This window comes from Burkholderia cepacia, assembly GCF_001039005.1.
Classification (GTDB): Bacteria; Pseudomonadota; Gammaproteobacteria; order Burkholderiales; family Burkholderiaceae; genus Burkholderia; species Burkholderia theae.
Window position 1 is genome coordinate 341,768 of record NZ_LDWR01000041.1, and the last position, 57,152, is coordinate 398,919.

51 protein-coding genes and 2 tRNA genes (2 of these 53 running past the window's edge) are annotated in these 57,152 nt (G+C 67.3%); 21 read left to right on the forward strand and 32 right to left on the reverse strand.

What is annotated here, in order from left to right:
* From VL15_RS23310 to VL15_RS23320, 3 genes are all read right to left on the reverse strand, one after another.
* Window positions 1-372 carry the beginning of a porin gene (locus tag VL15_RS23310; RefSeq protein ID WP_048248821.1) on the reverse strand. The gene continues 699 nt to the left of window position 1, outside the view, so only the first 372 of its 1,071 coding nucleotides appear in the window; the start codon lies at window positions 370-372; its stop codon lies beyond the left edge, outside the window.
* Between the two features lie 71 nt (window positions 373-443).
* Window positions 444-830: a RidA family protein gene (locus VL15_RS23315; protein ID WP_048248919.1), complete on the reverse strand. Its 387-nt coding sequence runs from the start codon at window positions 828-830 to the stop codon at window positions 444-446.
* A gap of 31 nt (window positions 831-861) precedes the next feature.
* On the reverse strand, window positions 862-2,076 hold the full coding sequence (locus VL15_RS23320; RefSeq protein ID WP_048248920.1) for an amino acid aminotransferase: 1,215 nt from the start codon (window positions 2,074-2,076) through the stop codon (window positions 862-864).
* A gap of 191 nt (window positions 2,077-2,267) precedes the next feature.
* On the opposite strand from VL15_RS23320, the gene VL15_RS23325 reads away from it, so the two are divergent.
* From VL15_RS23325 to cysC, 3 genes are all read left to right on the forward strand, one after another.
* Window positions 2,268-2,750, forward strand: a complete 483-nt coding sequence (locus tag VL15_RS23325) for an Lrp/AsnC family transcriptional regulator (protein ID WP_048248823.1) — start codon at window positions 2,268-2,270, stop codon at window positions 2,748-2,750.
* An 82-nt stretch (window positions 2,751-2,832) separates the two neighbouring features.
* Window positions 2,833-2,907: transfer RNA gene (locus VL15_RS23330), tRNA-Val, on the forward strand.
* Between the two features lie 654 nt (window positions 2,908-3,561).
* Complete coding sequence (cysC, locus tag VL15_RS23335; RefSeq protein WP_048248824.1) at window positions 3,562-4,104, forward strand: adenylyl-sulfate kinase; 543 nt, start codon at window positions 3,562-3,564, stop codon at window positions 4,102-4,104.
* A 224-nt stretch (window positions 4,105-4,328) separates the two neighbouring features.
* Here the strand turns inward: cysC and VL15_RS23340 are convergent, their stop codons facing one another.
* The 10 genes from VL15_RS23340 to hutH form a co-directional block, all read right to left on the reverse strand.
* Window positions 4,329-5,726 carry an aspartate aminotransferase family protein gene (locus tag VL15_RS23340; RefSeq protein ID WP_048248827.1) on the reverse strand — a complete coding sequence of 466 codons (1,398 nt, stop codon included), beginning with the start codon at window positions 5,724-5,726 and terminating at the stop codon, window positions 4,329-4,331.
* A gap of 26 nt (window positions 5,727-5,752) precedes the next feature.
* Window positions 5,753-7,090, reverse strand: coding sequence for a glutamine synthetase family protein (locus VL15_RS23345; RefSeq protein ID WP_048248829.1), 1,338 nt, complete (start codon window positions 7,088-7,090; stop codon window positions 5,753-5,755).
* 12 nt (window positions 7,091-7,102) lie between these two features.
* Window positions 7,103-7,909: a gamma-glutamyl-gamma-aminobutyrate hydrolase family protein gene (locus VL15_RS23350; RefSeq protein ID WP_048248831.1), complete on the reverse strand. Its 807-nt coding sequence runs from the start codon at window positions 7,907-7,909 to the stop codon at window positions 7,103-7,105.
* Between the two features lie 739 nt (window positions 7,910-8,648).
* Window positions 8,649-9,446: an N-formylglutamate deformylase gene (gene hutG, locus VL15_RS23360; protein ID WP_048248834.1), complete on the reverse strand. Its 798-nt coding sequence runs from the start codon at window positions 9,444-9,446 to the stop codon at window positions 8,649-8,651.
* Window positions 9,447-9,505: 59 nt separating this feature from the next.
* Window positions 9,506-10,882, reverse strand: a complete 1,377-nt coding sequence (locus tag VL15_RS23365; RefSeq protein WP_048248836.1) for a formimidoylglutamate deiminase — start codon at window positions 10,880-10,882, stop codon at window positions 9,506-9,508.
* Between the two features lie 154 nt (window positions 10,883-11,036).
* Window positions 11,037-12,260, reverse strand: coding sequence for an imidazolonepropionase (gene hutI, locus VL15_RS23370; protein WP_048248837.1), 1,224 nt, complete (start codon window positions 12,258-12,260; stop codon window positions 11,037-11,039).
* A 4-nt stretch (window positions 12,261-12,264) separates the two neighbouring features.
* The gene (locus VL15_RS23375) at window positions 12,265-12,876 is read right to left on the reverse strand and encodes a HutD family protein (RefSeq protein ID WP_048248838.1); all 612 of its coding nucleotides are present in this window, start codon (window positions 12,874-12,876) and stop codon (window positions 12,265-12,267) included.
* Window positions 12,877-12,878: 2 nt separating this feature from the next.
* Entirely contained in the window at window positions 12,879-14,567 is a 1,689-nt protein-coding gene (gene hutU / locus VL15_RS23380; RefSeq protein WP_048248839.1) for a urocanate hydratase, read from the reverse strand.
* A 39-nt stretch (window positions 14,568-14,606) separates the two neighbouring features.
* Window positions 14,607-15,302, reverse strand: coding sequence for a histidine utilization repressor (gene hutC / locus VL15_RS23385; protein WP_048248840.1), 696 nt, complete (start codon window positions 15,300-15,302; stop codon window positions 14,607-14,609).
* A gap of 4 nt (window positions 15,303-15,306) precedes the next feature.
* Window positions 15,307-16,830 carry a histidine ammonia-lyase gene (hutH, locus tag VL15_RS23390; RefSeq protein WP_048248841.1) on the reverse strand — a complete coding sequence of 508 codons (1,524 nt, stop codon included), beginning with the start codon at window positions 16,828-16,830 and terminating at the stop codon, window positions 15,307-15,309.
* 215 nt (window positions 16,831-17,045) lie between these two features.
* Here hutH and VL15_RS23395 point away from each other — a divergent pair, with 215 nt between their 5' ends.
* Window positions 17,046-17,966, forward strand: a complete 921-nt coding sequence (locus VL15_RS23395; protein WP_048248842.1) for a glutamate/aspartate ABC transporter substrate-binding protein — start codon at window positions 17,046-17,048, stop codon at window positions 17,964-17,966.
* 21 nt (window positions 17,967-17,987) lie between these two features.
* Here the strand turns inward: VL15_RS23395 and VL15_RS23400 are convergent, their stop codons facing one another.
* The gene (locus tag VL15_RS23400) at window positions 17,988-18,743 is read right to left on the reverse strand and encodes a 4'-phosphopantetheinyl transferase family protein (protein WP_048248843.1); all 756 of its coding nucleotides are present in this window, start codon (window positions 18,741-18,743) and stop codon (window positions 17,988-17,990) included.
* Window positions 18,744-18,926: 183 nt separating this feature from the next.
* Window positions 18,927-19,967: an alpha/beta fold hydrolase gene (locus VL15_RS23405; RefSeq protein ID WP_048248844.1), complete on the reverse strand. Its 1,041-nt coding sequence runs from the start codon at window positions 19,965-19,967 to the stop codon at window positions 18,927-18,929.
* A 217-nt stretch (window positions 19,968-20,184) separates the two neighbouring features.
* On the opposite strand from VL15_RS23405, the gene VL15_RS23410 reads away from it, so the two are divergent.
* The 3 genes from VL15_RS23410 (at window position 20,185) to VL15_RS43605 (ending at window position 22,659) form a co-directional block, all read left to right on the forward strand.
* Complete coding sequence (locus tag VL15_RS23410) at window positions 20,185-21,126, forward strand: LysR substrate-binding domain-containing protein (protein WP_048248845.1); 942 nt, start codon at window positions 20,185-20,187, stop codon at window positions 21,124-21,126.
* 187 nt (window positions 21,127-21,313) lie between these two features.
* A complete protein-coding gene (locus VL15_RS23415) occupies window positions 21,314-22,546 on the forward strand; it encodes an MFS transporter (RefSeq protein ID WP_048248846.1) in 1,233 nt (410 codons plus the stop codon).
* Window positions 22,537-22,659, forward strand: coding sequence for a hypothetical protein (locus VL15_RS43605; protein WP_048248848.1), 123 nt, complete (start codon window positions 22,537-22,539; stop codon window positions 22,657-22,659). Before VL15_RS23415 ends, VL15_RS43605 begins: the two co-directional genes overlap by 10 nt.
* A 30-nt stretch (window positions 22,660-22,689) precedes the next feature.
* Here the strand turns inward: VL15_RS43605 and VL15_RS23425 are convergent, their stop codons facing one another.
* Window positions 22,690-24,168 (reverse strand): cryptochrome/photolyase family protein, encoded by a 1,479-nt coding sequence (locus VL15_RS23425; RefSeq protein WP_048248850.1) that lies wholly within the window; start codon window positions 24,166-24,168, stop codon window positions 22,690-22,692.
* Window positions 24,169-24,523: 355 nt separating this feature from the next.
* Between VL15_RS23425 and VL15_RS23430 the strand changes: the two genes are divergently transcribed.
* Both VL15_RS23430 and VL15_RS23435 read left to right on the forward strand, forming a co-directional pair.
* Window positions 24,524-25,003 carry an SRPBCC domain-containing protein gene (locus VL15_RS23430; RefSeq protein WP_048248851.1) on the forward strand — a complete coding sequence of 160 codons (480 nt, stop codon included), beginning with the start codon at window positions 24,524-24,526 and terminating at the stop codon, window positions 25,001-25,003.
* A gap of 13 nt (window positions 25,004-25,016) precedes the next feature.
* Complete coding sequence (locus VL15_RS23435) at window positions 25,017-25,469, forward strand: nuclear transport factor 2 family protein (RefSeq protein ID WP_048248921.1); 453 nt, start codon at window positions 25,017-25,019, stop codon at window positions 25,467-25,469.
* Window positions 25,470-25,537: 68 nt separating this feature from the next.
* Here the strand turns inward: VL15_RS23435 and VL15_RS23440 are convergent, their stop codons facing one another.
* From VL15_RS23440 to VL15_RS23455, 4 genes are read right to left on the reverse strand one after another with little or no spacing between them, the layout of a single operon-like run.
* Window positions 25,538-26,518: a hypothetical protein gene (locus VL15_RS23440; protein ID WP_048248852.1), complete on the reverse strand. Its 981-nt coding sequence runs from the start codon at window positions 26,516-26,518 to the stop codon at window positions 25,538-25,540.
* A 20-nt stretch (window positions 26,519-26,538) separates the two neighbouring features.
* Window positions 26,539-27,330 (reverse strand): SDR family oxidoreductase, encoded by a 792-nt coding sequence (locus VL15_RS23445; RefSeq protein WP_048248853.1) that lies wholly within the window; start codon window positions 27,328-27,330, stop codon window positions 26,539-26,541.
* Between the two features lie 41 nt (window positions 27,331-27,371).
* A complete protein-coding gene (locus tag VL15_RS23450) occupies window positions 27,372-28,565 on the reverse strand; it encodes a sulfotransferase family protein (protein WP_048248854.1) in 1,194 nt (397 codons plus the stop codon).
* Window positions 28,562-29,671 carry a DUF1214 domain-containing protein gene (locus VL15_RS23455; RefSeq protein ID WP_048248855.1) on the reverse strand — a complete coding sequence of 370 codons (1,110 nt, stop codon included), beginning with the start codon at window positions 29,669-29,671 and terminating at the stop codon, window positions 28,562-28,564. Before VL15_RS23455 ends, VL15_RS23450 begins: the two co-directional genes overlap by 4 nt.
* Window positions 29,672-29,801: 130 nt before the next feature.
* Here VL15_RS23455 and cysD point away from each other — a divergent pair, with 130 nt between their 5' ends.
* The 5 genes from cysD to VL15_RS23480 all read left to right on the forward strand — a co-directional run bounded on the left by cysD (window position 29,802) and on the right by VL15_RS23480 (window position 36,654).
* A complete protein-coding gene (cysD, locus tag VL15_RS23460; protein ID WP_268991218.1) occupies window positions 29,802-30,782 on the forward strand; it encodes a sulfate adenylyltransferase subunit CysD in 981 nt (326 codons plus the stop codon).
* The gene (cysN, locus tag VL15_RS23465) at window positions 30,782-32,698 is read left to right on the forward strand and encodes a sulfate adenylyltransferase subunit CysN (protein WP_048248858.1); all 1,917 of its coding nucleotides are present in this window, start codon (window positions 30,782-30,784) and stop codon (window positions 32,696-32,698) included. Before cysD ends, cysN begins: the two co-directional genes overlap by 1 nt.
* Window positions 32,699-32,817: 119 nt before the next feature.
* A complete protein-coding gene (locus VL15_RS23470) occupies window positions 32,818-34,005 on the forward strand; it encodes a helix-turn-helix transcriptional regulator (RefSeq protein ID WP_048248860.1) in 1,188 nt (395 codons plus the stop codon).
* 245 nt (window positions 34,006-34,250) lie between these two features.
* Window positions 34,251-35,618, forward strand: coding sequence for an MFS transporter (locus VL15_RS23475; RefSeq protein WP_048248862.1), 1,368 nt, complete (start codon window positions 34,251-34,253; stop codon window positions 35,616-35,618).
* A complete protein-coding gene (locus tag VL15_RS23480; RefSeq protein ID WP_048248863.1) occupies window positions 35,605-36,654 on the forward strand; it encodes a lactonase family protein in 1,050 nt (349 codons plus the stop codon). Before VL15_RS23475 ends, VL15_RS23480 begins: the two co-directional genes overlap by 14 nt.
* Before the next feature lie 60 nt (window positions 36,655-36,714).
* On the opposite strand, the gene VL15_RS23485 is transcribed toward VL15_RS23480, so the two are convergent.
* Entirely contained in the window at window positions 36,715-37,752 is a 1,038-nt protein-coding gene (locus VL15_RS23485) for an AraC family transcriptional regulator (protein ID WP_048248864.1), read from the reverse strand.
* A 226-nt stretch (window positions 37,753-37,978) separates the two neighbouring features.
* Here VL15_RS23485 and VL15_RS23490 point away from each other — a divergent pair, with 226 nt between their 5' ends.
* Entirely contained in the window at window positions 37,979-39,088 is a 1,110-nt protein-coding gene (locus VL15_RS23490; protein WP_048248865.1) for a fatty acid desaturase, read from the forward strand.
* Between the two features lie 38 nt (window positions 39,089-39,126).
* Here the strand turns inward: VL15_RS23490 and VL15_RS23495 are convergent, their stop codons facing one another.
* The 8 genes from VL15_RS23495 to VL15_RS23530 form a co-directional block, all read right to left on the reverse strand.
* Window positions 39,127-39,747: an HAD family hydrolase gene (locus VL15_RS23495; RefSeq protein ID WP_048248867.1), complete on the reverse strand. Its 621-nt coding sequence runs from the start codon at window positions 39,745-39,747 to the stop codon at window positions 39,127-39,129.
* 133 nt (window positions 39,748-39,880) lie between these two features.
* Window positions 39,881-40,735, reverse strand: a complete 855-nt coding sequence (locus VL15_RS23500) for a hypothetical protein (RefSeq protein ID WP_048248868.1) — start codon at window positions 40,733-40,735, stop codon at window positions 39,881-39,883.
* Between the two features lie 51 nt (window positions 40,736-40,786).
* Window positions 40,787-41,443, reverse strand: coding sequence for a TerD family protein (locus VL15_RS23505; protein WP_048248869.1), 657 nt, complete (start codon window positions 41,441-41,443; stop codon window positions 40,787-40,789).
* A gap of 92 nt (window positions 41,444-41,535) precedes the next feature.
* A complete protein-coding gene (locus VL15_RS23510; RefSeq protein ID WP_048248870.1) occupies window positions 41,536-42,552 on the reverse strand; it encodes a DUF475 domain-containing protein in 1,017 nt (338 codons plus the stop codon).
* Window positions 42,553-42,594: 42 nt separating this feature from the next.
* Window positions 42,595-43,341: a VWA domain-containing protein gene (locus VL15_RS23515; RefSeq protein ID WP_048248871.1), complete on the reverse strand. Its 747-nt coding sequence runs from the start codon at window positions 43,339-43,341 to the stop codon at window positions 42,595-42,597.
* Between the two features lie 10 nt (window positions 43,342-43,351).
* Complete coding sequence (locus tag VL15_RS23520) at window positions 43,352-44,440, reverse strand: toxic anion resistance protein (protein ID WP_048248872.1); 1,089 nt, start codon at window positions 44,438-44,440, stop codon at window positions 43,352-43,354.
* 354 nt (window positions 44,441-44,794) lie between these two features.
* Window positions 44,795-45,211: a hypothetical protein gene (locus tag VL15_RS23525; RefSeq protein ID WP_048248873.1), complete on the reverse strand. Its 417-nt coding sequence runs from the start codon at window positions 45,209-45,211 to the stop codon at window positions 44,795-44,797.
* A 7-nt stretch (window positions 45,212-45,218) separates the two neighbouring features.
* Window positions 45,219-45,848 (reverse strand): LysE family translocator, encoded by a 630-nt coding sequence (locus VL15_RS23530; RefSeq protein WP_048248922.1) that lies wholly within the window; start codon window positions 45,846-45,848, stop codon window positions 45,219-45,221.
* A gap of 346 nt (window positions 45,849-46,194) precedes the next feature.
* On the opposite strand from VL15_RS23530, the gene VL15_RS23535 reads away from it, so the two are divergent.
* Window positions 46,195-48,375: a TonB-dependent receptor gene (locus VL15_RS23535; RefSeq protein ID WP_048248874.1), complete on the forward strand. Its 2,181-nt coding sequence runs from the start codon at window positions 46,195-46,197 to the stop codon at window positions 48,373-48,375.
* 57 nt (window positions 48,376-48,432) lie between these two features.
* Window positions 48,433-48,523, forward strand: a tRNA-Ser gene (locus tag VL15_RS23540).
* A gap of 87 nt (window positions 48,524-48,610) precedes the next feature.
* On the opposite strand, the gene VL15_RS23545 is transcribed toward VL15_RS23540, so the two are convergent.
* The 3 genes from VL15_RS23545 to acs form a co-directional block, all read right to left on the reverse strand.
* Window positions 48,611-50,626 (reverse strand): sodium:solute symporter family protein, encoded by a 2,016-nt coding sequence (locus VL15_RS23545; RefSeq protein ID WP_048248875.1) that lies wholly within the window; start codon window positions 50,624-50,626, stop codon window positions 48,611-48,613.
* A gap of 3 nt (window positions 50,627-50,629) precedes the next feature.
* Window positions 50,630-50,974, reverse strand: a complete 345-nt coding sequence (locus VL15_RS23550; protein ID WP_048248876.1) for a DUF4212 domain-containing protein — start codon at window positions 50,972-50,974, stop codon at window positions 50,630-50,632.
* A gap of 85 nt (window positions 50,975-51,059) precedes the next feature.
* On the reverse strand, window positions 51,060-53,042 hold the full coding sequence (gene acs / locus VL15_RS23555) for an acetate--CoA ligase (protein WP_048248877.1): 1,983 nt from the start codon (window positions 53,040-53,042) through the stop codon (window positions 51,060-51,062).
* A gap of 315 nt (window positions 53,043-53,357) precedes the next feature.
* Between acs and VL15_RS23560 the strand changes: the two genes are divergently transcribed.
* The 4 genes from VL15_RS23560 to bfr all read left to right on the forward strand — a co-directional run.
* Window positions 53,358-54,266 carry a DMT family transporter gene (locus VL15_RS23560; RefSeq protein ID WP_048248878.1) on the forward strand — a complete coding sequence of 303 codons (909 nt, stop codon included), beginning with the start codon at window positions 53,358-53,360 and terminating at the stop codon, window positions 54,264-54,266.
* Window positions 54,267-54,379: 113 nt separating this feature from the next.
* Window positions 54,380-54,988: a TIGR00645 family protein gene (locus VL15_RS23565; RefSeq protein WP_048248879.1), complete on the forward strand. Its 609-nt coding sequence runs from the start codon at window positions 54,380-54,382 to the stop codon at window positions 54,986-54,988.
* 35 nt (window positions 54,989-55,023) lie between these two features.
* Window positions 55,024-56,547: a fumarate hydratase gene (locus tag VL15_RS23570; protein ID WP_048248880.1), complete on the forward strand. Its 1,524-nt coding sequence runs from the start codon at window positions 55,024-55,026 to the stop codon at window positions 56,545-56,547.
* 193 nt (window positions 56,548-56,740) lie between these two features.
* On the forward strand, window positions 56,741-57,152 hold the 5' portion of the coding sequence (bfr, locus tag VL15_RS23575) for a bacterioferritin (protein WP_048248881.1). The gene runs 65 nt beyond the window's last position; 412 of the gene's 477 nt are visible here — the first part of the coding sequence; the start codon lies at window positions 56,741-56,743; the stop codon falls past the right edge of the window.

A 57,152-nucleotide genomic window follows, 5' to 3' on the forward strand; every position in this document is an offset into this window, starting at 1 on the left:
CAGGTTGAACGCCTCGGTCGCCTGGCGGCCGAGCTTCACGGTGCCCCAGTCGCTCGCCAGGCCGACGTACGCGTAGCGGCCGAACAGCGCGCCGTCCAGTTGCCCGTTCTGCGGCTCGAAACCGCTCTCCAGCTGGAAGATAGCCTTCAGCCCGCCGCCGAGCGCTTCGCTGCCCTTCAGCCCCCAGCGGCTGTTCGTGATCGCGCCATTGGTCATCTGCACGCTGGCGTCGTTCGACGCGTCGGCATGCGTCGTATAGCGGATGCTCTGGTCGACGATCCCGTACAGCGTCACGCTGCTCTGCGCCATTGCACCGCTCGCGGCAAGCGCACCCGCCATCATTGGCAGTGCGAATCGATTGATACTCTTCATGTTCTCCTCCAGTCCTTTTATCGGTTCTTGATGATGGTGGTGACTGCACGCCGCGTCACGCGGCGTTCCTGCTAGGTGCGCGCTGCCGGCAGCGCGACGTACGCGACGAGCTCGACACGCATCGCCGGATGCGCGAAGCCCTGCACGCCGACGCACGTGCGGTTCGGATAGGGTTCGCGAAAATGGCGCCGGTATTCGGCGTCGAATTCGGGCATCGCCTTCACGTCGGACAGGTAGACGAGCACCTGCGCGACATCGTCCATCGTCGCGCCGGCCGCCGCGACGGCTTTCGCGAGATTCGCGAGCGTGATGCGCGCCTGCTCGGCCATCGTGTCGCCGGCGATCGCGCCGGATGCGTCGACCGGCCCGTGACCGGTAAACATCAACCCGCCCGCGCGGGTCGCCCACGAGAACGGTTGCGCGAGCTGCGGCAAGTCGACCGGGATCATTTCTGCCATCGTGTCCTCCTTCGGATCGGGAATGGGAAGCTCAGGCAGCCTGCCGCGATGCGCCGCCGAGCACATCGGCAAGCGCGTTCGCCACGGCGTCGAGGTTTGCGTCGTTCAGGCCCGCGATGCACATGCGGCCCGAACGCAGCAGATAGACGCTGTGCAACGCACGCAGCCGATCGACGTCGGCCGCGGCGATGCCGGTGTAGCTGAACATCCCGCGCTGCGCGACGAATGCATCGAACGCACGGCCCGGCAGACGCGCATCGAGCCGTGCCTTCAGCTCGCTGCGCATCCGCTTGATGCGCGTGCGAATTTGCCCGACTTCGTCTTCCCACTGCGCACGCAGCGCGTCGTCGTTCAGCACCGTCGACACGAGTTGCGCACCGAACAGCGGCGGGCTCGAATAGGTGCGGCGCACGCCCGCCTGCAACTGGCTCAGCACCGTCGCGGCCTCGCCCGCGTTCGCGCAGACGATCGACAATCCGCCGACGCGCTCGCCGTACAGCGAGAAGTTCTTCGAGAACGAGTTGCCGACGATCGCGGGCAGGCCCGCATCGACGATCGCGCGCACGGCCCATGCGTCGTCGGCGAGACCATCGCCGAAACCCTGGTACGCCATGTCGAGGAACGGGATCAGCCCGCGCCGCACGAGCACGTCGATCACCTCGCGCCATGCATCGCGGCCCAGGTCGAGCCCCGTCGGGTTGTGACAGCACGGCTGCAGCAGCACGACGCTGCGTGCCGGCAACGCGTCGAGCGTCGCAAGCATCGCGTCGACGCGGATGTCATTGCGCGCTTCGTCGTAGTACGGATAGGTATGCACGTCGAGGCCGGCCGCCGAGAAGATCACGCGATGGTTGTCCCACGTCGGGTCGCTGATCCAGATCGCGCTGTCGGGGAAATAGCGCTTCACGAATTCCGCGCCGAGGCGAATCGCGCCCGAGCCGCCGAGCGTCTGCAGCGTCGCGATGCGCCCTTCCGCGAGCGCGGCGCAATCGGCGCCGAACACGAGCCGCTGCACGCCCTGCCGATATGCGGCGAGCCCTTCCATCGGCAGATACGTGTGCGGCGCACCGGCTTCGCGCAAACGCTCGGCCGCGATGCGCGTGCTGTCGAGCACCGGAATCCGGCCCGCTTCGTCGTAGCAGAGACCGATGCTCAGGTTGACCTTGTGGGGATGCGCATCCTGCTGGAACGCCTGGAACAGCGACAGGATCGGATCGCCCGGATAGGCGGGAATGTGTTCGTACATGGCGGAATGACGGTAGGCGTTGAAGGCGGCGGCGCGACCGGCGGCATGGCGTCGCGTCAGGTCGGGCAGCCGAGGCATGAAGCGCATGTTATCGAGGTCGAAATAGAATGAGCTTCATTTTTCGATGACGAATCGACTGGATTGAAGTAGAGTCTGCGGTTGTTATCTCTGAATTCACCGGATTCTGCGAAATGACTCTGGATCGAACCGACATGAGGATCCTCCGGCACCTCGAGGGTGACGGACGCATCAGCAATCAGGACCTCGCGAACGCGGTCGCGCTGTCTCCGTCGGCGTGCCTGCGGCGTGTGAAGCTGCTGGAGGAGCGCGGCGCCATTTCGGGTTATCGCTGCACGATCGATCCGAAGACGGTCGGCGTCGCGTTCGAGGCGCTCGTGCATGTGTCGATGCGCCCGGACGTACCCGAGTGGCATGACAGGTTCGTGGAGGCGATCCAGCAGTGGCCGGAAGTCATCGCGGCGCAGATCGTGACCGGCGGATCGAACTACGTGCTGACGGTTCGTGCTCGCGACCTCGATCACTACTCGGACTTCGTGATCAACCGGCTGCACCGCGCGGCGGGGGTGATGTCGATCAACTCGAGCATCGTGCTCGCGACGCTCAAGCGCGATGGATCGATCCTCGATCTCGTCGAGCCGTCGGCGGCCGGCTGACCGATCGTTGCGCGGTCCTGGAAAAAATTTGCAGAAAGGGCTTTACGAACCCCAAAAGCTCTGACATAATTTCAGCTTCTTTGGGCGGTTAGCTCAGCGGTAGAGCACTGCCTTCACACGGCAGGGGTCACTGGTTCGATCCCAGTACCGCCCACCAAAGAATTCAAGGGCCTGCGTCTCACGACGCAGGCCCTTTTCGTTTTGGTGCGCCGCATTTCACGCCGGCCTGCTTCGCCTCCCCTCCGATAGCGCATCGCCCGACACGAATCCGGCACTTCACACTCAGCCAAGCGGGCTCGCTGCTGCTTCGGGTCTCTCTTATTTCCAATCTGCACGATGTTGGCACCTGCGCGGCAACCCCGACTGGAGTGACACGGCCTCCCAACAATCATTCAATACTCCAAATCAAAATCTTCCGCAGGAACGTCTTCCCTCAAACAATTACCCATTGACGCCATCTGATTCTTCCAATACCAATGGCTTGTTATCGGCGATAAAAATCAGACAAATAGACTGTCAATTGCAAAATACCCTATTCCTTCGCCAATCAAGCTGTCACGTCGGTACTATCGACCGATTCGGCACCGGAACCAGCACAAAACTCGGACGTTTCATACAAGCCACCGCCGAGCCTTCAACATGAAAGAAAGAAAATTGCCACTGTAATTTTCGGTAATTCTTATGTAACATTTGTAGGTATTCGGATGAATAGAATCGTTGCACCATATAACAGCCAGCCAAATCGTCATCGCATTTACGGCACGGAAATAATGACTTGCGATGATGAGCTAGCGATAGAACCAATGTCCCCATGTCATCAGACAAGAACGATTACACCCTGTGGCTTACCGGTCTGAGCGGCGCCGGCAAGTCAACCCTCTCGCACGAAATTGCCAGGCAGTTGCGTGCACGCAATGTTCCGACATGCATTCTCGACGGAGACGAATTGCGCGCAGGCGTATCGCCAGATCTCGGCTTCACGCGCGAAGACCGTACCGAGAACTGTCGTCGCACCGCCGAAATGGCGAAACTGCTCAATAATCAGGGCTTTACGGTAATCGTCGCGCTGATCTCGCCTTACGAGGCCGATCGGCGGCGGGCACGACAAATCATCGGTGCCGATCGATTCGTCGAGATCTATCTGAAAACCGATATTGCAACTTGTTCCGCGCGTGATCCGAAGCGCCTCTATGAAAAGGCGATCACGGGCCAGACGACGCAATTTACCGGCATCTCGGATCCATACGAAGTACCGACTGCCCCCGATCTCATCGTAGAAACGGGCACGCTGGACATTGCCTCCTCGGTAGCGCTCGTCATGAACTTCGAGCGGCAGCGATTCGCGCACGCGTAATCTCGCCCCGCCGCCGTTTCGCAGCGGAGCCACATCCCGTTCCTTTCCCCTGATCAGGCCGATCCAGGAGTTGGCCCGATCACGGCGGACATGCTCCGCGCGGGTCGCCCGCGATCCGAACGCCTGTCCAGTCCGGCGAAACTCGCCTAAACCTCGGTCGAGCACGATGCAACGTGCTACCCCAAGATCGTGATTGCACGAGCGCCCGGTAAAGCATTGCGCGACTACCCCACCCGCTCCGCCGTCGCATCGAACGCGCGCCGCGCCTTGTCGACGATCTCGTCGACCTCCGTCTCACGGATCACGAGCGGCGGCGACAGCAACATCCGGTCGCCGGTCGCACGCATGATCAGGTTGCCGTTGAAGCAGAAGTCGCGGCAGATCGTGCCGATATCGACGGCCGCGCCGAACCGCTCGCGCCGGCCCCGGTCGCGCGCAAGCTGAACGCCTGCGATCAACCCCGTCCCCGCAATCTCCCCGACGATCGGATGACCACCCAGCGCGTCGCGCAGACGGCGCTGGAAATACGGCCCGATGTCGTGCTTCACGCGCTCGACGATCCCTTCGTCGCGCAGCAGCTTCAGGTTTGCAACGGCAACGGCCGCGGCGACCGGGTGACCCGAGTACGTGAGGCCGTGGTTGAATTCGCCGTTGTCGATGATCGGGCGCGCAACACGCTCGTGAATGCCGACCGCCCCCATCGGCACATAACCCGACGTGAGGCCCTTCGCCATCGTGATCAGATCCGGCTCGAAACCGAAGTGCTGGTGCGCGAACCATTCGCCGGTGCGGCCGAACCCGCCGATCACCTCGTCGGCGACGAGCAGGATGTCGTACTTGCGGCAGATCCGCTGGATTTCCGGCCAGTACGTCGACGGCGGGAAGATCACGCCGCCCGCGCCCTGGAACGGCTCGCCGATGAATGCGGCAACGTTCTCCGCGCCGAGTTCGAGAATCTTCGCTTCGAGTTGCTGCGCACGCGCGAGACCGAACGCTTCCGGTGTTTCGCCCGGCTGCGCTTCACCGAAGAAATACGGCTGGTCGATATGCACGATGTGCTCGACCTTCGACGGCATCTGCTCGTGCATGTAGCCCATCCCGCCGAGCGTGCCGCCCGCGATCGTCGAGCCGTGATAACCGTTCTTGCGCGAAATCACGAACTTCTTCTGCGGCTTGCCCTGCACGCGCCAGTACTGGTGCACCAGGCGCAGCACGGTGTCGTTGCCTTCCGAGCCGCTGTTGCAATAGAAGAAGTGGTTGAAGCCGGCGGGCGTCACTTCCGCGAGCATCGTCGACAGTTCGATCACCGGCGGGTGCGTCGTCTTGAAGAACGTGTTGTAGAACGGCAGCTCCTGCAGCTGGCGATACGCGGCATCGGCAAGTTCCTTGCGGCCGTAGCCGACGTTCACGCACCAGAGGCCGGCCATCCCGTCGATGACCTTGTTGCCGTCCGAGTCCCACAGGTAGACGCCGTCGGCCTTCACGATCACGCGGCTGCCCGCGCGGTTCAGCGCGCCCATGTCCGAGAACGGGTGGATGTGGTGCGCGGCGTCGAGCGCGCGGTATTCGGTGGTCGAGTGCACGGCCGGCCGCGGCGAGAAGGCTTCGTTTCGATCGATCATGTTTTCTCCGGATAACAGTGCCGCACTCATACGTGCAGCAGCAGATGCCTGCGCTCCCACGAGCTGATCACGCGGAAGAACGCTTCGTATTCGGTTTCCTTCAGCGCCAGGTAGGCCTTCACGAACTTGTCGCCGAGAATGCCGGCGAGCGGCTCGCACGCGGCCATCAGCGAAATGCCCTCCTCGAGGTTGCGCGGCAGCTGGTACGGCAGGTCGTAGCCGTCCGATGCGATCGGTTCGGTCGGCGCGAGCTGCTGCGTCATCCCGAGATAGCCGGCGGCGAGCGTCGCCGCGAACGCGAGGTACGGGTTGCAGTCGACGCCGGGAATCCGGTTCTCGATGCGTCGCGCCACCGGGCTCGACTGCGGGATGCGGAAGCCGACCGTGCGGTTGTCGTAACCCCACTGCACGTTGATCGGCGCGGCCATGAAGCGCGACAGCCGGCGATACGAGTTGATGTACGGCGCGAAGATCGGCATCAGCGCCGGCGTGTATTTCTGCAAGCCCGCGAGATAGCTGTGGAACAGCGGCGACACGACGCCGTCTTGTTCGGCGAACAGGTTGCGCCCCGTGTGCAGATCCGCGAGGCTCTGGTGGATGTGCATCGCGGACCCCGGCTCGCCTTCCATCGGCTTGGCCATGAACGTCGCGTACATGTTGTGACGCAGCGCGGCCTCGCGCACCGTGCGCTTGAACAGGAACACCTGGTCGGCCAGCGGCAGCGCGTCGCCGTGCACGAAGTTGATCTCCATCTGCGCGGCGCCGACTTCATGGATCAGCGTCTCGATATCGAGGCCCTGCATGTCGCAGTACTCGTAGATATCCTCGAACAGCGGATCGAACTCGTTGACGGCCTCGATCGAATACGACTGGCGGCCGGTCTCCGCGCGTCCCGTGCGGCCGACCGGCGGACGCAGCGGCAAGTCGGGGTCCTTGTTCATGTCGACGAGATAGAACTCGAGTTCGGGCGCGACGACGGGCTTCCAGCCCTGCGCCTTGTACAGGTCGAGCACGTGGCGCAGCACGTAGCGCGGCGAGATCTCGACCGGTGAGCCGTCGAAATGCACGCAGTCGTGGATCACCTGCGCGGTCGGATCGACGGCCCACGGGATCAGGCAGATCGTCGCGGGATCGGGCACGCACACCATGTCGGGATCGGTCACGCCGGTCAGCGTGCCGTCCTCCGGATAGTCGCCGGTGACGGTCTGCACCATCACGGCCTGCGGCAGGCGCATCGATTCGCCTGATTCGAACTTGTTGCGCGGAATGATCTTGCCGCGCGCGATGCCGGCCATGTCGGGAATGATCGCCTCGACCTCGGTGATGCGGTGCTGTCGCAGGAATTCGCTCAGTTCGGGTTGCATGATCGGCCTCTTTCAGTCGACGTCGGATGCGGCGGGCGACGGCATGTCGCCGCCCGCCGCATGAATGCGGTGCGTCATGCGTGCGCGGCACGCCGCGCCAAATGCCGCGAAGATGTCGCGCGACAGCGGCTGTTCCGCGAAGCGCCATTCGGGATGCCACTGCACGCCGAGCGCGAACGCGCGCGCGCCGCGCACGCTGATGGCCTCGACCAGTCCGTCGGGCGCGCTGGCTTCGACGGCGAGCCCCGCGCCGAGGCGTGCGATGCCCTGGTCGTGCAGCGAGTTGACCGTCGCTTCGTGCGCGCCGCGCGCGACCCGCTGCAGCAGGCCGCCCGGCGCGAGCTGCACGACGTGCGCGGGGCCGTACTGCCGTTCGAGCGGATCGGCCGGCCGTTCGCGATGGTCGTCGAAACCGTGGGTCGCATGCAGCCGCTGATGCAGCGTACCGCCGTAAGCGACGTTCAGTTCCTGCATGCCGCGGCAGATCGCGAGCACGGGCACGCCGGCTTCGATCGCCGCGCGGATCAGCGGCAGCGCGGTCGCATCGCGCGCGGGATCGTGCAGCGTGTCGGGCGCGCTCGCGTCACCGCCGTAATGATGCGGCTCGACGTTCGAGTAGCTGCCGGTAAACAGCAGCCCGTCGACCGCCGCGACGATCGCGTCGGCCGGCTGGCGCGCGCCGAGCGCGGGCAGCACGAATGCAAGCGCGCCGGCGCCGTCGACGAGCGCGGCCAGGTACTTCTCGCCCGCCGTGTGATTCGGATGCGCACCGCGCAGGATACGGTCGGCGGTGACGGCTACGATCGGGCGCGCACGCATGGACGTCTCTCCGGGAATGGCGCGCGGCACGTCCGCGCGCGGGACGATGAAGGTCCGCGATCGCGCCCCACGCCTGCACAACCACGCAGCGCGTGTGCAGGCGCGATCCTGCCGCGCGGACGATGCGGCAACAGGCGGTGCGAACCGGGACGAAAGCGGAAAAGGACGCTAGGGCAACAACGATGCGCTGCCGTCGCACTGCACCGCGCTGAACACGTGCGCGGTCACGAGATTGAAGCGGCGCAGGCCGCGATGGGAAATGGCGAAGAAACGAGGCTCGCTCAAAGGGGCGGCACGCGTGCCGCGTTCAGCATGCCGGATCGGCCCGGCCTGAGGCGGCGCGCCCGCCGACGGACTTCGCGTCCGGCGTATCGAAGGGCTGGCGGCTTTCACGATCGTACTCGACTGACTGATGGATGCAGGACACGTGTCGCGATCAAGCGCATGCGGCAATGCCGCGCGGCGACACGTCGGCAAGGTATCTCGCGACGGATTCCGGTGCGGCGCGGCCGTGGCCTCGCCGCCGGTACGCGCGTGACGACTCCCTGACATTCAGCTTATATCACCTAAAAATTGCGTCAAATTTTCAGGTATCGACGACGACATCGATCAGACGAAAAAAAACGGCATCGATCGCCGGGATCGATGCCGTGTTGTGCATTGCGTCGGGGCGCGCGCTGCGCGCAGACGGGCTGCCGCCCGCTGTTTCGCCGCGCCGCCGCACGCGGCCGGCCCGCGCTCAGCGATGCGCGAGCGCGGTTTCGACGAGTGTCTGCAGCAGCGGCACAATCCGCGCTGCACGCGCTTCGTCGTAGGCGTACGGGCGCGTCTCTTCCATGTAGGTGATCTGCGACAGCTCGAGCTGCACGGCTTCGACGCCGGTGTCGGGCACACCGTAGTGACGCGTGATGTAGCCGCCCTTGAAGCGCCCGTTCGCGACGGCCGTATAACCGCCGTGCTCGAGCACGCGCGCGGCCAGCGCCTCCGCGAGACCGGGCGCGGCACTCGCGCCGCTCGACGTGCCGAAGTTGAAGTCCGGCAGGCGACCGTCGAAGAAGCGCGGCACGTGCGAGCGGATCGAATGCGCTTCCCACACGAGCACGCGGCCGTGCTCGCGCTTCAGGCGCGCGACCTCGCGCTGCAGCGCGTCGTGATACGGAAGCCAGTAGCGGTCGCGGCGACGCATGATCTCGTCGTTGCCGGGCAGCGCGTTCGCCGGATAGAGCGGCGCCTTGTCGAACGTATCGACCGGCACGAGCCCCGTCGTGTCCTGACCCGGATACAGGTTCTCGTTGTCGGGCGGGCGGTTCAGGTCGACGACGTAACGCGCATGCGACGGGACGAGAATCGATGCGCCGAGGTCCGCCGCGAATCCGTACAGCCGCTCGAGATGCCAGTCGCAATCGTCGACGAAGCGCGCGTCTTCCGTCATCGTCGCGGCGATGTCGTCGGGGATGTGCGTGCCTGCGTGCGGAATCGAGATCAGCAGCGGCAGCGTGCCCTGCTTCAGCGTGAATACAGCCGGTTGTTCAGTCATGTGGCATCACCGTAAGGGTCTGCCGACGCACGCGCGCGGCGTGCGCCGGTTGCCGCGCGTCAGCGCAGCAGTTGCGCCAGTGCGGCGCGGTAGTCGGCATACGCGACGGCTTCGTCGCGATGGCGGCGGCCGCTCACGACGCGTTCGCCGCCGGTGTAGACGTCGAGCACGGGCGTCTCGCCATGCTCGGCGAACACGATACCCGACAGCCAGGACGCGCTGTCGTGTTCGGCGATCGCCGGATGGTCGGGATCGAGCACGAGCCAGTCGGCGCGGCAGCCTTCGCGCAGCGCACCGACGCGTCGCCCGCTGGCCTGCGCGCCGCCCGCGAGCGATGCGTCGAACAGGCGATCGGCGACATGCGCCTGCGTGTCGCTCGCCAGCACGTTGCGCGCGCGGTGCACGAGCCGTTGCCCGTATTCGAGCAGGCGCAGCTCGGCGCGCCAGTCGACCGACGCGTGGCTGTCCGAGCCGACGCCGATCACGCCGCCCTGCGCGAGATAGTCGACCGCCGGGAACACGCCGTCGCCGAGGTTCGCTTCGGTCGTCAGGCACAGGCCGGCGACCGCGCGACGCTTCGCGAGCGCCGCCGTTTCGGCCGCGTCGACGTGCGTCGCGTGCACGAGGCACCAGCGCGCATCGACGTCGAAGCGATCCAGAAGCCATTGGACGGGGCGCGCGCCGTAGGCACGAACGCAGTCGTCGACTTCGGCCGTCTGTTCGGCGATATGGATATGCACGGGTGCATCGCCGGGCAGGCCCTCGAGCAGCACGCGCAGCCCGTTCTCGGACACCGCGCGCAGCGAGTGCGGCGCGACGCCGTAGCGCAGCCCGCCGTGCTCGGGCGCAGTGCGGCGCATCGCATCGAGCAGTTCGAGCAGGCCGTCGGGTGTGTTGATGAAGCGGCGCTGGTCGTCGCGCGGCGGCTTGTTGCCGAAGCCGGCGAACTGGTACGACACGGGCAGCATCGTGATGCCGATGCCGGCCGAGCGCGCGGCATCGACCACGCGCGTGCCGAGCTCCGCGATCTGCGGATAGCGCGAGCCGTCCTGCGTGTGATGCACGTAGTGGAATTCGCACACCGACGTGTAGCCGCACTTGAGCATCTCGACATACAGCCAGCGCGCGATCGCCGCGAGCGCGTCGGGCGTGATCTTCAGCGCGAAGCGGTACATCAGGTCGCGCCAACTCCAGAAGCTGTCGGCGGGATTCGCGCGGTATTCGGTGAGCCCCGCCATCGCGCGCTGGAATGCGTGCGAATGCAGGTTCGGCATGCCGGGCATCACCGGCCCGGCCGCACGCGCAACGCCTGCCGGCGCGTCGGTGTCGGGCGTCACTTCGGTCAGCGTGCCGGCCGCGTCCCAGCGCAGCAGCACATTGCGGCGCCAGCCATCGGGCAGGTAGGCATGGTCCGCGAACAACAGGGTGTCGGTCATTGCGATTCCTTATTGACCAGAATCGACGCGCCAGCGTTGGATCTGGTCCCATTCCACGGTTGGCAGCGGCAGGCGCATCGGCGCTTGCTCATGCCCCGTTGCAGTCGACCAGACCGCAACGCGCTTCAGCGCTGGGTCCGGTCCCGTGCAAAAACTATCCGTTCATCCGGCGAAACACGGTGGTCCCGCCGCGTACGACTTGCTCGCACAGCGGCCGGCCGATCCAGTACGCAAGCTCCGCCAGCGAGCCGACCGACCACACGGCGAAGTCGGCCTGGCGACCGACCTCGAGCGCGCCGTGGCGATCCGCGCGGCCGAGCGCCGCGGCCGCATGGCGCGTCACGCCCTGCAGTACCTCGGGCACCGTCATGCGGAACAGCGTGCAGCCGAGGTTCAGCGTCAGCAGCAGCGATTCGAGCGGCGACGTGCCGGGGTTGTGATCGGTCGCGAGCGCGATCGGCACGCCGTGCTTGCGCAGCAGCTCGATCGGCGGCAGTTGGGTTTCGCGGATGAAGTAGTACGCGCCGGGCAGCAGCACGGCGACCGTACCGGCCGCCTTCATTGCCTCGATGCCGGCTTCGTCGAGAAATTCGAGGTGATCGGCGGACAGCGCGCGATAGCGCGCGGCGAGCGCCGTGCCGCCCGCGTTCGACAGTTGCTCCGCATGCAGCTTCACGGGCAGCCCGCGCCGCGTCGCGGCCTCGAACACGCGCTCGGTCTGCGCGAGCGAAAAGCCGATGCGCTCGCAGAACACGTCGACCGCGTCGACGAGGCCCTCGTCGGCCAGCGCCGGCAGCATCCGGTCGCACACTTCGTCGATATACGCGTCCGCGCGGCCCGCATATTCGGGCGGCAGCGCGTGCGCGCCGAGGAAGGTTGTATAAACGGTGACCGGAAAACGTTCGCCGAGCTGGCGCGCGACGCGCAGCATCTTGCGCTCGCTCGCGAGGTCGAGCCCGTAGCCCGACTTGATCTCGATCGCGGTCACGCCTTCGGCGAGCAGCGGCTGCAGGCGCGCGGCGGCCTGCACGAACAGTGCCGTCTCGTCGGCCGCGCGCGTCGCGCGCACCGTCGACACGATCCCGCCGCCCTGCCGCGCGATTTCCTCGTAGCTGACGCCCGCGAGACGCTGCGCGAATTCGTCGGCACGCGTGCCGCCGTACACGAGGTGCGTATGGCAGTCGACGAGGCCCGGCGTCACCCACGCGCCATGCAGATCCTCGCGCTGCCAGTGCGCATAACCGTGCGGCAGCGCGGACAGCGCGCCGAACCAGACGATCGTGCCGGTTTCGTCGACGGCGATCGCCGCGTCGTCGATCGTCTCGTCGGGATGGCCGTGCGGACACAGCCTCAGGTGATGCCAGACAGTCGGTTTCATGCGTTCAGTCTCGTTCGCCGATGGCGAGCGATACGGCCAGCAGCGCGCCGCTCCCGCTCACGACGACGTCAAACGCACGCTGCGGCCCGTCGAGCCGCAGCGTGTCCATTTCTTCCAGAGCGTAGTGCGTGCCGTCGAGCTCGACGCCAACCGCACCGGCCGCGCAAAACAGCAGCACGGTATCGGCGCGCTCGATGCGGTGCGCGCCTGCGCGCCATACGTCGAGCGATCCGCCCGCGGCCGAACGGCGCGTCATCAGGTTGAAGTCGCGCGTCGCGCCGTCGTGCAACGTCGCATCGATCGCCGTCTCGCCCGCGAAATCCGCGCGGGCGAGCGGCGCATCGAGCACGTGGCGCGCACCGCCTTCCTCGGCGAGCGTCATGCCCGCACCGGACAGCAGCACGAGCGTGCGGTCGACGCCGTCGAAACGCGAGAACGGCCCGGCCGTGCCGACGTCCGCGACGCTCACGCGCCATGCAAACGCATCGAGCGCGGCGCCCGGTGGGAACGCGCCGATCTCGCGCGTCACGCCGCCACCGTTCTTCCACGGCGACGCGACAAGATCCGCCGCGCGGATCATTGTCGCGTTCACCGGCGCCTGGTCAAGCGCCGTCATGCTCAGCGGCCGAGCATCGGCAGCTTCAGGCCGGCTTCGCGGGCCGTCTGCTGCGCGAGTTCGTAACCGGCATCCGCATGGCGCATCACGCCCGTCGCCGGGTCGTTCAGCAGCACGCGGCCGAGACGCTCGTGCGCTTCGGCGGTACCGTCGGCGACGATCACGACGCCCGAGTGCTGCGAGAAGCCCATGCCGACGCCGCCGCCATGGTGCAGCGACACCCACGATGCGCCGCCTGCCGTGTTCAGCAGTGCGTTCAGCAGCGGCCAGTCGCTCACCGCGTCCGAGCCGTCCTTCATCGATTCCGTCTCGCGGTTCGGGCTTGCGACCGAACCCGTGTCGAGGTGGTCGCGGCCGATCACGATCGGGGCCTTCAGTTCGCCGTTCTTCACCATCTCGTTGAACGCCTGGCCGAGGCGATAGCGATCCTTCACGCCAACCCAGCAGATCCGTGCCGGCAGGCCCTGGAACGCGATGCGCTCACGTGCCATGTCGAGCCAGTTGTGCAGGTGCGGATCGTCGGGGATCAGCTCCTTCACCTTCTGGTCGGTCTTGTAGATGTCTTCAGGATCGCCGGACAGCGCGACCCAGCGGAACGGGCCCTTGCCTTCGCAGAACAGCGGGCGGATGTACGCCGGCACGAAGCCCGGGAAGTCGAACGCGTTCTCGACGCCCATTTCCAGCGCCATCTGGCGGATGTTGTTGCCGTAGTCGAGCGTCGCCGCGCCGCGTTCCTGCAGCGCCAGCATCGCGCGCACCTGGACGGCCATCGACTGCTTCGCGACCTTCACGATGCTCTGCGGATCGACCTTCTGCGCCTCGCGCCATTGCGCAACGGTCCAGCCTTGCGGCAGGTAGCCGTTGATCGGGTCGTGCGCGCTCGTCTGGTCGGTCACGCAATCCGGCGTGATGCCGCGCGTGACGAGTTCCGCGAACACGTCGGCCGCGTTGCCGAGCAGGCCGATCGACACCGGCTTGCCGTCGCGCTTCGCTTCCTCGATCATGCCGAGCGCTTCGTCCAGCGTCGTCGCCTTCTTGTCGACATAACGCGTCTTCAGGCGGAAGTCGATGCGCGTCTCGTCGCATTCGACCGCGATCATCGAGAAGCCGGCCATCGTCGCGGCGAGCGGCTGCGCGCCGCCCATCCCGCCCAAGCCGCCCGTCAGGATCCAGCGGCCCGACGGATCGCCGTTGAAGTGCTGGTTCGCGACCGAGAAGAACGTTTCATACGTGCCCTGCACGATGCCCTGGCTGCCAATGTAGATCCAGCTGCCGGCCGTCATCTGGCCGTACATCATCAGGCCCTTGCGGTCGAGCTCGTGGAAGTGATCCCAGTTCGCCCAGTGCGGCACGAGGTTCGAGTTCGCGAGCAGCACGCGCGGTGCATCCTTGTGCGTGCGGAACACACCGACCGGCTTGCCCGACTGGATCAGCAGCGTCTCGTTCTCTTCGAGATCCTTCAGCGACGCGAGGATCTGGTCGTAGCATTCCCAGTTGCGCGCCGCGCGGCCGATGCCGCCGTACACGACGAGCGCATGCGGATGCTCGGCGACTTCCGGGTCGAGGTTGTTCTGGATCATCCGGTAGGCCGCTTCGGCCAGCCAGGTCTTGCAGGTCTTCTCGCTGCCGCGCGGCGCGCGGATCGTGCGCGTCGGATCGAGACGGGGATCGATGTGTTTCGGATGGTTCATGACGACTGCTCCCGAAGGAAAATGAATATCAAATAGGAATCAGAAATGCCCGGTGAAGCGATAACGGCTGCCGGGATGCCACAGATTCGCCACCGAGGCGACGACGCCCTGCGACCAGGTGCGCCGATGTAAAACCAGACACGGTTCGACGTCGTCCATCCGCAGCTGCTCGCGCCGCTCCGGCGCCGGGGCCGCCGCTTCGATCCGGTACTCGACGCGCTGCAGCGGAGCCGCGCGCATCAGGTACAGGTTCGGCGTCGTGTTCGTGAAATCCTGCTCGGCGTAATCCGGCGCAACCGCCGGATTCACCCATCGTTCTTCGAGCTGCACCGGCTCGTCGTTCTCGAAGTGCAGCACCTGCGAATGAAACAGCTTCGCGCGCACGGCCACCTGCATCTCGTCGGCGAGCGCCTCGTCGGCGCGGATCGTCTCGAGACCGAGCACGCTGGCGTGATACGCATGCCCGCGTGCACCGACTTCTTCCGAGATGCTGCGGATCGCAACCAGGGTCGACTCGTACTTCGGCCGCGCGACGTAGGTGCCGGCGCCCTTCATGCGCGTGAGCACCTGCTCGGCCGTCAACTCGCGCAGCGCGCGGTTGACGGTCATGCGCGCGACCTTGAACTCGCGTGCCAGCTCGTTCTCGGACGGCACCTGGTCGCCCTCCTCCCACTCGCCGGCGTGGATGCGGCCCAGGATGAAATCCTTGATCTCCTGGTAGACCGGCGCGCTCATGGGCTTACTGTTCCGATGCGAACGAGAACGGTGCGACCTTCGCGAACGCACGCTCGCCGACCAGCTTCGCGATCGCCGCGATGTCCGGTGCGAAGTAGTGGTCGAGCTCGTAGTGCGCGACCTTGCCGCGGATCGTTTCCATCACGGGCGCCAGCTTCGGGCTCGTGTGATACGGCGCGCGCAGGTCGACGCCTTGCGCAGCGGCCAGCAGTTCGATCGCGAGGATGTGCTTCGTGTTGTCCGCGATGTCGGCGAGCTTGCGCGCGGCGAACGTCGCCATCGACACGTGGTCTTCCTGGTTCGCCGAAGTCGGCAGCGAATCGACCGACGCCGGGTGCGCGAGCGTCTTGTTTTCCGACGCGAGGGCAGCCGCCGTCACGTGGGCGATCATGAAGCCCGAGTTCACACCGCCGTCCCGCACGAGGAACGGAGGCAGGCCCGACAGCGTCGCGTCGATCAGCAGCGCGATGCGGCGCTCGGCCAACGCGCCGATTTCCGCCGCGGCCAGCGCGAGGTTGTCGGCCGCGAACGCGACGGGTTCCGCGTGGAAGTTGCCGCCCGACAGCACTTCGCCGGTATCCGGGAAGATCAGCGGGTTGTCCGACACCGCGTTCGCCTCGATCAGCAGCACGTTGGCCGCATGGCGCATCTGGTCCAGGCACGCGCCCATCACCTGCGGCTGGCAGCGCAGGCTGTACGGGTCCTGCACCTTGTCGCAGTCGAGGTGCGACTGGTTGATCGGCGAGCCTTCGAGCAGGTCGCGGTAGGCCGCTGCCGCATCGATCTGGCCTTGATGGCCGCGCAGTTCGTGGATACGCGCATCGAACGGCTTCACCGAGCCGGCCGCCGCGTCGACCGACAGCGCGCCGGCGACGAGCCCGGTGCGGTACAGGTCTTCGATCGAGAACATGTTGTCGAGCGCCAGCGCGGTCGATGCCTGCGTGCCGTTCAAGAGCGCGAGGCCTTCCTTCGCCTGCAGCGTCAGCGGCGCGAGGCCCGCGACGCGCAGACCGTCGAGCGCGCTCGCGCGTTCGCCGCGGATGAACACTTCGCCGACGCCGAGCAGCACGGCCGACATGTGCGCGAGCGGCGCGAGGTCGCCCGATGCGCCGACCGAACCCTTCACCGGGATCAGCGGCAGCACGTCCGCGTTGAACAGCGTGATCAGCGCGTCCATCACTTCGCGGCGGATGCCCGAGTGGCCGCGGCCGAGGCTCGACAGCTTCAGCGCCATCAGCAGGCGCACCGACGAACGCTCCATCGGCGCGCCGACGCCAACCGCGTGCGACAGCACGAGGTTCTTCTGCAGCAGTTCGAGCTGGTCGTGCGGGATGTGGGTGCTGGCCAGGCGGCCGAAGCCCGTATTGATGCCGTAGGCCGGCTCGCCCTTCGCGGCGATGTCGGCGACAGCCTTGGCGCCCGCGTCGATCTTCGCGAAGCTGGCCGGGTCGAGCGTCAGCTGCACGGGTTCGCGTGCGATCTGGCGCAGTTGCGGGAGGGTCAGGTGGCCGGGGGTCAACGTAATCATGTGAGCAATCCTGTCTAGACAAGTTCGGAATGGATTGAAGTGTAGCCATCGGCACTTGTCTAGACAACCCGTTTTTCACTGATTTCGACTTGGGAGTTTCCCTGATGTCCGGCCCTGCCCGCCGGACCGGGCCGTGGGGTTCACGCATTAACATATGTTGCAGTTATTTTGTCTTTGGCAACATACGGTTCATCACTCGCCAAGGAGATCCCGCCATGCACTTCCCGTCACGATTCGCCGCCCTGCTCGGCCGCCGCCTGCTCGTCGCCGCGTGCGCGCTCGCGTGCGGCGCCGCGCTCGCCGCGGAACCGCTCTCCGGCACGCTCGAGAAGATCCGGCAGACCAACCTGATCTCGATCGGCCATCGCGAAACGTCGGTGCCGTTCTCCTATGTCGACACGAGCGGCAAGGTGATCGGCTTCTCGCAGGATCTGTGCGACCGCGTGATCGCCGCCGTGAAGGCGCGCACCGGCAAGCCCGACCTGCAGGTGCGCTTCATCCCGGTCACGTCGCAGAACCGCATCCCGCTCGTGCAGAACGGCACCGTCGATCTCGAATGCGGCGTGACCACGAACCTCGCCGCGCGTCACGCGCAGGTCGCGTTCTCGACCACCTTCTTCGTCGCGACGACGCGCCTGCTCACGCGCACGACGTCGGGCATCCGCGACTTCCCCGATCTCGCGGGCAAGACGGTCGTGACGAACCAGGGCACGACGTCCGAACGCCTGCTGCGCAAGATGAACGAGGAAAAGAAGATGAACATGCAGATCATCAGCGCGAAGGACTACGGCGAAGGACGCCTCACGCTCGAATCGGGCCGCGCGACCGCGTACATGATGGACGACGTGCTGCTCGCGGGCGTGCGCCAGCTCGCCGCGAAACCGGCCGACTGGACGATCGTCGGCACGCCGCAATCGTCGGAAGCCTACGGGTTCATGCTGCGCAAGGACGATCCGCAGTTCAAGGCGCTCGTCGACGGCGTGCTTGTGCAGTTGATGAAGAGCGGCGAGATCAACGCGCTGTACGACAAGTGGTTCATGAAGCCGGTGCCGCCGAAGGGGCTGTCGTTCGATTTCCCGATGAGCGACGTGATCAGGACGCGCTATGCGGCGCCGAACGACGCGCCGCTCGAATGAGCGACGGGCGTTGACACGGGCTCACACGCGCGTCCATGCGACGCACGCCGCGTAGCCGGGCGCCGCGTCGAGCCACGCCGCGTCGAACGCCGCCACGCCGGCGGCGGGCGCGGACGGCTCGACGATCGTCGTCGCCGGGGTCGCCGCATCGCGCGGCGGCACGACCGAGAATGCGCGCAGCCCGCCGACGATGCCCGTGCCGAGCGCCTTGAGCAACGCTTCCTTCGCGCTCCAGACTCGCATGAATGCGGCTGCGCGCGCGTCGGACGGCAGGCCGTCGAGATACGCGGCTTCGGCGGGCGCGCAGACTTCGCGCGTCAGCGCGCGCCAGTCGGCCGCGCGGTTGCAGCACTCGATATCGACGCCGACGCGGCCCGCGGGCGCCCACGCGAGTAGCGCATGATCGCCCGCGTGCGACACGTTGAAGTCGAGCGACGCACGATGGGCACGGTCCAGCGACGGCCGCCCCGCTTCGTCGACGACGATCGCGACCGCGTTCGGCGCGATCCCGAGGGCCATCCCAAGCACGTCGCGCAGCGCGGCGCGCGTCGCGGCGCTGCGCACCGCATCCTCATGCCGCATGAAGCGCGCGGCCCGCGCGCGCTCGCCATCGCTCAGCGCCGCATAGGCGGGCGCCGCAAGCGGCACGCGCCAGTCGAAATCGACGCGTGCGAGCCGCACGCCGGCGCGGGACGCGGCGGCCGGCACGTCGAGCGCCTGCATGCGCCATGCGCGGGGCGTTTCAACCGGGGAAGCGGAATCGGACGGAATGGACATCGGCACGCGGCAGCCTTTGCTGGGAGATGAAACGTCCGATGTTAATCGATCGCGCCGGCACGCGAACCGGCGTGTGCGTGCATTGCGGCGCCTGCCTCGAATCACGGAGGCTTCACTGATGGGATGCAAAGGCCGCGCGCCGCAACATGCCGCGCCTGCGCCGCGTTGCGAAGCCGCCCTGCGTCATCCGTTCGCGGCCACGCCCGGCACGCCGCTCCCCGTCGCCCGGGCGCGCGACGCCGGGTGAAGCGCATGCACGGCACCCGGCGCATCGGCCGGCAGCACGCCATGTTGCAGCCAGTACAGCGCGACGGGCCACAGCGCGTCGGTGAAGCGGCTGTGGAAAAACGCGAAATGGCCGATCGCGTCGACACCGATGTCGCCGGGCGCGATCCGCAGGTGCGTGACGTCGCTGCCCGTGTAATAGCCGACCAACCGCTCGATCGCGTCGACGGTGCCGAACGCGTCGTCGTCGACGCCGATCGCGAGCATCGGCGCCGACAACCCCGCGAAGCGCGCAGGCAGCGCCGCGCGGCTCACAGCGCTTTCGTCGCGCAGGCCACCCAGGTAACCGTCTTCGAAACGCGGTTGCGAGCGCGCCCACGACAGCGCGATGCCGCGCGGCGTGTCCTCCATCCAGCCGAGCCGCTTCGCGGGCACATAACCGAACACGGCCGCCAGCGCCGGCATCGCGACATGCCACTTCCACCACATGCGGCGCCGCTCGGCCGGCAGGTAATCGCGCCAGTACGCGTACTGCGCACCGACGGTCACCACGTGCCGCACGTGCACGTTCGATGCCGCGAGCCCGAGCACGCAGCCGCCGATGCTGTGCGCGACGACGTCGAGCGGCTGGCCCGGAAACGCATCGCGCGCATAGTGCAGCGCGGCCTCGCAATCGAGCCGCCCCCAGTCGAGCCAGTTCGCGCGCAGCTTCGCGAGCCGCGCGGGGCGCGACCCGCCGATGCCGCGATAGTCGTACACGAGCACGTCGCGCCCCTGCGCGAACAGCCAGGCCGCGAAACGGAAGTAGTAGTCGCAGCGCACCGACGTCGCGCAATTGATGACCGTCACCGGCCGCACCGCACCGCCGCCGCGATGGCGCCACACATGGCCGCGCAACGCATAGCCGTCGGCTGCGCGCAGTGTCACGGGTTCGGGTGGCAATGCGCCCGCCGTGCGCTCACGCCGTATGGCCCCGCCTTCTTCGTTCGAATTCGTCATCCTGTCTCCTGTCGATCGCAGTTAGCGCTTTAGCCCTTACTGCGATCCCATGCTTCGCGGTCGGCCGGAGTTGGCCCTTTAGCCCCCCTCCGGACCCACGCTTCGCGATTCACGCCAGCACGAACCACCGCCCGCGCCCATCGGCCAGCCTCCATTGAACTTGACGCGTGCCGCGTTCTCAACCAATCTTGCTGCTCCGTTCGCATGAGTCACGCGCATGTCAACGCCGCTCGTCCGTCTCCCGTCGCTCGACCTCGTCCGCGGTTTCGTCGCCGTCGGCCGCCGCATGAGCATCACGCTCGCCGCGCAGGACCTGTGCGTCACGCAGTCGGCGGTCAGCCGCCAGGTGCACGCGCTCGAGGCGCATCTCGGCGTCACGCTGCTGCAGCGCGGCTACCGGAAGATCGCATTCACGCCGGAAGGCGAGCGGCTGTTCCGCGCCGCGGATGCGGCGCTGCACAGCCTGCAGGACACCGTCGCGTCGCTCGCCGCCGCGCGCGAGCGCCAGCCCGTCACGATCACCGCAAGCATCGGCGTCACCGCGCTGTGGCTGCTGCCGCGGCTCGGGCGGCTGCAGGCGCGCCTGCCGGAGATCGACCTGCGCGTCGCCGCGAACGACAAGGTACTCGATTTGCGCGCGGAAGGCATCGACCTCGGCATCCGCTATTGCCCACGCGAGCGCGCGCCGGCCGGCGCGCTGCACCTGTTCGACGAAATCGTCGTGCCGGTCGCGCATCCCGCGCTCGCCGCGCGGCCGGTCACGAGCGCGGCCGCGATCGCCGACCACGTGCTGCTCGAATTCGACGGGCCGCCGCAACCGCAGCTGCAGTGGCTCACGCACCTGCACGCGGCCGGGCTCGGCGATGCGCGCCCGAAAGGCGTGCTGCGCTTCAACCAGTACGACCAGGTGATCCAGGCCGCGATCGCGGGCCAGGGCGTCGCGCTCGGGCGGCTCGCGCTCGTCGCGCCGATGCTCGCGGACGGACGGCTCGCGGTGCTCGGGCCGCAAACACAGGCGCTGACGGATACGTACGGCTACTGGTTGTTTCAGCACGATCCGGCACCGCGCCGCGAAGTGGCCGACGTGCGCGACTGGATGCTCGCCGAAGCGGCCGATTGCGATATCGCGATGCACGCGCACGACAAGACGTCGGCATAAACCGGGGCCGTATTCCCGGATGCACGTGACCCCGGCCGGGCACTGCCGCCCCACCCCGTCCGCACTTCGTCGCATTCCCCGCACGCATGCCAACCTGACCGAATGATCGCTTGAGCGGCGACGGGCGCGATCGTCTAATCGGATCGAGCGCGGCCGTTTCGCTGCGCGCCTTCATCCGGAGACACGCATGACCCCGATCGAGCAGGAAGTCCGACGCCGCTGGCTGCCCGTGCTGGCCGGCGGCCTGATCATGGGCGCCGCGCTCGGCATCCGCCACGTGCAGGGCCTGTTCCTCGCGCCCGTGTCGCTCGACCACGGCTGGTCGCGCGAAGCGTTCGGGCTCGCACTGGCGCTGCAGAACCTGATCTGGGGCGTCGCGCAGCCGTTCACGGGGATGGTCGCGGACCGCTTCGGCTCGGTGCGCGTGATCGTCGCCGGGATGCTGCTGTATGCGGCCGGGCTCGTCATCATGGCGCATGCGGCATCGACCGGTATGTTCACGGTCGGCGCCGGGCTCGTGATCGGCATCGCGCTGTCGGGCTCGGCATTCGCGTCGATCTACGGCGCGCTGAGCCGGCTGTTTCCGCCCGACCGGCGCGGCTGGGCGCTCGGTGTCGCCGGCGCGATCGGCGGGCTCGGCCAGTTCTGCATGGTGCCCGTCGCGCAGGAACTGATCGGCGGTGTCGGCTGGCGGCATGCGTTCATCGCGCTGGCGCTCGTCGCGGCGCTGCTCGCGCCGCTCGCCGTGGTGCTGCGTGACCGGCCCGCGCAGGCTGCCGGCGCCGCCACCGGCCCCGACCAGTCGATCGGCGAAGCCGTGCGCGAGGCGTTCGCGCATCGCGGCTTCTGGCTGCTCAACGCCGGCTTCTTCGCGTGCGGCTTCCAGCTCGCGTTCATCGCGACGCACCTGCCCGCGTACCTGCTCGACCACGGGCTGCCGGCGCGCCACGCGAGCGTCGCGCTCGCGCTGATCGCACTGACCAACGTGGCCGGCACCTATGCATGCGGCCATCTCGGCGGGCTGCTGCGGCGCAAGTACGTGCTGTCGGTGCTGTACCTCGTGCGCGCGCTCGCGATGGCCGCGTTCGTCGCCGCGCCGCTGTCGCCCGCGAGCGTCTATGCGTTCGCGGCCGTGATGGGCTTCACGTGGCTCGGCACGGTGCCGCTGACGAACGGCGTGATCTCGCAGGTGTTCGGCGTGCGCTACATCGCGACGCTGTTCGGTTTCGTGTTCTTCGGGCACCAGCTCGGCAGCTTCTTCGGCGTCTGGCTCGGCGCGCTCGTGTACGACGCAACGCATTCGTACCTGCCACTGTGGATCGGCTCGATCGTGCTCGGCGTGCTCGCGGCGCTCCTGCACCTGCCGATCGACGACGCGCGCGTCGCGCGGCCGGCCTCGGGCAACGCAGCATGGGCATGATCCGCGCGGCGCTGGCCGCCGGCGCGCTCGCGTTCGTGGCGTGGTGCGGCGCGGCCTACTTCGATTCGGGCGTCGCGTACGCGCTGCTCGAACACGTCGCGTTCTGCAACTGACGCGGCGAACGGTGCCGCGCGGGCGGACCGTCAGCGACGCTTCGGCAATGCGGCCAATGCATCGAGCGCGCGGGCGCGCGCGGCGGCGTGATCGACGAGCGGCGCCGGATAGTCGACGCCGAGCCGCACGCCGGCCGTGTCGAGCTCCAGCGGCGACGCTTCCCACGGCGCGTGGATCGACGCGGTGTCGAGACCGGCCAGCTCGGGCACCCAGCGCCGCACGTACGCGCCGTCCGGGTCGAACTTCCGGCCCTGCGCGACCGGATTGAAGATGCGGAAGTACGGCGCGGCGTCGGCGCCGCAGCCGGCCACCCACTGCCAGCTCGCCGCGTTGTTCGCGGGATCGGCGTCGACCAGCGTGTCCCAGAACCACGCTTCGCCCGCGCGCCAGTCGATCAGCAGATGCTTGATGAGAAACGACGCGACGACCATCCGCACGCGGTTGTGCATCCAGCCGGTCGTCCACAGCTCGCGCAAGCCCGCATCGACGAGCGGATAGCCGGTCAGCCCGCGCTGCCACGCACGCAGCGCGGCGGGATCGTCGCGCCACGGCATCGCGTCGAACTGCGCGCGGAAGTTGTCGGTCGCGAGCGCCGGGAAGTGATACAGCAGCGCGTAGCTGAATTCGCGCCAGCCGAGTTCGCTCAGGAACTTGTCGGCGCCCGCAGAGTACGCCGCACCGCCCGCCTGCGCGGCGCCCTGCACCGCATGCCACACCTGTCGCGGCGACACGTTGCCGAAGCGCAGGAACGGCGACAGCCGGCTCGTCGCGGGCCGGTCGGGACAGTCGCGCGCCTCCGCATAACCGGCAAGCGAAGTAGTCAGGAACGCGCCGAGCCGTTCGTGCGCGCCGGTTTCGTCGGACGTCGGCCACGCGTCGCGCAGGCCACCGGCCCAGTCCGGCACCGGCGGGCGCAATGCCAGCGTGTCGAGCGCCAGCGCGCGCTCGCGCACGGCTTCCGGCCACGGATGAAACGCGATCCGCTCGGGTTCCGGCAGCGGTGCAGCGACCGTGCGATCGCGGCGCGCCGCGCGCCAGTACGCGGTGAACACCTGGTACGGCGCACCGCTGCCCGTCAGCACCTCCCACGGCTCGTTCAGCAAGCTGCCGTTGCTGCTCTCGACCGTGACGCCACGCGCCTTGAGCAACGCCTTCAGCGCCGCGTCGGCGTCGCGCTGCGGCTGCGCATAACGACGGTTCCAGTACACGGCCGCCGCGCCCGTGTCGTGCACGACACGTTCGATCTCGCGCTGCGCGTCGCCGCGCAACAGCAGCAACCGCCCGCCATGACGCGCGAGCGCGGCGTCGAGCCCGGCCAGCGACCCATGCAGCCACCAGCGCGCCGCGCCGCCCGGCGGGCGCCCCGCGCCGTCGCCCGTGTCGTCGACGAATACGCATACGAGCGGCCGGCCCGACTCGACCGCGCGCGTCAACGCGGGCTGGTCGGTCACGCGCAGATCGTCGCGGAACCACACGATCGCGGGAGCAACGGACGATTTGGCGGACACGGGCACCTCGATGCGGAAAGCGGAACGGGACACGTATTGTCGCGGCTGCGCTGCGCGGTGTCGACGCCCGACACCCGACGCTTGACGTGCTCACGCCGATGACGGTCGCGGCACGCACGCCGCGTCGACCGCCCGGTGAAACGCCTTAGTCCATTCCGACGATTCTTCGCCGCGTCCGCCGGCCTACGCTCGATGTCGGGTGCGCCGCGATGCGCGGCACGTGCCGGCCGCTACCGGCACCGCGCGTCCCGACCCGCACCCGCCACGCGCGCCGGCCGCTGCCGGCGCGGATCCTTCCGACCGCCGCGGCGCGCGGCCACCCGGGCGCGCGCGCCGCCTCACCCGATAGACCTCCATGACCAAACCCTCGAATCTCGTCACCTCGATCACCGTCGACATCGACGCACCGGCGTCCGTCGTGTGGGAAGTGCTGACCGACTTCCCGCGCTACGGCGCATGGAACACGTTCTGTATCGGCTTCGAAACGACCGGCAAGCTCGGCGATTTCGTGCACATGCAAATTCGCATTCCGGGCACGGAGACCGTGATTCCTGTCAGCGAGATCCTCGTCGCCTGTGAACCCGAACGCCTGCTGTCGTGGGAGCAGCGCCCGACCGACGACAACAAGGACGCCGCGCGCCGCGACCAGTACGTCGACGCCGACGGCCCCGATCGCTGCCGCTACTTCACGACCGACCAGTTCCTCGGCGTCAACGCGGACACGATCATGCAGAACCACGGCGCGTGGGTGAAACAGGGTTTCGATCAGTGCGCGCGCGACGTGAAGCAGCGCGCCGAAGCGCTGCATGCGGCACGCCGGCGCAACGACGCGTGACCGGGAGCGGCCGATGCCCGATCTGCAAACCCTGTCCGACCATCACGACATCCGCGAGCTGATCGTCGCGTATTCGAGCGCGATCGACACGCGCGACTTCGACGCGCTCGATGCGGTGTTCACGCCCGACGCGGCGATCGACTATCGCGCGATGGGCGGCATCGCCGGCCGCTACCCGGACGTGAAGGCCTGGCTGCGCACCGTGCTGCCGCAGTTTCCGCAGTACCAGCACATGGTCGGCAACCTGTCGATCCGGCTCGACGGCGATACCGCGCGCGGCCGCACGATCTGCTTCAATCCGATGGAAGTCGCGCTGCCGGACGGCGGCACGCAGGTGATGTTTCTCGGGCTGTGGTACGTCGACCGGTTCGTGCGCACCGCGCAGGGCTGGCGCATCGCCGAGCGCGTCGAGGAGCGCTGCTACGGCCACAACGTGCCGGCCGTGCTCGCGGGCGCGACCGGCTGATCCGGTTGAACCGGCAACGGCGCGCGCCGTGCGATTGCCACATGGCGCGCGTGTCGAGGATCGCTAAATCAATCGAGCCGAAATGCCGCCTCGAAACGCGCGGCGAATGCGTCGAACTCGGTTTCCGGCAGATGGTTGATGCCGCCCGCGCGCTTGCGCCCGCCGCCGGTCGGGAAGCCGCGACAGAACTCGTCAGCGCCGAGCGGTCGGCCGTCGGGCACCCGCACGCTGACGACGAGCCCGCCGTCCGCTCGCGGCGACAGCACCGCGAGCGCCGCATGCGGCGCGTTGCGCATCCGCTCGTTCGCGAGCATCCCCGTTGCGCGTCGCGCCCACGGATGATCAGGCATCCGCACCAGCGTCGCGCCCGGCACCTCGCGCAGCGGCGCAAGCGCGCATGCACGTGCCATGTCGTCGCGGTAGCCGTCGCGCAGCGCGGCGAACACGGCGGTCGCGCGCACGAAATCGAGCGGATCGACGCACGGCAGCATCGCGTCGGCGAGCGCCGCCGGATCGAAGTGCAGATCGCCGACGCACTCGCCGTACGCGTTGTAGTTCAGGTAGAGCCCGAGTTCCGCGAGCGTGCAGCGCTCGGCGTCGTCGATCCCGTGCTCGCGCGCGAGCGCGTCGCCGAGCGCCGGCAGTTCGTCGCCGAAAGCCGCGACGATCGCCCAGCGCACGTGCCGGCCGCCGAGATAGCGGTTCACGAGCACACTCGTGCAGATATCGGCCGCCGTGTCGATATGCGCGTCGAAGCGCGGATCGTCGGGCAGCTCGCCCGCGAAGTGATGGTCGAAATAGCGGACCGTCGCCCCGTCGCGCAGCAGCCGCGCGCACGCGTCGCGATTCTGGTCGTGCGACACGTCGAGCACGGTGACGAGATCGCCCGAGCGCACGTCGATCCGCTCGAGCAGCTTGATGTCGCGTTTCACGCCCGTCACGAGCGTGCCGTGCACGCCCTCCGCGAGCCGCAGTTGCTGAAGCGCGCAGAGGCCGTCCGCATCGCCGTTGAACGCGAAGACATGCCGCGCGTTGTGGTTGTCCTGCATGATCCGTTGCTCCATCCTCGTCAAGGCATGAAATCGCCGCCGTTCGCGTCGAGCGTCGCGCCCGTCACCGCGTTCGCATAATCCGACGCGAGAAACAGCGCCGCGCGCGCGCAATCGTCGTCGGTCGGCAGCTTTGCGAGCGCGATGTTCGATGCGATCGGCGCGATGATCTGTTCTTCCGTCATCCCGTATTCCGCAGCCGCCTGCCGGAAATACGTCTGCGTCGGCACGCCCCACATCCAGCCCATGTGGATGCTGTTCGCGCGGATGCCGTGCACGCCGAGTTCGCGCGCCAGGTATTTTGCCGCAACGGCGAGCGCCCCCTTCGATACAGCGTAGCCGCCTTCTCCTGCAAAAGGCTTGCGGGTCGCCTGCGTGTTGATCATCACGATCGCGCCGCGCTGCGCGCGCTTCATGTGCGGCACGACTTCCTGCGTGAGCGCCATCGTGCCGAACACGTTGGTGTCGAACACCGCGCGCCAGCCGTCGAGATCGGCTTCCTCGACCGGCTCCGGAAACGCGCCGTGCACGAACGCGCTGTTCACGAGCGCGTCGATCCGGCCGAAGCGCTCGACGGCCTGCGTCGCGAGCTGCCGGCATTGTGCGCGGTCGGTGATGTCGGTCTTGATCTTCAGCACGTCGCAGTCGACGCCGAGTGCGCGGATCCGCGCTTCGGCGTCGTCGAGCTTCTCCATCGTGCGCGCCGCGACGACCACGCCGCGTGCCCCCTCGCGCGCGGCCTCGACGGCGAGCTTCACACCGAGCCCCGGCCCGATTCCGGAAATCACGACGATCTTGTCCTTCAGCAACATGGGTTGTCTCCTGGTTATCGTTCGTCTCGCGCGTGCGGCCGTCAGCCGGCGGCTCGCAGGTGCCGCGCGCGATACGCGGCGAAGTCGTGCGCGAGCTGTGCATCGGTGAAGCCGAAGCGCGCAATCGAATAGTCGTGCGCGGCGCGCTTGTCGCGACCGTTGCGCGCTATCCAGTCCGTCATCGCCGCGCGCTGCCGCGCATCGAGCGGCATGCCTGCAAACGCGTACACGGCTTCCGCCACGCCGAGCGGATTCGATACGGTGTCCTCGAAACGCACGTCGAGGAACCGATCGGCCGGCAGCGCGTCGCGCGCCGTCATCGCCGCGCCGATCGCGCGCGCCATCCCCGCGTTCCACTGCGCGCCGACCGCAAGCGGATCCGGATCGTCCGCATACATCTGCCACAGCGTGTGCGCCATGCTCGCCATCGACGGAATCGTCTGTGCCGGATCGCGATGCGTGAGCACCACCTGCGCGCGCGGAAACACGCGGCACAGCACGTCGAGCGCATGCAGGTGCTGCGGCGTCTTCAGCAGCCAGCGCTCGGCCGGCGCAACGCCGCGCCGTGCCTTCTGCCATTGCAGAAACTGCAGCATCCGCTTCAGGTATGTGTAGACCGGCGTGAGGTCCTGCTGCGCCAACCACGCCGTATAACGCGGCACGTTCGCATACGAATCCATCGCGCACACGAACGCGTGCTCCATCAGCATGAACTCCTCGTCGGCGAGCATCGCGTCGAGCGGATGGATCGTCAGGATCTGCGGAATGCAGTCGATCATCGTCGCGACTTCGGTTTGCGCACGCGCGATGCGCAAGGTCGGCGCGTCGAGCGTCTCGCCCGCGAGCGGCGCCGGGTAGCGCGTTTCCCACCACGCGGCCGAATGAAAGCGCGGGTCGACGGCCAGGAGCCGCTGCAGCAGCGTCGTGCCCGTGCGCGGCAGGCCGACGATCACGAGCGGATCGTCGATCGCGATGTCCGCGATCTCCGGAAAACGCCGGAAGTAATCCTCGATGACGAGCCGGTTCACGAGCTGGCCGACGAGCTTCTCGCGCATCATTTCCGCGCCGCGCGCGGACAGCTTCGCTTCGTCGATCAGCGACGCGCACATCACGTCGAGCGCTTTGCGATACGGCCCGTCGCCGAACGCGGTGAGCCCGCCCGTGCGCGACACGGCCTCGGCGATCAGCCCGTCGGCGGCGAGCAGCGTGCGAATCCGGTCGAGCGGCGCGTTCATGCGGCCTCCTTCAGCGCGGCGAGCTTCACGACGCGCGTGCGCGGATGCACGGGCTGCGCGGCACCGACCCAGCGCCAACAGATCGTGCCCGTGCGGTGCCCGGCCGTATCGAGCCAGTTCGCAGCGCCCGGCCGCGATGCCGCGACCACCACCGTCACGCCGCCGCCGGCATTCAACCGCGCGCTGTGCTTGTTCACGCACACGTCGAAGTGCCGGTAGTCGAGCGACTCCATCCAGTAGTTGTTGAGCTGCACGTTCCAGAAGTCGCAATCGGGCACCGTGTCGACGTCGATCACGAGCGCCTCGTCGACGGCCAGCGACCAGCACGAGTGGTAGTAGTAGATGTTCGGGTCGCCGCCGACCGACTGGCACAGCGCCTGGTCGGCGGGCGGCAGCGCGTTCACGTGCGACCGGTAGCTCGCGGCCCAGTCGGCGAACAGCTTCGAGGTCTGCTCGACGAACTGCGCGGCGCGCGTGAGGCCGCCTTGCAGCGCGAGCGGGTCGAGCGGCGCCGGGCGCTCCTGCGCGCCGATGCGCTCGATCTTCAGTTGCGCGGGCGTCTCCGCGCGCCGGTCGAGGAAGGTCTGGCGCACGAGCAGCGCGTTCGTGCCGGGCTCCATGCGCACCCAGTTGCCCGCGCGCGGCGTCTCGCTCAGCACGATCTCGAAGCTGCCGTCCGGCGCGGTCTCCAGCTGCTTCGCGTCGAGAAAACCCGTCTGCAGCATCTTGCCGTCGGTCTCGTAGCCGCCCTTCTGCGTGCCGAAGCTCAGGTACGCGACCGTGCCGCGCCGCCCTGTCACGCGGTATTCGCAGCGGCCGTCGAGACGCGCGTACTGGTACAGGTTGTCGGGGTTGTCGGCGCCGATCTTCGCGGTCTCGTGCGACGGCGAGAAAAAGCCGGGCCACGCGCCGTCCGCGAACTCGACGTGCATTTCGAGCGCGATGCGCATCAGCCGGCTCAAGTAGCGGAACCCTTCCGCGCGCGTCAGCGGGTCGTCCGGCGCCTCGGCGCGCAGGATCTGCTGTCCGCTGCGTTTCAGGGTGTCGCAGAAATCGGCCCAGGTCTGGCCCGAAAGCAATTGCGTGGCACGTGTGTCGTCCGTCATGTGTCGTCTCCGCCGATGGTCGAGCGCTCACCTTAAGCGCCGGCGCCGCGCGCCACTTCGTCCGGGTGGACTAAGGAAAGATCCGCTGCGCCGCCGCGCCGCGGTTTAGTCCACCCGGACGAAGAGCGACATGCGCCTCGCTCGATACCGTTGGCGTCATGCACGAAACGCCGCACATGTCGCGCGGCGCCGTCATGAAACAAGGAGACGAACGATGTTGACCCACTTGGAGCGGCTGGAGGCCGAAAGCATCCACATCATGCGCGAGGTGGTCGCGGAGAGCGAAAACCCGGTGATGCTGTATTCGATCGGCAAGGACAGCTCGGTCATGCTGCACCTCGCGATGAAGGCGTTCTACCCGGCGAAGCCGCCCTTTCCGCTGCTGCATGTCGATACGACGTGGAAGTTCCGCGAGATGATCGCGTTTCGCGACGAGACGGCCGAGCGCCTCGGCCTCGACCTGCGCGTGCACATCAACCCCGACGGCGTCGCGAACGACATCAACCCGTTCACGCATGGCTCGGCCGTGCACACCGACGTGTGGAAGACGCAGGGGCTCAAGCAGGCGCTCGATCACTACGGCTTCGACGCCGCGTTCGGCGGCGCGCGCCGCGACGAGGAAAAATCGCGCGCGAAGGAACGCATCGTGTCGCTGCGCTCGGAGCAGCACCGCTGGGACCCGAAGCGCCAGCGCCCCGAACTCTGGTCGCTGTACAACGCGCGCAAGCGCAAGGGCGAAAGCCTGCGGGTGTTCCCGATCTCGAACTGGACCGAACTCGACATCTGGCAATACATCCAGCTTCACGACATCCCGATCGTGCCGCTCTACTTCGCAAAGGAACGCCCTGTTGTCGAACGCGACGGCGCGCTGATCATGGTCGACGACGAACGCCTGCCATTGCGCGAAGGCGAAGTGCCGCAGATGCGCAAGGTGCGCTTTCGCACGCTCGGTTGTTATCCGCTGACCGGCGCGATCGACAGCGATGCGACGACGCTCGACGACATCCTGCAGGAGATGCGCGAGACGCGCACGTCCGAGCGCCAGGGGCGCCTGATCGACAGCGATTCGGCCGGTTCGATGGAAAAGAAGAAACAGGAGGGATATTTCTGATGGCACACGTTCTCACCGCGCCCGACACGCTCGCGCGCCCCGCCGCTACCGCGTCCGCCAGCGACGATGCACAAACCCAGGACCTGCTGCGCTTCATCACGTGCGGCAGCGTCGACGACGGCAAGAGCACGCTGATCGGCCGCCTGCTCTACGAGTCGAACATGCTGTTCGACGACCAGCTCACGCAGCTCGAGGCCGATTCGAAGAAGGTCGGCACGCAAGGCGGCGAACTCGATTTCGCGCTGCTCGTCGACGGCCTGTCGGCCGAACGCGAGCAAGGCATCACGATCGACGTCGCCTACCGTTTCTTCGCGACCGCGCGACGCAAGTTCATCGTCGCCGACACGCCCGGCCACGAGCAGTACACGCGCAACATGATCACCGGCGCGTCGACCGCCGATCTGGCCGTGATCCTGATCGACGCGCGCAAGGGCGTGCTCACGCAGACGCGCCGCCACAGCCATCTCGTCGCGCTGATCGGCATCAAGCGCGTCGTGCTCGCGATCAACAAGATGGATCTGGTCGACTACGACCCGGCCGTGTTCGAGCGCATCGACGCCGACTATCGCGCGTTCGCGGCCGAGCTCGGGCTGTCGGAGATCGTCAGCATCCCGATGTCGGCACTGCGCGGCGACAACGTGATCGTGCCGAGTGCGCGCATGCCGTGGTACGCGGGGCCGACGCTGATGCAGCATCTCGACACCCTGCCGCTCGCCGCACGCGTGACGCGCGACGAGCCGTTCCGGCTGCCGGTGCAGTGGGTCAACCGCCCGCACCTGAACTTCCGCGGCTATGCGGGCAGCATCGCGTCGGGCGAGATCCGCGTCGGCGAACGCGTGCGCGTGCTGCCTTCCGGCAAGGAGAGCCGCGTCGCGTCGGTAATCACGCAAAGCGGCGAAAGCGACATCGCGCGCGCCGGCGACGCGGTGACGCTCACGCTCGCCGACGAGATCGACATCAGCCGCGGCGACCTGATCGCGCGCGCGGACGCGCCGCCGGAAGTGGCCGACCAGTTCGAGGCGACGCTCGTGTGGATGCACGACGAGCCGCTGCTGCCCGGCCGCCCGTATCTCGTGAAGCTCGGCACGCAGACGGTCGGCGCGACCAGCGCGACGCCGAAATACAAGATCGACGTGAACACGCGCGAACATCTCGCGGCGCGCACGCTCGCGCTCAACGAGATCGGCGTGTGCAACCTGAGCTTCGACCGGCCCGTCGCGTTCGATCCGTACGACCGGAACCGCCATACGGGCGGCTTCATCGTGATCGACCGCTTCACCAACGACACGGTCGGCGCCGGGATGCTGCACTTCGCGCTGCGCCGCGCGCACAACGTGCACTGGCAGGCCGTCGACGTCGATCGCGCCGCGCGCGCCGAGCAGAAGGCGCAGACGCCGCACATCGTGTGGCTGACGGGGCTGTCGGGCGCCGGCAAGTCGACGATCGCGAACCTCGTCGAGAAGCGACTCCATGCGCTCGGCAGGCACACGTACCTGCTCGACGGCGACAACGTGCGGCACGGGCTCAATCGCGATCTCGGCTTCACCGAGGCCGATCGCGTGGAGAACATCCGGCGCGTCGCCGAAGTCGCGCGGCTGATGCTCGACGCGGGGCTCATCACGCTCGTGTCGTTCATCTCGCCGTTCCGCGCGGAGCGCGACATGGCGCGCGCGCTCGTCGGCCCCGACGAGTTCGTCGAGGTGTTCGTCGACACGCCGCTCGCGATCGCCGAGGAACGCGATCCGAAGGGCCTGTACAAGAAGGCGCGGCGCGGCGAACTGAAGCACTTCACGGGCATCGACTCGCCGTACGAGCCGCCCGCGCAGCCCGAGCTGCGCGTCGACACGGTGGCCGAGTCGCCGGAAGCGGCGGCGGACCGCATCGTCGCGTACCTGCTACGCGAGCGCACCGCGTAAGCGCCGCGGGCAGGTTGCCCGCCTGCCCGCGTCGTCTACTCCGTTCGGATGACGCGGGCCGCCGGCCGGCCGGTATGCTGGTCCGGGAACACTTCATCCGGACCAAGGAGAAAACGAGCATGCGGATCGCGCTGGCACCCGACGATACGGCCGCGCACGACGGTTTCGACGACGCCGCGTGGACGGCGCGCGAACTCAGCGCGTGGCTCGGGCTCGTCTATCAGGGGCCGTCGGAAGCCACGCCGTGGGCCGGCTTTCTCGAAGCGATCCGCGTGCGGCTCGATGCGAGCTTCACGACGCTCGTGCTGCGCAATCCGGGCGGTTCGCACCACGGGCTCATCATCAACGCATCGACGCACGGGCCACTGCTGCCCGGCGAGCCGTCGTACAGCGAGCAGTTCTACGCGCTGTGTCCGTTTCTCGACCACCCGCCCGGCCAGGTGTTCACCGCCGACCGGCTGTTCGGCGAAACCGCGTGGCGCACGCACGATTTCTACCGGCAATACCTGCAGCCGCTCGACCTGCGCTACATCCTCGGCGCGAACCTGCGCGGCGAACGCGGCGTCGAGTGCGCGTTCTTCGTGAGTCGTGCGCACGGCGGGCGCGATTTCGACGCGGCCGAGCGCGCGCAGGTCGCGACGCTGTTGCCGCACCTGCAGCGGGCGGTCGAGCTGCACGCGGCGTTCGACGTGCTCGATGCCGAACGCGCGCTGTACGCGGGCACCGTCGACCGGCTCGATGTCGGCACCGCGATCGTCGACGAGGACGGCCGCGTGATCAAGCGCAACCGCATCGCGGAGCGGCTGATCGAGCAGCAGGACGGGCTGTGCGTGCGCCAGGAGCGGCTTCACGCATCGTGCCCGCTCGACGAACGCCGGTTGCAGAGGGCGCTGCAGGCCGCGCTCGAGCATTTCCGCGCGGGCGCGCTCGCGCGCATCGAAGCCACCACGCTGTCGCGCCCCGGCGGCGCGATGCCGTTGAGCGTGCTGCTGCGCCCGCTCGCGCCGTACCGCGGCGCCGAGGACCGCCAGCACCGGCCGGCCGTCGCGGTGTTCGTCCGCGATCCGGCATCGTCGCCGCAGACGTCGCGCGACATGCTGCACCGGCTGTTCCGGCTCACGCCGATGGAAACCGAAATCGCGCTGCTGCTCGTCGACGGGCTGACGCTCGACGAGGCGGCTGCCGCGACGGGCATCACGAAGAACACCGCCCGCGCGCACCTGCGCGGCATCTTCGCGAAAACGGGCGCGACGCGGCAGGCCGTGCTCGTGAAGACGCTGCTCAACAGCGTCGTGTCGATGGCGTAGCTGGCGGCGACCGGGCGTCCAGCGATCGATGTTCTCTCAATTCATGTCATACGTCATCAGACATGAATAAATCGAGCATCGGCCTCGTAATACTCCCCAATATTTGCGTAATTTCCGGGTAAACCCGCGACGTCTTTACCGGTACTCAGGCGTAACATGTCATACGACGACATACTACATCGATCGCCACCCAGATGCCGACGCGGATTGCAGACCCGTCCGCCGCCGCCCGACCGGAGACACCCTTGAACCCGCCCTCGCCCGCCCTGCCCGGACGCGACCCGCTCGCGTCCGCCGTCTCGAAAGTGAAATGGCATGTGCTGCCGCTCGTGCTGATCATGTTCATCGCGAACTACATCGACCGCGTGAACGTCGGTTTCGTCGATCGCCACCTCGAAGCGTCGATCGGGATCGGCGCGGCCGCGTACGGGCTCGGCGCCGGGCTGTTCTTCGTCGGCTACGCGCTGTTCGAAGTGCCATCCAACCTGCTGATGCAGCGCTACGGCGCACGCGTGTGGCTCGCGCGGATCATGGCGACGTGGGGCATCGTCGCGGCCGCGATGGCGTTCGTGTGGAACGACACGTCGTTCTACGCATTGCGCTTCCTGCTCGGCGTGGCCGAGGCCGGCTTCTTCCCCGGCGTCGTGCTGTACCTGTCGCAATGGCTGCCGCCGCAGGAGCGCGGCAAGGCGATGGCGATCTTCCTCGGCGGCTCCGCGTTCGCGTCGGTGCTGTCCGGGCCCGTCACGGGCGCGCTGCTGTCGATCCGCGGCTTCGGCCTCGAAGGCTGGCAGTGGATGTTCCTGATCGAGGGGTCGTTCTCCGTCGCGCTGTGCGGCGCGAGCTGGCTGCTGCTGAAATCGCATATCCGCGACGCGACGTGGCTCACGGCCGAAGAACGCGCGGCGCTCGAACACGCGCTCGACGAGGAGCGCGCAACGCGCGACGTGCGCTCGAGCGTGCCGGTGCGCGGCACCGCGCTGCTGCGCGATCCGCAGATCATGCTGTTCTGCTTCCTGTACTTCTCGATCCAGCTGACGATCTACGCGGCCACGTTCTGGCTGCCGACGATCATCCGCAAGATGGGCGGCCTCACCGATTTCCAGGTCGGCCTCTACAACACGATTCCGTGGATGATCGCGATCGGCGCGATGTACGGCTTCGCGGTGCTGTCGTCGAAGTGGAGGCATCCGCAGCGCTGGCTCGCATTCGCGCTCGTGCTCGCCGCGTGCGGGCTGTTCGCGTCGACGTCGCACGATCCCGTGTGGTCGTTCGCGTCGATCTGCTTCGCCGCGCTCGGCTTCAAGGCCGCGTCGTCGCTGTTCTGGCCGATCCCGCAGGGTTATCTCGACTCACGCGTGGCCGCGGCCGTGATCGCGCTGATCAACTCGGTCGGCAACCTCGGCGGTTTCGTCGCGCCGACGGCATTCGGCTATCTGAAGCAACATACGGGTTCGATCACGGGCGGGCTGTATGCGCTCGCGATCGCGTCCCTCGTCGCCGCGGTCGCCGCGCTGTTCGCGCGCACGCACCGGCGCAACGATCCGCCGCGCGGCCTGCCGGCCGACGAGTCCTTCACGAACGCTTCGATGCTCCGCCATGCCGAACACTGACCGCCTGACCGTCGTCGTCTCGAATGCCGCCGACGCCGACCTCGCCACGTTCTCCCTCGCGGCCGACGGCACGCTCGCGCCGCTCGCCCGCTACCCGGCCGCCGACGTCGCGATGCCGATCGCCGTGCAGGCCGACCGCGCGCGGCTTTACGTCGCGACGCGCGGCGAACAGCCGACGATCGTCGCGTTCCGGGTCGTCCCGGCCACGGGCGCACTCGCGCGCATCGGCACGACCGCGATCGACGCGAGCCACGCATACCTGTCGCTCGACCGCAGCGGCCGCTGGCTGCTCGGCGCGTCGTACGGCGGCAATTCGCTGAGCGTCTATGACGCCGCGCGCGTGCGCGACGGCGACGGCACACCGCTGCAGGTCGCCGGCGGCATCGCGAACGCGCACGCGGTGATCGTGTCGCCGGATAACCGTTTCGCGTACGTCAGCTCGCTCGGCTCGGACCGCGTGTTCAGCTTCGCGCTCGTCGAGGACGCGGCCGGCCTGCGCGCGCTCGAACACGGCGAAACGCGCGTGCCGGCCGGCTTCGGCCCGCGTCACCTGCGCTTCGCGCGCGACGGCCGCGCGCTTGTCGTCGTCAGCGAATTCCAGGGCACGCTCGCGACGTTCGCGCGCGATCCCGACAGCGGCCGGCTCGGCGACGCGCATGTGAGCGCGCGCCACCCGGCCGTCGCCGAACTCGCGCAAGGTCATGCGCGGCCGCCCGCGCCCGCCGCCCCGTCCGTGTGGGCCGCCGATCTCCATCTGACGCCCGACGAGCGTTTCGCGTATGTCAGCGAACGCACGTCGAGCCGGCTGCTCTGCTATCGCCGCACCGCCGACAACACGTTCGAGCCCACGCATGCGACCGCCACCGAGACCCAGCCGCGCGGGTTCGCGATCGATCCGTCCGGGCGCTGGCTCGTCGCGTGCGGCGAACAGTCGGAACACGTGTCGGTGTATGCGATCGCGCCGGACGACGGCGCGCTGTCGCTGCACGCACGCGTGCCGGGCGGCCGCGGCGCGAACTGGGTCGCGATCGTCTGACGATGCGGCGCCTGCGCGGGATCCGGCAGGCGCGCCGCGAAGGCCGGTGCCCTCCCGCGTTCAGCGCCGCTCGCTCGGCGCAACGCCCGTCCAGCGCTTGAACGCGCGCGTGAAATTGGCGCGGTCCGTATAACCGACGCGCGCCGCGATCTCGTCGACCGGCAGGCGCGTGCCCGCGAGCAGCCGCAGCGCGTCGCGCAGCCGGATCTCATCGAGCAGCGTCGAATAGGTCGCGCCGTACTCCGCGAGCTTGCGCTTGAGCGTGCGCGCCGACACATGCAGTTCGCGCGCGATGTCGTCGACCGACGGATAACCGCCGTCGCCGCAGATCAGCAAATTGCGCACGCGCTCGACGATGCTCTCCGCATAACCGAGCCGCGCGAGTTCGGCCTCGCACTGCTGGACGATCATCTGCGCGGTCTGCGCGTTCGCGGTGCCGATCGGCTCGTCGAGCAGCGCGGCGTCGCAGCGGATGCGGTTCGCGCTCGCGTCGAAATGGCAGCGCGGCAACCGCGCGCGATAACGCTCGAACCACGGCGGCTCGGGCCATTCGAAGTGGAGTTCGGCGCGCGACTGCAGCGTGCTCCCCTGCGCCGGATACAGCAGCGAATTGAACAGGATCGCGGTCTCGACCAGGAAGTTCTCGACCGCGAACTGGCGCAGCCGGCCAAGCGGAAATGCTTCGAGCACGTCGATGTCGACGATCCCGTCGAGCTGCGCGAGCCGCACCGAGAAAAACGGCACGCGCGTCGGCAGATAGCGGATGCCGAGCGCGATCGCCTCGCCGAGCGTCGCGCAGCTCATCAGCCCGAAGCCGATCAGTCCCGCTTTCGTCAGGCTGCTGCGCAGGCCGATCTCGATCGCGATCGACGGGTCGTCCGTCGCGTCGAGCAGGTTGAACACGATCGCCGCCTGTTGCAGCGGCGTGATGCGCGCATCGGGTTGCGCGAGCCGCTCGCGCTCGATGCCCGAGCCCGCGAGAATGCGGCCGCCGTCGATGCCGCGCTCCTCGGCCAGCATCAGCATGAACAGCGCATACGCGGACGACACCGTCGCCTTGTTCAGCTGGCGCGCGGCATCCGGGACGGACAGGACCATGCGGCGGACTCCGGAGCGGTTTCGGCGGATTGTAGCGTCGCTGGCCCGCAATGACACCGCGGCGGCACTCTAGCCGCGCGGCACCGCATCGTGCGCCCGTGCGTCGGCCAGCATGGCCCGAAATGACACCACCATTGGCACCGGCGGCCCTCGCGTGCGGTCCGGCGCGCGCCTATGCTTGTCACATCGGCATAACGCCCCACTCTTTCCGCACGGATTCCGGTCGATGAGCCAACCCGCACGAACCGCATTTCGCCACGACGCGGACAAGGTCGCGTACGTCCGCCGCGAGGTCAACGCCGCGAGCGACGCGATCCGCGCGCGCTTTCCGCTGCTCGACAACCAGAACCTCGTCGGCGCGACCGTGATGGCCGCCTCGGTCGCCGCGATGCTCGCGATCGCGTGGCTGTATGCGCGCGGCGCGATCGCGTGGTACGTCGCGCTGCCGCTCGCCGCGTTCGTCACGTCGCTGATCCACGAGCTCGAGCACGACCTGATCCACCTGATGTACTTCAAGAAGACGCCGTGGGCCTATCACCTGATGATGGCGCTGTGCTGGCTCACGCGGCCCGGCACGATCAACCCGTGGACGCGGCGGCGCATGCACCTGCATCACCACAAGGTGTCGGGCGGCGAATCGGATCTCGAGGAATTCGGCATCACCAATGGCGAGCACTGGGGCGTGAAGCGCCTGCTGATGATCGCGGACGGCATGCTGGCTGTCGTGCTGCGGCCGGCCGCGATGCGCCGCAAGGTGAAGCAGTACGTCGCCGCGCAGCCGGTGCAGGATGCGGCCGAACGCGTGCAGTTGCGTGTCGAGCAGGTGTCGTCGTACATGCCGGTCGGTCACGTGTATTACGCGCTGTGGCATGCGTTCATCGTCTATCACGTCGGCCTGTTCGCGCTGCATGCGTTCGGCTACGCGGCGACGGTGCCAGCCCTCGTCGAGCGCGCAATGAACGTCGTCGATTTCCTCGCGGTGGTATGGCTCGGGCCGAACTTCGTGCGCAGCTTCTGCATCAACTTCGTCAGCTCGAACATGCATTACTTCGGCGACATCGATTCGCGCAACGTGATCCAGCAGACCCAGGTGCTCAACCCGTGGTGGATGCTGCCGTTCCAGCTGTTCTGCTTCAATTTCGGCAGCACGCACGCGATCCATCACTTCGTGGTGCGCGATCCGTTCTACATCCGGCAACTGACCGCGCGCACCGCGCATGCGGCACTGCGCGAAGTGGGCGTGCGCTTCAACGACGTCGGCACGTTCGCGCGCGCGAATCGCTGGGGTGCCTATCGCTCGCCGCGCGGCGAGCGCCGCATGCAGGCCGACGCGTAACGCGGGCGTCCGGCGGCGCGCTGCGCCACCGCGGTCCATCAATCGCCGATCGGCGGCATCGCCCCCTGCCCGCGGATCCACGACCAGTTCGCGAGCTCGGCCATTTCCTTGTCGCCGCGGCTGTCGCCATACGCGAACAACTGCTTCGGCGGCCGGTTGCCCCACCATCCGCGCAGCCGCACGACCTTCTGCGGCCCCCAGCAGTTCTCGCCGTCGAGCCGCCCGGCGAACGTGCCGCGCTCGAACGCAAGCCGCGTTGCGAGCACGGCATCGAAGCCGGCCGTCTTCGCCCATTTCTCCAGATACAGCGACGGCGACGCGCTGACCAGCACGACTTCATGCCCGCGCGCCTGATGCTCGCGAATGCGCTCCAGCATTTCCGGACGCACGAAGCGCGGCAGATACGTGTCGACGAACGTGCGCGCCTGCGCGTCGAGCGCGTCCTCGCGGATCGGCCCGAACGCGAACGACGCGAACTTCGCCTTCGCGTCGCCGCGCGACAGCAGCCCGGCCTTCATCGCAACGATCCACGGCAGTGCGCGCAGCCCGGCCCATGCGAAGCGCGGCGTGCCGACCGCGTAGCGGACGAAATGGCGGAAGCTGTCGGTAGTCGTGATGGTGCCGTCGAAATCGAATGCGGCGACGATGCGGTCTGTCATGGGGAAGCGGCGGGAAAGCGATGAGATGCCCGGGAAGATAGCAGACTCGCGCCGGCGCGCGAGAAATGGCGTGACGTGATGCGCTCGAGGCAACGAACCCGCGCACCGCAGCACCCGGGTTCGTACCGTTCGCTCAGCGCTGCGGCCGCGCCGCCAGCGCAGCGGGCAGCACGACGTTCATCAGGTGGTCGGCGCGCGACAGCAGGTCGGCCACGCGTTCGTCGAGCCCGCGCAGTTGCGCGGGTTGCATCCGGATCTGCTGGACGGCCTGCCCGACGATGTTGCGGCGGTCGAACAACGTGCGCTCGACACCCGCGTCGTCCGGCACGTGCACGACGTCGGCCACCGCGCTCAGCGCCGCGAGCACGACCACGAGGTTTTCTTCCGCATGGCGGACCTTCGCAGCCAGCTCCTCGGTGCGGCGCGGGAAGAAGCCGAGCGACTGCTTGAGCGCGCCGAGTGCCGCACGGTAGTCGACATGGCCCGACGCCCCGCCGAACCAGCGTTCGAACATGCCGGCCTTGCGCGTCGCCTGCGCGAGCATCCCGGCCATCATGTCGGCCGCGCCGAGTTCGTTGAATTCGCGCGTCGTCGCCGCGACGGCTTCGACGAGGTTGCCCGCCGTCTCCAGCGCACCGTCGCCGATCGTCGCGACCGTCGCGAGCTTGAGCGGCACCAGTTGCCGGATGTGCCGCTCGATGCGCGGCGCGTAGTCGGGATAGAGATTCGGAAAGCTCGCCTGCGCGGCGCGGAAGCACGCGTCGAGCTGCGGGTGATTCGATTCGCCGAACAGCGCACGGCCGAGCGCATCGGCCGGCGCCGCGCGTTCGGCCTTGTCAGCCGCCGGCCCGAAGTCGAGCGCCTGCGGCGCCACTCGCTCGGGCACAGGCGCAGGCGCAGGCGGCGCGTCGAACGCAAGACGCCCGGGCGTGCGCTCGGGCGTCGTATCGAACTCGAGCCGCTGCGGCTCGTCGGACGGATTCGTCATCGCTGCATCCTGCCCGGCGCGGCGGTTTCCCGCACACCGGGCCGCGGCCAGTCAGACCGCGCCGCCGTAGGCGCGCACGAAGTCGCCGAGGCCGCGGTTGTAGCCGGCGCCGACGGCCTTGAACATGAAGTGACCGTCGCGGCGATAGAAGCTGCCGACCTGCACCGACGTCTCCATCGAGAAGTCTTCCTCGAGCGCGTACTTCGCGATCACCGCGCCCGACACCTCGTCGGCGATCTGGATATAGCTGTTGCGAACCTGGCCGAAATTCTGGCGGCGCGCTTCGGCCTGGTCGATCGTGACGACCACCGAGATTTCCTCGATATCGGCCGCGAGCTTCGTCATGTCGATGAAGATCACTTCGTCGTCGCCGTCGCCGCTGCCCGTGCGGTTGTCGCCGCTATGCACGACGCCCATGCACTTCGACGCGGGCATCCCGCGCTTCGGGAAATCGTCGCCCGGCTGGATGAAGGTTTCCTTGCGCTCCATCGTGCGCACTTCGCTGTTGTAGAACACGAAGTGCTGATCCGAGATCAGCTTCGGATTGCCCTGCGCGTCGTACTTGCACAGGAACACCGACACGTCGAGATCGAAATCCGTGCCCGTGTCCGTCGAGTTCGCGTCCCAACCGAGACCGATGCGGAATTTCTGCGTGCCGGGCGCTTCCTTCGACAGGTTGACGCGACCGCCTTTCGACAAATTGATCATCTGAACCTCTTCTGCTGGAACCGCCGTTGCGCCGGCGATTATGCCGAGCCGCCCTGCGCGGCCCCTTGTTGATGGTGTCCGTGCCGCGCGCGTTACTCGCTCGCCACCGCGGTCCGGTCTTCCCTGCGTTGCACGACGATCGACGACCACACGGCCGCCGCGATCATCGCCGCGCCGATCAGGCCCGTGACGACCTCGGGCACCTCGAACTTCACGCCGAGGAACATGATCGTTGCGAGCGCACCGATCGCCCAGAACGCGCCGTGTTCGAGAAAGCGATATTGCGCGAGCGTGCCCTTCTTCAGCAGCACGAGCGTCATCTCCCGGATATAGGCCGCGCCGACGCCAAGGCCGAGCGCGATCAGGAAGATGTTGTTCGACAGCGCGAATGCACCGATCACGCCGTCGAAGCTGAACGACGAATCGAGCACTTCGAGATACATGAAACCCGCGACGCCTTCGCGCACCACACGCGTTCCCGTCTCCCCGCCGCCGACCAGGTCGCCCACGCCGTGCGCGATCACGAAGCCGATCACGCCGAACGCGCCCGCGAGCAGGAAGCTGACCTGCTCGGCCGCCGGCACGTAGAACGACGCGACGATCACGATCGCGAGCGTCAGCGCCACTTCCAGCGCCGTGATGCGGCCGAGATGGCGCATCGGGCCTTCGAGGAAGCCGATCCAGTGCTCGTCCTTCTCGGTGTCGAGCATGAACTTGAAGAACACCATCAGCAGGAACGCGCCGCCGAACGCCGACACCTGGTGATGCGCGGACGTCAGCACCGCCGCGTACTTCTCGGGCGATTCGATCGCGAGCGTCAGCGCGTCCCACAGGCCGATGTGGCCGATCACCGCGACGATCAGCAGCGGGAACACGAGGCGCATGCCGAACACCGCGACCGGCAGGCCGAACACCATGAAGCGGTTGCGCCACTTCTCGGACCAGTTCTTCAGCACGGATGCGTTGACGACCGCGTTGTCGAGCGATAGCGAGATTTCGAGCACGGACAGGACCGCGACGATCAGCATGTCCTTCACGCCGCCGAGGAGATAGGCTGCGACCAGCGCGAGCACCGTGAGCGACAGCGGGATCTTGAAGTCTTTCAACATGATGGGGTATCGAGTTTCGGAAAAGTGGCGTGCGGGCCGCGCTTACTTCGCGCGCACCCAGTCGCAGAATTCCTGCGTGATCAGTTGTTCGTAGATCTGTTCGTCGCTGACGTCGAGCGATTCGAGATGCAGGAAACCGACGTTCGGCATCTCGTCCGCGACTTCCGCGAGGAAGCCGAATTCGCTCGGATCGCCGACGCCGACGAGCGACCAGTACAGCGGGAAGTGCTGCGACTCAGCCAGCAGCTGACGCACGCGCTTGCGGTCGTTCTTCGGGTTCTGGCCGTCGGTGACGAACAGCACCCAGGCAGGCAGATGGCCGTTCACCGGTGCGGATGCGGCCGGCGCGGGCGCTTCGTCCGCGCCGCCGAACAGCCGGCTCAGGAAGCCGCGCTTCGCTTCGCGCTGCGGCTGCGGCTCCGGCGCGCGGAAGAAGAAGTCGACGATGTCGTTCATCACCGGCGCATACTGCGTGCCGCCCCACTTGTCGATCCGGGCTTCGAGCACGTGATCGGAAATGTACGAGCCGTAGTTGTCCGGCGTCGCGGTCGGCAGGCGGTCGTAGCCCTCGGTGAAGGTCCACGTGTCGACTTCGCCGTTGTCGTCGAACTTCAGTGCGATGCCGAGGATTCGGTCGTGCGTGTCCTGGATTACACCCGACTGGTACAGCGGCTTCGCGGAGCCCGAGATGTCGAGCGCCGCGCCGACGCGCACGACGGGCGGCTTCAGGATCTGGCGTTTTTCGAGGACGATCACGACCTTCGCCGCGCGTTTCTCAAGCGTAATCATGCGGTGTTCCTCAAGAGTGCTTCGGAGCGAATCGTGTGATCAGGTCCTGTTCGAGCTGGCGCAGGCGCGGTGCGTCCTGGTCGCGCTGGCGCTTGCCGTCGGCGATGATCTGCGTGATGTCGTCGAACGCGCCGAACAGCTGCTGCTGCGCGTATTCGAACGTGTCGGTCGAGATCACCGGGCGCTGGCCGAGCTTCGCGACTTCCTGCGCGTTCTGGCGGTTCAGGTCGGCCTGCGCACGGATCGCCTCGTCGGCCGCGTCGTACGTCGCGTTCGCGAGCGCTGCCGCACGCTTCGTGCTGAGCTGCTCGAGATAGAGCGCAAACGCGTTGGTCCACGCGGGGATCAGCACGGTCTTGATCGTCATGAACTTCGACGTCAGCGTGCGTTTCTGGTCCTGCTCCATCCGGATCTGCGGCGCGAGCTGCTTCGACATCAGCATCGCGCGGTCGAGGTCGTCGAGCTTGCTTTCGAGCGCGTCGACCTTGCGCTTCACATCGAGCAGGCGTTGCGCGCCGAACGCGTCGTCCACCTGCTGCTGGCCGGCCGCGAGATGCGCGCGCAGCGTCGCGAGCGCCGTTTCGCCGTGCGCCTTCGACTGCGCGAGTTCCTGGTGCAGCGCGTAGTTGTCGTTGTACATCCGCTCGAGTTCGTCGATGCCGGCCTTCTGGCGCTGCGCATGGCTCCCGAGCTCGACGACGAGCGTGTCCATCCGCTTGCTCACCGACTCGTATTGCGACAGCAGCTTCTCCTTGGTCGAACGGAACAGCCGCGTGACCTGCGTGAGCAGCCCGCCCTTGTCGGCGCCGCGCGGGTCGAGCCCCTTCGCGGTCGCGATCAGTGCGTTGAGCTTGTCGCCGAACTGGTCGGCATCCGACGCGCGGACGCTCGCGAGAATCTGCTGGGAGAAGGCGGCGATCCGCGTGCCCTGCGTCGCACCGAGCTGGTCGATCTCGTCGACGGTGATCAGGCGCGCGTTCTCCATCGGCCGAGCTGCCGGCACGACGGCGGCGACAGGCACTGCGACGGGTGACAAAGACGGAGTGGAAGGACGATCGCTGACCGCATCGGATTTCTTGTCATCGAATAGCGGCTTCATGTGGCTACCACGTTTCCTTTTCTGCTTTTTTGCTACGTGTTGTCGTGCGCGCGAGGCGCGCATCCGCGATAACCGCCGTGCTCTCTCACGGGCGGCAGACGGACAATAAATGGCACGGCTGCATTACGTCAAGCGACGAAATTCTTTCAATTTCCATTCATTTTGTAATGAAATGCGTGGCCACGATGCCAGCCCGTCGCCACTCATGCCACCATGCGCGTTGGCCGCGTAAGGTTCGGACGCATCCAAACTTACATTCCCGACCAATACGAAAGAAAAATGAAATCACTGGTATTGGCGGATTTCAGACGCCGCGCATGGGCGGCCGAGAGGCTCACGATCGCCGATCGCGCGCTATCGATCCTGCACGCGATTCATGCCGAGCCGACGCAGGATGAACGGCACGGAGCGTTCACGAATCGTGAAGTCCCATCGCCCGTCGATACCCACGAACGTCGCGCTGAAATGCCGGTCGTCGACCCATGTGATGTCGTCCAGATGGCACGACGCATACATCGCGCCGACCGTGCGTTGCGCGCACACCTTCAGCGGATCCTTCGACACGAGCGTGAAGGTGACGGCCTCCTCGAACGGGCAGTCGTAGTCGGTGACGAGCAGATAGGCGGCCGGCGTTTCGAACTGGCGGAGCAGCACGTAGCCGGAAATGGCGAGACCGCAACGCACGCCGTCCACGAGCACATGCGTGCGTGACGGCCACGCTTCGTACGGACCGTCGTGCGTTTCGAGCGTAAAGCGCTCGACCGGCTTCATCGCCGCGTCAGTTCGCGGCCTTGCGATACAGCGCGACGTACCCCGCGAGCATCAGCAGCAGCGACCCGCTGACGCGGTTCAGCCACTTCTCCCCCGCCGCTTTCCACACCCGCACCGAATGCACGCCAAGCAGCGCGTAGCCGGTCATCCCGATGACATCGATCGCGACGATCGTCGCCGCGAGGATCGCGTATTGCGGCGCGATTACGTGCGACCGGTCGACGAACTGCGGCAGCAGCGCGGACATGAACAGGTAGTACTTCGGGTTGCTCATCGCGACGAAAAAGCTCTTCAGGAAAGCAGTCCGGCGATCCGGCGTCGGGGGCTCGAGTTCCTCGGCCACGGCGGACCGGCCGCTCGACATCAGCATCCGGATGCCGACATACGCGAGCCACGCCGCGCCGAGCAGCTTCAGCGTCACGAACGCCGTTTCGGATGCGTCGAGCAGCACGCCGAGGCCGAGCCCGACCAGTGCGACGAGCACGACGTCGGCCGTGACGGCGCCGAGCATGCCGACCATCGCGTGACGCAATCCGTAGCGCGAACCGTTGCTCATCGCGAGCAACACCGTCGGGCCGGGTGTCGCGACGCCGACGGACAGGATCAGGGCAAATGCGAGCAAGGCGGAGAGCGACATGGCGTGGCGTTCCTTCTGAAAGCGGCCGTGCGAACGGATGGCATCGTCGATCTCGGCCGTGCGGGCCGCAACCGGCGCGCCCGGTTTGCTACGACGAATGTGAACGGCCAATGATCGCACGCTCGTCCCGATGCCGCTCGGCGGCTGTGCGGTGCCGATCGTGCACGGCGATCGCCCGCCATCCCAGATAGTGATACCTCATTTTTGTAAACGACAATCATTCTCGTTTACGTTAGACTCCGCCGCTCGATAAAAACACGTCCGCGACAGCACGGACGCGTCACGCCGCCCGGATTCCGACTTGCCGCCCTGGGATGGATCACCGACTACCTCCGATTTGCGTCCCATGTCGACACTTTCGATACCCGTTCGGCGTCTCACGCCGATTGCATTCGGCATTGCGCTCGCCTGCACGCTCCCTGCCGCGGCGCTTGCCCAGCAGGCTGCCCCCGGCGCCAGCGCTTCGCCCGACGCGGCCGTGCTGCCGTCGATCAACGTGACCGGCGCCGCCGAGCCGCTGCCCGGCGACCTCGCGCCGACCTACGCGGGCGGCCAGGTCGCGCGCGGCGCGGATTTCGGCGTGCTCGGCCGGCAAAAGGCGAGCGACGTGCCGTTCAGCATGACCACCTACACGTCGAAACTGATCGAGGATCAGCAGGCGCGCACGCTCGCCGACGTGCTCGACAACGATCCGGCCGTGCGCAGCGCGTCCGGGTACGGCAACTTTTCGCAGGTGTTCGTCATCCGCGGCTTCCAGCTTGCCGGCGACGACGTATCGCTGAACGGCCTGTACGGCGTCACGCCGCGGCAGCTCGTCGAAACCGACGCGGTCGAACGCGTCGACGTATTCAAGGGCGCGAATGCGTTCCTGAACGGCGCGTCGCCGAACGGCTCGGCGGTCGGCGGCGGCGTGAACCTGCAGTTGAAGCGCGCGGACGACAAGCCGCTCACACGCGTCACTGTCGACGGCGAGGTGTCCGGTTCGTTCGGCACGCATGTCGACATCGGGCGCCGCTTCGGCAGCGAAGGCCAGTTCGGCGTTCGCGTGAACCAGTCGATCCGCGGCGGCGACACGGCCGTCGACGACGAGCGCCGCCGCAGCAACGTGACGGCCGTGTCGCTGGACTGGCGCGGTGACAAGCTGCGCCTGTACGGCGACTTCCTGTATCAACGGCAGCGCATCGACAACGGCCGCCCCATCGTGCTGATCAGCGGCAACGCGTTGCCGGCCGTGCCGTCCGCGACGCACAACTATGCGCAGCCGTGGAGCTTCAGCGAGCTCGAGGACACGGTCGGGATCGTGCGCGCCGAATACGATTTCCTGCCCGCGTGGACGGCCTATGTGTCGGCCGGCGCGCGTCATACGAACGAGCACGGCGACTACTACACACCGACCTACTCGTCGTCCGGCACGACCGGCTCGCGCCTGAGCGTGCCGCACAAGGAAGATGCGCAGTCGACCGAAGCCGGCGTGCGCGGCCGCTTCACGACCGGCCCCGTGTCGCACTTCGTGACGGCCGGCGCGTCGTTCATCCGCATCGACAGCCAGTCCGCGTACACGATGTCGAACGCGTTCCCGACGACGCTCTACGATCCGGCGCCGGTCACCTTCCCGCCGACCGCCTTCGCGGGCGGCAACATGGACGATCCGGGCACGGTCACCAGGACCTGGCTGCGCAGCTTCGCCGTATCCGACACGCTCGGCTTCCTCGACGACCGCGTGCTCTTCACGATCGGCGCGCGCCGCCAGTCGATCTCGGTCGACGACTTCAGCTACACGGGCGCGACCACCGCGACCTACAGCGACGCGATCACGACGCCGGTATTCGGTCTCGTCGTGAAGCCGTGGCGCAACGTGTCGATCTTCGCGAACCGCAGCGAGGCGCTCGCGCGGGGCGAAACCGCGCCGAGCACCGCGCGCAACGCGGGCCAGGCGCTGTCGCCGTTCCGCTCGAAGCAATACGAAGCCGGCATCCGCTACGACACCGACAAGTACGGCGCGTCGCTCGCGCTGTTCCAGATCGAGAAGCCGATGGCGTACACCGATCCGGCATCGAACCTGTTCGGCGCCAACGGCACGCAGCGGCACCGCGGCATCGAGACGGCCGTGTACGGCGAACCGTGGAAAGGCGTGCGGCTGATCGCGGGCGCGACGTACCTCAATGCAACGCTGCAGAACACCGCGGGCGGCGCCAACGACGGCAACCGGCCGATCGGCGTGCCGTCGTTCCTGTTCAACGCGGGCGCCGAATACGACGTGCCGATGCTGCGCGGCCTCACGCTGACCGCGCGCTGGATCCACACGGGGCCGCAGTATCTGGACGTCGCGAACACGATGTCGATCCAGGCGTGGGACCGAGTCGACCTCGGCGCGCGCTACGCGACGGAACTGTTCGGCAGGAAGACGACGTTCCGCGCGAACGTGCGCAACGTCGCGAACAAGTCGTACTGGTCGTCGACGATCGGCGGGTATCTGACGCAGGGCGATCCGCGCTCGGTGTGGTTGTCGATGACGACGGATTTCTGACGTCAGCGGAAGGGAGTGGCGGGCCGCCGCCAGAGTTTGCTATACTCTCGGTCTTCCGGAGAGATGGATGAGTGGTTTAAGTCGCACGCCTGGAAAGCGTGTATAGGTTAATCGCCTATCGGGGGTTCGAATCCCCCTCTCTCCGCCAGAACGCATGAAGCCCCTTGATTTCCCAGAAATCAAGGGGCTTCTCCTTTTGGCGCGCAGACACGTCCCTATCCGCCCGCCTCCCGCGTCACGGATGCCTGATGTAATCCACCAACGCCCGCGTATACTCATCCGGCCGCCGATCGCACAGACTCACCACGATCGCCACCGCAAACCCGGCCGGCACGCCGAACACGCCTGAGCTGATCGGCTCGATCCCGAACCACGTGCGCCCCGCGAACCCGGTCAGCTGCGTGAAGTACGGATAGGTCGACACGATGTAGTACACGCACACCGCGAGCCCCGTCACCATCCCGGCGATCGCGCCGCGCGTCGTCGTGCGCTTCCAGAACACGCCGAGCACGAGCACCGGAAAGAAGCTCGATGCCGCGAGCGAGAACGCGGCGCCGACGAGGAACAGGATCTTCCCCGTATTGAGCGACGCGACATACGACGCGAACAACGCGACACCAAGCAGCAGCACCTTCGAGATCGTCACGCGCCGCTGGCTCGACGCATCGGGCGCGACCATGCAGTAATAGACGTCGTGCGACAGCGCGTTCGCGATCGTCAGCAGCAGCCCGTCCGCGGTCGACAGCGCCGCGGCCAGCGCACCGGCCGCGATCAGTCCCGACACGACATACGGCAGCCCCGCGATCTCCGGCGCGGCCAGCACGACCATGTCCGGCTGCATCTGGATTTCCGACCAGTGCACGATGCCGTCGCGTATCACCTCGACGACGCTGATCAGGTCGGGCTCGAAGTGATGCCATTGCGTGACCCACGCCGGCAATTCGGCGAACGGCCGCCCGACGAGGTTCGCGAGGATCTCGTACTTGATCAGCACCGCGAGCACCGGCACGCTGAGATAGAACAGCGCGATGAAGAATAGCGTCCAGCCGACCGAGCGTCGTGCCGACGCGACCGACGTGGTCGTGTTGTAGCGCGTCAGGATGTGCGGCAGGCTCGCGGTGCCGAGCGACAGGCACAGCAGCAACGCGAGGAAATTCCGCTCGCGCGGCTTGCGTTCGTCGTCGCTCGCGGCGGGAAACGGCTCGTGCATCGGCACGGGCGGTTCGGCACGGGCAAGCAGATCGTCGCGCGCCTGCGTCCACGCGACACGCGCCGCCGCCGGATCGCGCGGGAAGTCGGCCAGCTCGCGCTCGCGCTGGCTGATCTCGCGCAACGGCCCGTTGTGGCGCCGCAGGTCGGCGAGCTGGTCGGCAAGATGCCTGCGTGCGTCCGCATAGGACGCCGGCAGCCGGTCGAGCCGCGTCTGGATGTCCGCGGCTTGCCGGCGGTACGCGTCGCGCACCTGCTGCTCCCCGGACGCATCGCGCACCTTCGCCTCGCGCGCCGCGACGCGCTCCATCAGCTTGCCGTAACTGAACTGCGGCACGGGGCCAAGGCCGTTCTTCATCGCGATCAGCGACACCGGAATCAGGATCGCGCTGATCAGGATGATGTACTGCGCGACCTGCGTCCACGTGACCGCACGCATCCCGCCGAGAAACGAGCACACGAGAATGCCCGCGAGCCCGCAGAAGATTCCGATCGCGAAATCGACGCCGATGAAGCGCGTCGCGATCAGGCCGATCCCCTGGATCTGCGCGACCAGATACACGAACGAACACAGGATCGCCGCGCCGGCCGCCAGCGCGCGCACGGCGGTGCTCGAAAAGCGCGTGCCGAGAAAATCGGGAATCGTATAGCGTGCGAGCTTGCGCACGTAAGGCGCGAGCAGGAAGGCGACGAGGCAGAACCCGCCGGTCCAGCCCATCACGTACGCCAGCGCGTCGTAGCCAGTGGAATAAAGCGATCCGGCCAGGCCGATGAACGACGCGGCCGACAGCCAGTCGGCCGCCGTCGCCATCCCGTTGAACGCGGACGGCACGCGCCGCCCGGCCACGTAGTACTCGACGAGATCGGACGTGCGCGACAGCAGCCCGATCACCGCATAAACGGCGATCGGCACGAACAGGAACACGTAGCCGATCCAGACGCCGGAGCCGGTCGCGCGCTCGATCCGCCACATCAGCAGCACGAACCCGAGAAACCCCAGCGTGTAGAGCGCGTACGCGCGTATCAGTCGATGCGTCAGCATGAATCAGCGCCCGCCGTGTGCGTTGGCGGTGCGCGCCGCATGGTCGTCATACGCGCGGCGCAGTGTGCGGTCCGCGCGTTGCATCAGCCCGATGTAGACGACGATCAGCACGAGATACACGAGAATCGCGCCCTGCGCGCCGACATAGAACGGCAGGCTGAAACCCGCGAAGCGCACACCCGCGAGCGCGGGCGCGAAGAACGGCACGACGAACGACACCGTGAAGCCGATCGCCATCAACACCGCGATCAGCGCGACGTTGAAACGCCAGTAGCGCGCGTGGGCACGCGCGAGCGGTTCGGGAACGGGCGGTGGCGCAACGGGCGCGGGACGGGTCGGAACGGTCATGCCGTTATGTAGCAAAAAGCCCCTGCGCGGACAATCGGGATTGCCGCGCAGGGGCTCATGCGCGCGTCGCGCAAAGCAGGTGCGATCAGCGCACTTCGGTGAGCTGGTCGAGGATCGCCGGGTTCTCGAGCGTGGACGTGTCCTGCGTGATCGCCTCGCCCTTCGCGAGCGAGCGCAGCAGGCGCCGCATGATCTTGCCCGAACGCGTCTTCGGCAGGTTGTCGCCGAACCGGATGTCCTTCGGCTTCGCGATCGGTCCGATCTGCTTGCCGACCCAGTCGCGCAACGTCTTCGCGAGCGCCGCGGCTTCCTCGCCTTCCGGGCGCGAACGCTTCAGCACCACGAACGCGACCACGGCCTCGCCCGTCGTGTCGTCCGGCCGGCCGACCACGGCCGCCTCGGCGACGAGCTCGTGCGAAACCAGCGCCGACTCGATCTCCATCGTGCCGAGCCGGTGGCCCGACACGTTCAGCACGTCGTCGATCCGGCCCATGATCGTGAAGTAGCCGGTGTCCTTGTCGCGCACGGTGCCGTCGCCGGCGAGATACAGCCGGCCGCCGAGTTCCTCGGGGTAGTAGCTCTTCTTGAAGCGCTCCGGGTCGCCCCAGATCGTGCGGATCATCGCGGGCCACGGGCGCTTGACGACGAGGATGCCGCCCTGCCCGTTCGGCACGTCCTGGCCCGTCTCGTCGACCACCGCGGCCATGATGCCCGGCAGCGGCAGCGTGCACGAACCGGGCACGGTCGGCGTCGCGCCCGGCAGCGGCGTGATCATGTGGCCGCCCGTCTCGGTCTGCCACCACGTGTCGACGATCGGGCAGCGCTCCTGGCCGACGTGCTTGTGATACCACATCCATGCTTCCGGATTGATCGGCTCGCCGACCGTGCCGATGATGCGCAGGCTCGACAGGTCATGGCTCTTCGGATGTACCTTGTCGTCGGCTTCGGCCGCCTTGATCAGCGAACGGATCGCGGTCGGCGCGGTGTAGAACACGGTGACCTTGTGATCGCCGATCATCTTCCAGAAGCGGCCGGCGTCCGGATAGGTCGGCACGCCCTCGAACACGACCTGCGTGCCGCCGCACGCGAGCGGGCCGTAGGTGATGTACGTGTGGCCCGTGACCCAGCCGATGTCGGCCGTGCACCAGAACACGTCGGTCGGCTTCCAGTCGAAGGTCCACTTCATCGTCTGCGCGGCCCACAGCAGGTAGCCGCCCGTGCTGTGCTGCACGCCCTTCGGCTTGCCGGTCGAGCCCGACGTATACAGGATGAACAGCGGATGCTCGGCGCCGACCCATGCCGGCTCGCATTGATCGGACTCGCCGTCCGACAGTTCGTGCATCCACAGGTCGCGGTCCGCATGCCAGTCGATCTTGCCGCCGGTGCGGCGATAGACGATCACGCTCTTCACCGCTTCGCAGCCGCCCAGCGCGATCGCCTCGTCGGCGATGCTCTTGAGCGGCAGCGTCTTGCCGCCGCGCGCCTGCTCGTCGGCCGTGATCAGCGCCACCGCGCCGACGTCGACGAGCCGCTCGTTCAGCGATTTCGCGGAGAAGCCGCCGAACACGACCGAGTGCGTCGCGCCGATGCGCGCGCAGGCCTGCATCGCGACGATGCCTTCGATCGACATCGGAATATAGATGACCACGCGATCGCCCTTGCCGATCCCGCGTTTCTTCAGCGCATTCGCGAAGCGCGACACGCGCGCCAGCAGATCCGCATAGGTGACGCGCGTGACGGTGCCGTCGTCCGCCTCGAAGATCACCGCGACGCGCTCGCCGTTGCCGGCTTCGACATGGCGGTCGAGGCAGTTGTACGACGCGTTCAGCTCGCCGTCGTCGAACCACTTGTAGAACGGCGCGTTGCTCTCGTCGAGCACCTTCGTGAACGGCTTGTGCCACGCGAGGCCCTCGCGTGCGAGACGCGCCCAGAAGCCTTCGTAATCGGCCTCGGCCTCGGCGGCGAGCGCGCGATAGGCCGGCATGCCGGAAATGGTTGCCGCCTTCTCGAGCGCCGCGGGCGGCGCAAACTGACGGGTTTCGTGAAGAACCGATTCAATCGCAGACATCGACTACCCCTTGGTGAACATGAATCCTCTGCATGGCGGCGCGATCGTGCGCGCCGCGCGTCTTGGCCGGCGCATGTGCGCCGCTGTCTCCCACCCATCCGCGCACGGCCGCGAAAGCTGCGCGCGATGCTGCACCGCACCACGTCACGCGTTGGCGAACGTGCGGCCCGGTAGTTTGCACGATAAGCGCTCCAACTTACCCGTCACTTACGCGGCATGGCCGTTGGCAGAGCCGTTTCGCACGTCGGGCGGCGCTTTACGCTGTTACAAACGCGACCCTACAATCCTAACTGAACTCGCCTCCCGGATTCCAGCTTGAATCGCTACGCCCTCTTCCTCATCCTGTCGATGCTGTTCGTCGGCAGCAACGTCGGTATCGGTAAATCCATCGTTGCATTCGTCCCTGTCGCCATCCTCACCACGCTGCGCTTCGTGATCGCGATCGCCGTGCTGTGGCCGCTGTTCAGCCCCGTGAAAATGCGCGCGGTCAAGCGCGGCGAGTGGCTGAACCTGTTCTTGCAGGCCTTCTTCGGCACCTTCATGTTCACGCTGCTGATGCTCAACGGCGTGCAGCGCACCAGCGCGGTGGCGGCCGGCGTCATCACGAGCACGATCCCGGCCATCGTCGCGCTGTTCGCTTGGCTGATCCTGCGCGAAAAACCGAACGGCCGTGCGCTCGTGTCGATCGCGCTCGCGATCGTCGGCGTCGTGACGATCAACCTCGCCAACGGCGGCGCGGCCGGGCACGGCGCGCACGGCGAAGCGTCCGGCTCGCTGGCCGGCAACCTGCTGATCCTCGGGGCCGTGTGCTGCGAATCGATCTACGTGATCCTGTCGCGCCGGCTCACGCAGACGCTCGCGCCGATCGACATCTGCGCGTATACACACCTGTTCGGCCTGTTCCTGATGCTGCCGCTCGGCGCGACGGCGCTGTGGCACTTCGATTACGCGAGCGTGCCGGCCGGCACGTGGGCGCTCGTCGTCTGGTACGGGCTGTCAGCCAGCATCTTTTCGTTCTGGCTGTGGATGAAAGGCATCCGGCACGTGCCGGGCAGCCTCGCCGGCGTGTTCAGCGCGGTGCTGCCGATCGCCGCCGCCGCGTACGGCATCGCGTTCCTCGGCGAACGCCCGACGCTCGCACACGGCATCGCGCTCGCGTGCGTCGTCACCGGCATCGTACTCGCGAGCCTGCGCGTGAAACGCGTGCCGGCCGCCGCCTCCTGATCGGTCCCCGACCGCGCCGGCGCGTCGCTGCAGTCGCGCCGGCCGACGCGTTACAATAGCGCGCCTTTTCAAGATTACCCCGATACCTGCGCACCGCGCCCCGCACCGCCATCATGTCCGCCCCGCATTCGCCCGGCCGCCCGGCCCGTCGCCCGCTTCGCCCGCTTCCCGCGCTGATCTTCATGAGCCGCTGGCTCCAGGTTCCGCTTTATCTGGGCCTGATCGTCGCGCAAGCCGTCTACGTGTTCCTGTTCCTGAAGGAAGTCTGGCACCTGCTGTCGCATGCGACCAGCCTCGACGAAATCAGCGTGATGCTCGCGGTCCTCGGCCTGATCGACGTGGTGATGATCTCGAACCTGCTGATCATGGTGATCGTCGGCGGTTACGAAACATTCGTGTCACGCCTCGGCATCGAGGGCCACCCCGACGAGCCCGAGTGGCTCGACCACGTGAACGCGGGCGTGCTGAAGGTCAAGCTGTCGATGGCGCTGATCAGCATTTCGTCGATCCACCTGCTGAAGACGTTCATCAACCCCGACCAGCACACGATGCACGCGATCATGTGGCAGGTGATCATCCACGTGTCGTTCCTCGTGTCGGCGCTCGTGATGGCGTGGGTCGACCGTCTGACGACGCATACGCATCCCGCCCATTTCCACGAGACGCATGCGCCCGTCGCGGCCGCGTCCCGCAAGCCGGCCGAAGCAGCCGTCAACGCATAAAACGCATTCCCCACTGTCCCCACAGAGTCTCAGCCATGACCGTCATCAAACAGGAAGACCTGATCCAGAGCATCGCGGATTCGCTGCAGTACATCAGCTACTACCATCCGCTCGACTACATCCAGGCCCTCGGCCGCGCGTACGAGCTGGAAGAGAGCCCGGCCGCGAAGGATGCGATCGCGCAGATCCTCACGAACAGCCGCATGTGCGCGGAAGGCAAGCGCCCGATCTGCCAGGACACCGGCATCGTCACGATCTTCGTGAAGGTCGGCATGGACGTGCGCTGGGACGGCGCGACGATGGGCCTCACCGACATGATCAACGAAGGCGTGCGCCGCGGTTACACGCACCCGGACAACGTGCTGCGCGCGTCGATCGTCAACCCGCCGGAAGGCGCCCGCAAGAACACGAAGGACAACACGCCGGCCGTGATCCACTACGAGATCGTGCCGGGTGACAAGGTCGACGTGCAGGTCGCGGCGAAGGGCGGCGGCTCGGAGAACAAGTCGAAGTTCGTGATGCTGAACCCGTCCGACTCGATCGTCGACTGGGTGCTGAAGACGGTCCCGACGATGGGCGCGGGCTGGTGCCCGCCCGGCATGCTCGGGATCGGCATCGGCGGCACGGCCGAGAAGGCGATGCTGATGGCGAAGGAATCGCTGATGGATCCGATCGACATCCAGGAAATCATCGCGCGCGGTCCGCAGGACTGGGTCGAGGAACTGCGTGTCGAGCTGCATGAAAAAGTCAACGCGCTCGGCATCGGCGCGCAGGGCCTCGGCGGCCTGGCGACCGTGCTCGACGTGAAGATCATGGCCGCACCGACGCACGCGGCATCGAAGCCGGTCGCACTGATCCCGAACTGCGCGGCCACGCGCCACGCGCACTTCGTGCTCGACGGCTCGGGCCCCGCGAAGCTCGAGGCGCCGTCGCTCGACGCCTGGCCGAAGGTCCAGTGGGAACCGAACACGGAAACCAGCAAGCGCGTCGACCTGAACACGCTGACGCCGGAAGAAGTCGCCAGCTGGGCGCCGGGCCAGACGCTGCTGCTGTCGGGCAAGATGCTCACCGGCCGCGACGCCGCGCACAAGCGCATCGCCGACATGCTCGCGAAGGGCGAGAAGCTGCCGGTCGACTTCACGAACCGCGTGATCTACTACGTCGGCCCGGTCGATCCGGTCCGCGACGAAGTGGTCGGCCCGGCCGGCCCGACGACAGCCACGCGCATGGACAAGTTCACCGAGACGATGCTCGCGCAAACGGGCCTGATCTCGATGGTCGGCAAGGCCGAGCGCGGCCCGGTCGCGATCGAGGCGATCAAGAAGCACAAGGCCGCGTACCTGATGGCGGTCGGCGGCGCGGCTTACCTCGTGTCGAAGGCGATCCGTGGCGCGAAGGTGCTCGCATTCGAAGACCTCGGCATGGAAGCGATCTACGAGTTCGACGTGCAGGACATGCCGGTGACGGTCGCCGTCGATTCGTCGGGCACGTCGGTGCACCAGACCGGCCCGAAGGAGTGGCAGGCGAAGATCGGCAAGATCCCGGTCGCGACCACTTAAGCGCGATCGAACGAAAGGCCGGACGCGAGTCCGGCCTTTTTGCTTCTCGTTCTCATTATTGTGCGCGGCCGGTTATTCGAGGCTGATTCTCATTACACGCAAAAGGCAGGCCCGGCAAGGCTTCGAGGCTTGGCTTTTCTCGTTCGAGCGATTATCGTTCGGTTTCTGAAGCCCCACTGAACAAGGAACAGCCATGCAAGGCGACAAGAAAGTCATCGAATATCTGAACGCCCAGTTGAAGAATGAGCTCACGGCGATCAACCAGTACTTCCTGCATGCCCGCATGTACAAGCACTGGGGCCTCGACAAGCTCGGCAAGCACGAGTACGACGAGTCGATCGGCGAAATGAAGCACGCCGACTGGCTGATCGAGCGCGTGTTCATGCTCGACGGCCTGCCGAACCTGCAGGACCTGCACAAGCTGCTCGTCGGCGAGGAAACCGAAGAGATCCTGAAGTGCGACCTGAAGCTCGAGCAGATCTCGCAGACCACGTGCAAGGAAGCGATCGCCTACTGCGAATCGGTTCGCGACTATGTGTCGCGCGAGATCTTCGAAAAGATCCTCGACGACACCGAAGAGCACATCGACTGGCTGGAAACGCAGA

Bases quoted from the DNA above. Each gene is read 5' to 3' on its own strand.
- VL15_RS23315 (WP_048248919.1), bottom strand. From the start codon at position 830: ATGGCAGAAATGATCCCGGTCGACTTGCCGCAGCTCGCGCAACCGTTC.
- VL15_RS23320 (WP_048248920.1), bottom strand. From the start codon at position 2,076: ATGTACGAACACATTCCCGCCTATCCGGGCGATCCGATCCTGTCGCTG.
- VL15_RS23325 (WP_048248823.1), top strand. From the start codon at position 2,268: ATGACTCTGGATCGAACCGACATGAGGATCCTCCGGCACCTCGAGGGT.
- cysC (WP_048248824.1), top strand. From the start codon at position 3,562: ATGTCATCAGACAAGAACGATTACACCCTGTGGCTTACCGGTCTGAGC.
- VL15_RS23340 (WP_048248827.1), bottom strand. From the start codon at position 5,726: ATGATCGATCGAAACGAAGCCTTCTCGCCGCGGCCGGCCGTGCACTCG.
- VL15_RS23345 (WP_048248829.1), bottom strand. From the start codon at position 7,090: ATGCAACCCGAACTGAGCGAATTCCTGCGACAGCACCGCATCACCGAG.
- VL15_RS23350 (WP_048248831.1), bottom strand. From the start codon at position 7,909: ATGCGTGCGCGCCCGATCGTAGCCGTCACCGCCGACCGTATCCTGCGC.
- hutG (WP_048248834.1), bottom strand. From the start codon at position 9,446: ATGACTGAACAACCGGCTGTATTCACGCTGAAGCAGGGCACGCTGCCG.
- VL15_RS23365 (WP_048248836.1), bottom strand. From the start codon at position 10,882: ATGACCGACACCCTGTTGTTCGCGGACCATGCCTACCTGCCCGATGGC.
- hutI (WP_048248837.1), bottom strand. From the start codon at position 12,260: ATGAAACCGACTGTCTGGCATCACCTGAGGCTGTGTCCGCACGGCCAT.
- VL15_RS23375 (WP_048248838.1), bottom strand. From the start codon at position 12,876: ATGACGGCGCTTGACCAGGCGCCGGTGAACGCGACAATGATCCGCGCG.
- hutU (WP_048248839.1), bottom strand. From the start codon at position 14,567: ATGAACCATCCGAAACACATCGATCCCCGTCTCGATCCGACGCGCACG.
- hutC (WP_048248840.1), bottom strand. From the start codon at position 15,302: ATGAGCGCGCCGGTCTACCAGGAGATCAAGGATTTCATCCTGGGCCGC.
- hutH (WP_048248841.1), bottom strand. From the start codon at position 16,830: ATGATTACGTTGACCCCCGGCCACCTGACCCTCCCGCAACTGCGCCAG.
- VL15_RS23395 (WP_048248842.1), top strand. From the start codon at position 17,046: ATGCACTTCCCGTCACGATTCGCCGCCCTGCTCGGCCGCCGCCTGCTC.
- VL15_RS23400 (WP_048248843.1), bottom strand. From the start codon at position 18,743: ATGTCCATTCCGTCCGATTCCGCTTCCCCGGTTGAAACGCCCCGCGCA.
- VL15_RS23405 (WP_048248844.1), bottom strand. From the start codon at position 19,967: ATGACGAATTCGAACGAAGAAGGCGGGGCCATACGGCGTGAGCGCACG.
- VL15_RS23410 (WP_048248845.1), top strand. From the start codon at position 20,185: ATGTCAACGCCGCTCGTCCGTCTCCCGTCGCTCGACCTCGTCCGCGGT.
- VL15_RS23415 (WP_048248846.1), top strand. From the start codon at position 21,314: ATGACCCCGATCGAGCAGGAAGTCCGACGCCGCTGGCTGCCCGTGCTG.
- VL15_RS43605 (WP_048248848.1), top strand. From the start codon at position 22,537: ATGGGCATGATCCGCGCGGCGCTGGCCGCCGGCGCGCTCGCGTTCGTG.
- VL15_RS23430 (WP_048248851.1), top strand. From the start codon at position 24,524: ATGACCAAACCCTCGAATCTCGTCACCTCGATCACCGTCGACATCGAC.
- VL15_RS23435 (WP_048248921.1), top strand. From the start codon at position 25,017: ATGCCCGATCTGCAAACCCTGTCCGACCATCACGACATCCGCGAGCTG.
- VL15_RS23440 (WP_048248852.1), bottom strand. From the start codon at position 26,518: ATGCAGGACAACCACAACGCGCGGCATGTCTTCGCGTTCAACGGCGAT.
- VL15_RS23445 (WP_048248853.1), bottom strand. From the start codon at position 27,330: ATGTTGCTGAAGGACAAGATCGTCGTGATTTCCGGAATCGGGCCGGGG.
- VL15_RS23450 (WP_048248854.1), bottom strand. From the start codon at position 28,565: ATGAACGCGCCGCTCGACCGGATTCGCACGCTGCTCGCCGCCGACGGG.
- VL15_RS23455 (WP_048248855.1), bottom strand. From the start codon at position 29,671: ATGACGGACGACACACGTGCCACGCAATTGCTTTCGGGCCAGACCTGG.
- cysD (WP_268991218.1), top strand. From the start codon at position 29,802: ATGCGCCTCGCTCGATACCGTTGGCGTCATGCACGAAACGCCGCACAT.
- cysN (WP_048248858.1), top strand. From the start codon at position 30,782: ATGGCACACGTTCTCACCGCGCCCGACACGCTCGCGCGCCCCGCCGCT.
- VL15_RS23470 (WP_048248860.1), top strand. From the start codon at position 32,818: ATGCGGATCGCGCTGGCACCCGACGATACGGCCGCGCACGACGGTTTC.
- VL15_RS23480 (WP_048248863.1), top strand. From the start codon at position 35,605: ATGCCGAACACTGACCGCCTGACCGTCGTCGTCTCGAATGCCGCCGAC.
- VL15_RS23485 (WP_048248864.1), bottom strand. From the start codon at position 37,752: ATGGTCCTGTCCGTCCCGGATGCCGCGCGCCAGCTGAACAAGGCGACG.
- VL15_RS23490 (WP_048248865.1), top strand. From the start codon at position 37,979: ATGAGCCAACCCGCACGAACCGCATTTCGCCACGACGCGGACAAGGTC.
- VL15_RS23495 (WP_048248867.1), bottom strand. From the start codon at position 39,747: ATGACAGACCGCATCGTCGCCGCATTCGATTTCGACGGCACCATCACG.
- VL15_RS23500 (WP_048248868.1), bottom strand. From the start codon at position 40,735: ATGACGAATCCGTCCGACGAGCCGCAGCGGCTCGAGTTCGATACGACG.
- VL15_RS23505 (WP_048248869.1), bottom strand. From the start codon at position 41,443: ATGATCAATTTGTCGAAAGGCGGTCGCGTCAACCTGTCGAAGGAAGCG.
- VL15_RS23510 (WP_048248870.1), bottom strand. From the start codon at position 42,552: ATGTTGAAAGACTTCAAGATCCCGCTGTCGCTCACGGTGCTCGCGCTG.
- VL15_RS23515 (WP_048248871.1), bottom strand. From the start codon at position 43,341: ATGATTACGCTTGAGAAACGCGCGGCGAAGGTCGTGATCGTCCTCGAA.
- VL15_RS23520 (WP_048248872.1), bottom strand. From the start codon at position 44,440: ATGAAGCCGCTATTCGATGACAAGAAATCCGATGCGGTCAGCGATCGT.
- VL15_RS23525 (WP_048248873.1), bottom strand. From the start codon at position 45,211: ATGAAGCCGGTCGAGCGCTTTACGCTCGAAACGCACGACGGTCCGTAC.
- VL15_RS23530 (WP_048248922.1), bottom strand. From the start codon at position 45,848: ATGTCGCTCTCCGCCTTGCTCGCATTTGCCCTGATCCTGTCCGTCGGC.
- VL15_RS23535 (WP_048248874.1), top strand. From the start codon at position 46,195: ATGTCGACACTTTCGATACCCGTTCGGCGTCTCACGCCGATTGCATTC.
- VL15_RS23545 (WP_048248875.1), bottom strand. From the start codon at position 50,626: ATGCTGACGCATCGACTGATACGCGCGTACGCGCTCTACACGCTGGGG.
- VL15_RS23550 (WP_048248876.1), bottom strand. From the start codon at position 50,974: ATGACCGTTCCGACCCGTCCCGCGCCCGTTGCGCCACCGCCCGTTCCC.
- acs (WP_048248877.1), bottom strand. From the start codon at position 53,042: ATGTCTGCGATTGAATCGGTTCTTCACGAAACCCGTCAGTTTGCGCCG.
- VL15_RS23565 (WP_048248879.1), top strand. From the start codon at position 54,380: ATGTCCGCCCCGCATTCGCCCGGCCGCCCGGCCCGTCGCCCGCTTCGC.
- VL15_RS23570 (WP_048248880.1), top strand. From the start codon at position 55,024: ATGACCGTCATCAAACAGGAAGACCTGATCCAGAGCATCGCGGATTCG.